Origin of the sequence: Streptomyces sp. NPDC048270 (assembly GCF_040652335.1) — a bacterium.
In the GTDB taxonomy this organism is placed as follows: Bacteria; Actinomycetota; Actinomycetes; order Streptomycetales; family Streptomycetaceae; genus Streptomyces.
The window spans coordinates 1-57,025 of sequence record NZ_JBEZLV010000012.1; the positions used below are offsets into that span (position 1 = coordinate 1).

The 57,025-nt window shown below is 72.7% G+C and carries 49 protein-coding genes (1 of these 49 cut by a window edge); 22 read left to right on the top strand and 27 right to left on the bottom strand.

The genetic code is table 11. The features are described 5' to 3' along the window. The coding region (locus AB0D66_RS13175) for a DUF5691 domain-containing protein (protein ID WP_362301230.1) at positions 1–1,462 on the top strand (1,462 nt) is incomplete at its 5' end. An 804-nt stretch (positions 1,463–2,266) separates the two neighbouring features. Here AB0D66_RS13175 and AB0D66_RS13180 read toward each other — a convergent pair. Continuing rightward, complete coding sequence (locus tag AB0D66_RS13180) at positions 2,267–2,668, bottom strand: cobalamin B12-binding domain-containing protein (RefSeq protein ID WP_362301233.1); 402 nt, start codon at positions 2,666–2,668, stop codon at positions 2,267–2,269. Positions 2,669–2,855: 187 nt separating this feature from the next. On the opposite strand from AB0D66_RS13180, the gene AB0D66_RS13185 reads away from it, so the two are divergent. Further along, the gene (locus AB0D66_RS13185) at positions 2,856–3,638 is read left to right on the top strand and encodes an alpha/beta fold hydrolase (protein WP_362301236.1); all 783 of its coding nucleotides are present in this window, start codon (positions 2,856–2,858) and stop codon (positions 3,636–3,638) included. Positions 3,639–3,861: 223 nt separating this feature from the next. Next, a complete protein-coding gene (locus AB0D66_RS13190) occupies positions 3,862–5,361 on the top strand; it encodes a M23 family metallopeptidase (protein WP_362301239.1) in 1,500 nt (499 codons plus the stop codon). A gap of 103 nt (positions 5,362–5,464) precedes the next feature. Here the strand turns inward: AB0D66_RS13190 and pcrA are convergent, their stop codons facing one another. After that, entirely contained in the window at positions 5,465–7,930 is a 2,466-nt protein-coding gene (gene pcrA / locus AB0D66_RS13195) for a DNA helicase PcrA (protein ID WP_362301242.1), read from the bottom strand. Between the two features lie 12 nt (positions 7,931–7,942). After that, the gene (locus AB0D66_RS13200; RefSeq protein WP_362301245.1) at positions 7,943–8,284 is read right to left on the bottom strand and encodes a metalloregulator ArsR/SmtB family transcription factor; all 342 of its coding nucleotides are present in this window, start codon (positions 8,282–8,284) and stop codon (positions 7,943–7,945) included. A 76-nt stretch (positions 8,285–8,360) separates the two neighbouring features. On the opposite strand from AB0D66_RS13200, the gene AB0D66_RS13205 reads away from it, so the two are divergent. Then, positions 8,361–8,714 (top strand): hypothetical protein, encoded by a 354-nt coding sequence (locus AB0D66_RS13205; protein ID WP_362301248.1) that lies wholly within the window; start codon positions 8,361–8,363, stop codon positions 8,712–8,714. A 128-nt stretch (positions 8,715–8,842) separates the two neighbouring features. Further along, on the top strand, positions 8,843–9,883 hold the full coding sequence (locus AB0D66_RS13210; protein ID WP_362301251.1) for an NlpC/P60 family protein: 1,041 nt from the start codon (positions 8,843–8,845) through the stop codon (positions 9,881–9,883). A 67-nt stretch (positions 9,884–9,950) separates the two neighbouring features. On the opposite strand, the gene AB0D66_RS13215 is transcribed toward AB0D66_RS13210, so the two are convergent. The 3 genes from AB0D66_RS13215 to AB0D66_RS13225 all read right to left on the bottom strand — a co-directional run bounded on the left by AB0D66_RS13215 (position 9,951) and on the right by AB0D66_RS13225 (position 13,127). Beyond that, positions 9,951–11,054 (bottom strand): alpha/beta hydrolase-fold protein, encoded by a 1,104-nt coding sequence (locus AB0D66_RS13215; protein WP_362301254.1) that lies wholly within the window; start codon positions 11,052–11,054, stop codon positions 9,951–9,953. A gap of 88 nt (positions 11,055–11,142) precedes the next feature. Next, the gene (locus tag AB0D66_RS13220; protein WP_362301257.1) at positions 11,143–11,835 is read right to left on the bottom strand and encodes a response regulator transcription factor; all 693 of its coding nucleotides are present in this window, start codon (positions 11,833–11,835) and stop codon (positions 11,143–11,145) included. After that, positions 11,832–13,127, bottom strand: coding sequence for a PspC domain-containing protein (locus AB0D66_RS13225; protein ID WP_362301260.1), 1,296 nt, complete (start codon positions 13,125–13,127; stop codon positions 11,832–11,834). The genes AB0D66_RS13220 and AB0D66_RS13225 overlap by 4 nt, the downstream gene beginning before the upstream one ends. Positions 13,128–13,258: 131 nt before the next feature. Between AB0D66_RS13225 and AB0D66_RS13230 the strand changes: the two genes are divergently transcribed. Next, positions 13,259–14,608, top strand: coding sequence for a PspC domain-containing protein (locus AB0D66_RS13230; protein ID WP_362301262.1), 1,350 nt, complete (start codon positions 13,259–13,261; stop codon positions 14,606–14,608). After that, entirely contained in the window at positions 14,595–14,828 is a 234-nt protein-coding gene (locus tag AB0D66_RS13235) for a hypothetical protein (RefSeq protein WP_362301265.1), read from the top strand. The genes AB0D66_RS13230 and AB0D66_RS13235 overlap by 14 nt, the downstream gene beginning before the upstream one ends. Here the strand turns inward: AB0D66_RS13235 and AB0D66_RS13240 are convergent. The 4 genes from AB0D66_RS13240 to guaA form a co-directional block, all read right to left on the bottom strand. Further along, positions 14,765–15,283: a TQO small subunit DoxD gene (locus AB0D66_RS13240; RefSeq protein ID WP_362301268.1), complete on the bottom strand. Its 519-nt coding sequence runs from the start codon at positions 15,281–15,283 to the stop codon at positions 14,765–14,767. The two genes, AB0D66_RS13235 and AB0D66_RS13240, sit on opposite strands and share 64 nt — an antisense overlap. A gap of 18 nt (positions 15,284–15,301) precedes the next feature. Continuing rightward, entirely contained in the window at positions 15,302–16,558 is a 1,257-nt protein-coding gene (locus AB0D66_RS13245; protein ID WP_362301271.1) for a hypothetical protein, read from the bottom strand. A gap of 102 nt (positions 16,559–16,660) precedes the next feature. Continuing rightward, a complete protein-coding gene (locus AB0D66_RS13250; RefSeq protein ID WP_362301274.1) occupies positions 16,661–17,434 on the bottom strand; it encodes a class II aldolase/adducin family protein in 774 nt (257 codons plus the stop codon). A gap of 166 nt (positions 17,435–17,600) precedes the next feature. Next, positions 17,601–19,187 carry a glutamine-hydrolyzing GMP synthase gene (gene guaA / locus AB0D66_RS13255; RefSeq protein WP_362301277.1) on the bottom strand — a complete coding sequence of 529 codons (1,587 nt, stop codon included), beginning with the start codon at positions 19,185–19,187 and terminating at the stop codon, positions 17,601–17,603. Between the two features lie 305 nt (positions 19,188–19,492). Here guaA and AB0D66_RS13260 point away from each other — a divergent pair, with 305 nt between their 5' ends. Beyond that, positions 19,493–19,756 carry a chorismate mutase gene (locus AB0D66_RS13260; protein WP_362301280.1) on the top strand — a complete coding sequence of 88 codons (264 nt, stop codon included), beginning with the start codon at positions 19,493–19,495 and terminating at the stop codon, positions 19,754–19,756. A 500-nt stretch (positions 19,757–20,256) separates the two neighbouring features. Here the strand turns inward: AB0D66_RS13260 and AB0D66_RS13265 are convergent, their stop codons facing one another. From AB0D66_RS13265 to AB0D66_RS13290, 6 genes are all read right to left on the bottom strand, one after another. Continuing rightward, positions 20,257–22,053 carry a GMC family oxidoreductase gene (locus AB0D66_RS13265; RefSeq protein WP_362301283.1) on the bottom strand — a complete coding sequence of 599 codons (1,797 nt, stop codon included), beginning with the start codon at positions 22,051–22,053 and terminating at the stop codon, positions 20,257–20,259. Between the two features lie 12 nt (positions 22,054–22,065). Then, the gene (locus AB0D66_RS13270) at positions 22,066–23,694 is read right to left on the bottom strand and encodes a succinic semialdehyde dehydrogenase (RefSeq protein ID WP_362301286.1); all 1,629 of its coding nucleotides are present in this window, start codon (positions 23,692–23,694) and stop codon (positions 22,066–22,068) included. Between the two features lie 93 nt (positions 23,695–23,787). Next, positions 23,788–25,437 (bottom strand): protein kinase, encoded by a 1,650-nt coding sequence (locus AB0D66_RS13275; RefSeq protein WP_362301289.1) that lies wholly within the window; start codon positions 25,435–25,437, stop codon positions 23,788–23,790. A 125-nt stretch (positions 25,438–25,562) separates the two neighbouring features. Next, a complete protein-coding gene (locus AB0D66_RS13280; protein ID WP_362301292.1) occupies positions 25,563–28,337 on the bottom strand; it encodes a protein kinase in 2,775 nt (924 codons plus the stop codon). Positions 28,338–28,416: 79 nt separating this feature from the next. Beyond that, the gene (locus tag AB0D66_RS13285; RefSeq protein ID WP_362301295.1) at positions 28,417–30,879 is read right to left on the bottom strand and encodes a protein kinase; all 2,463 of its coding nucleotides are present in this window, start codon (positions 30,877–30,879) and stop codon (positions 28,417–28,419) included. Between the two features lie 176 nt (positions 30,880–31,055). Then, positions 31,056–32,762: a glycerol-3-phosphate dehydrogenase/oxidase gene (locus AB0D66_RS13290; RefSeq protein ID WP_362301298.1), complete on the bottom strand. Its 1,707-nt coding sequence runs from the start codon at positions 32,760–32,762 to the stop codon at positions 31,056–31,058. Positions 32,763–33,016: 254 nt separating this feature from the next. On the opposite strand from AB0D66_RS13290, the gene AB0D66_RS13295 reads away from it, so the two are divergent. Then, the gene (locus tag AB0D66_RS13295; protein WP_362301301.1) at positions 33,017–34,246 is read left to right on the top strand and encodes a nucleotide sugar dehydrogenase; all 1,230 of its coding nucleotides are present in this window, start codon (positions 33,017–33,019) and stop codon (positions 34,244–34,246) included. 116 nt (positions 34,247–34,362) lie between these two features. Next, positions 34,363–34,839 carry a hypothetical protein gene (locus AB0D66_RS13300; protein WP_362301304.1) on the top strand — a complete coding sequence of 159 codons (477 nt, stop codon included), beginning with the start codon at positions 34,363–34,365 and terminating at the stop codon, positions 34,837–34,839. Between the two features lie 76 nt (positions 34,840–34,915). Here AB0D66_RS13300 and AB0D66_RS13305 read toward each other — a convergent pair whose 3' ends face one another. The 4 genes from AB0D66_RS13305 to AB0D66_RS13320 all read right to left on the bottom strand — a co-directional run bounded on the left by AB0D66_RS13305 (position 34,916) and on the right by AB0D66_RS13320 (position 39,361). Beyond that, complete coding sequence (locus AB0D66_RS13305; protein WP_362301307.1) at positions 34,916–36,040, bottom strand: GuaB3 family IMP dehydrogenase-related protein; 1,125 nt, start codon at positions 36,038–36,040, stop codon at positions 34,916–34,918. A gap of 158 nt (positions 36,041–36,198) precedes the next feature. Next, on the bottom strand, positions 36,199–37,698 hold the full coding sequence (gene guaB / locus AB0D66_RS13310) for an IMP dehydrogenase (RefSeq protein ID WP_362301310.1): 1,500 nt from the start codon (positions 37,696–37,698) through the stop codon (positions 36,199–36,201). A 135-nt stretch (positions 37,699–37,833) separates the two neighbouring features. Further along, positions 37,834–38,463, bottom strand: coding sequence for a sigma-70 family RNA polymerase sigma factor (locus tag AB0D66_RS13315; RefSeq protein ID WP_266574431.1), 630 nt, complete (start codon positions 38,461–38,463; stop codon positions 37,834–37,836). A 286-nt stretch (positions 38,464–38,749) separates the two neighbouring features. Next, positions 38,750–39,361, bottom strand: a complete 612-nt coding sequence (locus AB0D66_RS13320) for a response regulator transcription factor (RefSeq protein WP_003948568.1) — start codon at positions 39,359–39,361, stop codon at positions 38,750–38,752. A 389-nt stretch (positions 39,362–39,750) separates the two neighbouring features. Here AB0D66_RS13320 and AB0D66_RS13325 point away from each other — a divergent pair, with 389 nt between their 5' ends. Then, the gene (locus AB0D66_RS13325) at positions 39,751–40,077 is read left to right on the top strand and encodes a WhiB family transcriptional regulator (protein ID WP_069921560.1); all 327 of its coding nucleotides are present in this window, start codon (positions 39,751–39,753) and stop codon (positions 40,075–40,077) included. Between the two features lie 135 nt (positions 40,078–40,212). Here the strand turns inward: AB0D66_RS13325 and AB0D66_RS13330 are convergent, their stop codons facing one another. After that, the gene (locus tag AB0D66_RS13330; RefSeq protein ID WP_362301315.1) at positions 40,213–41,112 is read right to left on the bottom strand and encodes a LysR family transcriptional regulator; all 900 of its coding nucleotides are present in this window, start codon (positions 41,110–41,112) and stop codon (positions 40,213–40,215) included. Between the two features lie 89 nt (positions 41,113–41,201). Between AB0D66_RS13330 and AB0D66_RS13335 the strand changes: the two genes are divergently transcribed. The 3 genes from AB0D66_RS13335 (at position 41,202) to AB0D66_RS13345 (ending at position 43,455) form a co-directional block, all read left to right on the top strand. Then, a complete protein-coding gene (locus tag AB0D66_RS13335; RefSeq protein WP_362301318.1) occupies positions 41,202–41,888 on the top strand; it encodes an MOSC domain-containing protein in 687 nt (228 codons plus the stop codon). Between the two features lie 31 nt (positions 41,889–41,919). Beyond that, entirely contained in the window at positions 41,920–42,693 is a 774-nt protein-coding gene (locus AB0D66_RS13340) for an SDR family oxidoreductase (RefSeq protein WP_362301321.1), read from the top strand. Between the two features lie 72 nt (positions 42,694–42,765). After that, positions 42,766–43,455: an ester cyclase gene (locus AB0D66_RS13345; RefSeq protein ID WP_362301324.1), complete on the top strand. Its 690-nt coding sequence runs from the start codon at positions 42,766–42,768 to the stop codon at positions 43,453–43,455. Between the two features lie 111 nt (positions 43,456–43,566). Here the strand turns inward: AB0D66_RS13345 and groL are convergent, their stop codons facing one another. Both groL and groES read right to left on the bottom strand, forming a co-directional pair. Further along, entirely contained in the window at positions 43,567–45,195 is a 1,629-nt protein-coding gene (gene groL / locus AB0D66_RS13350) for a chaperonin GroEL (RefSeq protein WP_362301327.1), read from the bottom strand. Positions 45,196–45,328: 133 nt separating this feature from the next. Next, positions 45,329–45,637, bottom strand: coding sequence for a co-chaperone GroES (gene groES, locus AB0D66_RS13355; RefSeq protein WP_030011064.1), 309 nt, complete (start codon positions 45,635–45,637; stop codon positions 45,329–45,331). 256 nt (positions 45,638–45,893) lie between these two features. On the opposite strand from groES, the gene AB0D66_RS13360 reads away from it, so the two are divergent. The 6 genes from AB0D66_RS13360 to AB0D66_RS13385 all read left to right on the top strand — a co-directional run bounded on the left by AB0D66_RS13360 (position 45,894) and on the right by AB0D66_RS13385 (position 51,896). After that, positions 45,894–46,442: a hypothetical protein gene (locus AB0D66_RS13360; protein WP_362301331.1), complete on the top strand. Its 549-nt coding sequence runs from the start codon at positions 45,894–45,896 to the stop codon at positions 46,440–46,442. A gap of 49 nt (positions 46,443–46,491) precedes the next feature. Then, positions 46,492–46,929 (top strand): hypothetical protein, encoded by a 438-nt coding sequence (locus AB0D66_RS13365; RefSeq protein WP_362301334.1) that lies wholly within the window; start codon positions 46,492–46,494, stop codon positions 46,927–46,929. A 99-nt stretch (positions 46,930–47,028) separates the two neighbouring features. After that, positions 47,029–47,709 carry a response regulator transcription factor gene (locus AB0D66_RS13370; protein WP_362301337.1) on the top strand — a complete coding sequence of 227 codons (681 nt, stop codon included), beginning with the start codon at positions 47,029–47,031 and terminating at the stop codon, positions 47,707–47,709. Next, positions 47,702–49,156, top strand: coding sequence for a HAMP domain-containing sensor histidine kinase (locus AB0D66_RS13375; RefSeq protein ID WP_362301340.1), 1,455 nt, complete (start codon positions 47,702–47,704; stop codon positions 49,154–49,156). Before AB0D66_RS13370 ends, AB0D66_RS13375 begins: the two co-directional genes overlap by 8 nt. Before the next feature lie 107 nt (positions 49,157–49,263). Next, positions 49,264–50,490, top strand: coding sequence for an LCP family protein (locus AB0D66_RS13380; RefSeq protein WP_362301343.1), 1,227 nt, complete (start codon positions 49,264–49,266; stop codon positions 50,488–50,490). Beyond that, a complete protein-coding gene (locus AB0D66_RS13385; RefSeq protein ID WP_362301345.1) occupies positions 50,478–51,896 on the top strand; it encodes an FtsW/RodA/SpoVE family cell cycle protein in 1,419 nt (472 codons plus the stop codon). The genes AB0D66_RS13380 and AB0D66_RS13385 overlap by 13 nt, the downstream gene beginning before the upstream one ends. 40 nt (positions 51,897–51,936) lie before the next feature. On the opposite strand, the gene AB0D66_RS13390 is transcribed toward AB0D66_RS13385, so the two are convergent. Together AB0D66_RS13390 and AB0D66_RS13395 are read right to left on the bottom strand one after the other, a co-directional pair. Next, complete coding sequence (locus AB0D66_RS13390; protein ID WP_362301348.1) at positions 51,937–52,509, bottom strand: UTRA domain-containing protein; 573 nt, start codon at positions 52,507–52,509, stop codon at positions 51,937–51,939. 120 nt (positions 52,510–52,629) lie between these two features. Next, positions 52,630–53,247 (bottom strand): DUF2867 domain-containing protein, encoded by a 618-nt coding sequence (locus tag AB0D66_RS13395; RefSeq protein ID WP_362301351.1) that lies wholly within the window; start codon positions 53,245–53,247, stop codon positions 52,630–52,632. 95 nt (positions 53,248–53,342) lie between these two features. On the opposite strand from AB0D66_RS13395, the gene AB0D66_RS13400 reads away from it, so the two are divergent. After that, positions 53,343–53,903 carry a TetR/AcrR family transcriptional regulator gene (locus AB0D66_RS13400; RefSeq protein WP_362301354.1) on the top strand — a complete coding sequence of 187 codons (561 nt, stop codon included), beginning with the start codon at positions 53,343–53,345 and terminating at the stop codon, positions 53,901–53,903. Positions 53,904–53,906: 3 nt separating this feature from the next. Here AB0D66_RS13400 and AB0D66_RS13405 read toward each other — a convergent pair whose 3' ends face one another. Continuing rightward, positions 53,907–54,791 carry a polysaccharide deacetylase family protein gene (locus tag AB0D66_RS13405; protein WP_362301357.1) on the bottom strand — a complete coding sequence of 295 codons (885 nt, stop codon included), beginning with the start codon at positions 54,789–54,791 and terminating at the stop codon, positions 53,907–53,909. Continuing rightward, positions 54,788–55,657: a polysaccharide deacetylase family protein gene (locus AB0D66_RS13410; RefSeq protein ID WP_362301359.1), complete on the bottom strand. Its 870-nt coding sequence runs from the start codon at positions 55,655–55,657 to the stop codon at positions 54,788–54,790. Before AB0D66_RS13410 ends, AB0D66_RS13405 begins: the two co-directional genes overlap by 4 nt. 197 nt (positions 55,658–55,854) lie before the next feature. On the opposite strand from AB0D66_RS13410, the gene AB0D66_RS13415 reads away from it, so the two are divergent. Further along, positions 55,855–57,025: the 5' portion of a methyltransferase domain-containing protein gene (locus tag AB0D66_RS13415; protein ID WP_362301362.1), read on the top strand. The gene runs 26 nt beyond the window's last position; only the first 1,171 of its 1,197 coding nucleotides appear in the window; its start codon is at positions 55,855–55,857; its stop codon lies off the right edge, out of view.

Genomic DNA, 57,025 nt, shown 5'->3' on the forward strand with positions numbered 1-57,025 from the left:
CCCGCAGGGCATGGTCACCGTGTTCGTGGGCACCTCGCTGCGCGACGTGGACGCGGCCGACGACACCACGGCCGCCGCCCTCGCGGTCGGCGTGCTGGCCGGACGGGCGGGCGCGGGCAGTGGCGGGCGGCGCGGCGGGGCGCCGGATCTGACGGAACTGCTGCCGCAGTGGCTGGCCGCGGCCGGCCGGCACGGCTACCGCTCGCCCGCGGCGCTCGTCCCGGCACTGCTGGACGCGGCCCGGGCCCGTACGGACCTGCGGCCGCAGGCACTCGCGCTGGCCGGGGCGCGGGGGCTGTGGCTGGCGCGGCTCAATCCGGACTGGCGCTTCGCCCTGCGCGGCGGGACCGGCGGCTCCGGGGAGCTGCCGGACGTGACCGACCGCGCCGGGGTGGAGCGGCTCTGGCAGGAAGGGCTGTTCGCGGAGCGGGTGGCGCTGCTGGGCAGCGTCCGGGCCCACGAGGCGAAGGCCGCGGTGAGGCTGCTGGCGACGACCTGGGCCACCGAGCGGGCCGAGGACCGGCTGATGTTCCTCGATTCGCTGCGGGTGGGGCTGTCGGAGGCGGACGAGCCGTTCCTGGAGGCGGCTCTGGGAGACCGCAGCCGCAATGTCCGCGCGACCGCCGCCGAGCTGCTGTCGGCCCTGCCGGGCTCGGCACTGGCGGGCCGGATGGCGGAGCGCGCCCTGGCCTGCGTGGGCCCGGAGGGGGTGAAGCCGCCGGTCGAGTGCGATGCGGGGATGCTGCGGGACGGGGTGGTCCGGAACCCTCCCGCGGGGCGGGGTGAACGGGCTTGGTGGCTGGGCCAGTTGGTGGAGTCGGCGCCACTGTCCTGCTGGCCCGGGCGGTTCGGGGGGCTCGGGCCGGCGGAGATAGTGGCGCTGCCGGTGGCCGAAGGCGACTCCTGGCGGGAGGAGTTGCACGCGGCATGGTGCCGGGCGGCGGTGCGGCAGCGGGACGCGGGTTGGTCGCGGGCGCTGCTGGGTGCGGCCTCCTCGCCGCCCGCGGCGGGCCCGGGGACGGCCTCGCTCGCGGAGCGCGCCAAGCTGCTGGAGACGTTGCCCGACGGGGAACGGGCGGAGTGGGTCGCGCAGTTCATACGGGCCCACGGGCTCTCGGAGGCGTTCCAGCTGCTCGGGGTGTGCGTGGTGCCGTGGGCGGGGGCGCTGGGCCGGGCGGTGGTGGACGCGCTGGATTCGGCCCGGGAGGCGGGCAGTTATCCGTGGAGCTTCAGCGGGGTGATGGGGCTGGCGGAGCGCTGCCTTGATCCTGCGGAGGCCGGGCGGTTGGAGGCGGTGGCCGCCGGGGTGGAGGAGCCGGGGGATTCCGCGGGCGGGGCCGCCGCGTACTGGGCCGAGGCCTTTCAGCGGCTGACGGCCACGCTCCGCCTGCGCGAGGCCATGCTCGCGGAACTCGCCCGACCTGACCGAACCGCTGGGCCGGGCGGGGCGGGACTGGGCTGAGCCGGGCGGGGCGGGCCGGGGTGGGCGGGCCAGACCGCGGCAGGTGGGCCAGACCGCGGCAGGTGGGCCAGACCGGGACAGACGGGCCAGGCCGGGGCGGAACTGCGCGGAGACGGGCCGCGCGGGGCGCCGGGCCGGCTCGGGCTGGACCGAGCGGGGCCGAGCGGGGCCGAGGCGGGCCAAGCGGGGCCGAGGCGGGCCGGGCGGGGCCGAGGCGGGCCGGGGCCGGGCCGGGGCGGGCCCAAAGCCCTGGGGCTCCGCCCCATACCCCGCGCCTCAAACGCCGGCGAGGCTGGATTTGGCTGCTGCCGGCGCGCCAGGTGCGGCGGCAGCCACACACAGGCGGGCGGCGAGACGGAGTCGGGCTCCCGCCCGTCAGGCGCGGCTAGGACACCCCCAGGGCAAGGGCAAGCAGCCCGTCGGACCGCAGGGTCCGATCCGCTGCGGCCCAGTCGCCAGGTTCCCAGCGGGGTGTGTCGCCGAATGCTCGCCGTCGGGGCCGGGCGGGCACCGCCCTCGGGCCGTGGGCCCGGGCCGCGGTCCCGGTGGTGGGTGCGCCGCGATTGCCCGCGCGCAGGGCTGGGCGCCGCCCGTCGGGCCGCAGGGTCCGCGTCGGATGCGTTGCGGTGCGGTTGTCAGGTTCCCGGGGTGCGCGGAAAATGCCCGCCCGCAGGGCCGGGGCACCGCCCTCGAGCCGTGGGGGCCTGGGCTGCGACCCGTTGGCGCGCCCCCGGGGTGCGCCGACGCAGGGGTGGGTGCCGCCCCGGGGCCGGGGGCCTGGGGCGGCGGGCGGGTCGGACTGGGCTACTGGCGGACGTGGGAGCGGACCCAGTCGACGATGGCTGTCGTCGTCGCGCCCGGGGTGAAGATCTCGGCTACGCCCTTCTCCTTGAGGGGGGCGATGTCGTCCTCCGGGATGATGCCGCCGCCGAAGACCTTGATGTCCTCCGCATCGCGCTCCTTCAGGAGCTCCAGGACGCGCACGAACAGCGTGTTGTGGGCGCCGGAGAGGATGGACAGGCCGATCGCGTCGGCGTCCTCCTGGATGGCGGTGTCCACGATCTGCTCGGGGGTCTGGTGGAGGCCCGTGTAGATGACTTCCATGCCCGCGTCACGCAGCGCCCGCGCGATCACCTTCGCGCCGCGGTCGTGGCCGTCGAGACCCGGCTTGGCCACCACCACACGGATCGGACCGGTCACACCCATCGCACTGCCTCCCGAGTGAACGAACGTTAAGTACAGCATCGCGCACGCCGCCGTTTCGCGGTCCACCGGGAGGGGGAAATCACACGTGGGACGGCATTGAGCCACCGTGCCGACAGCCGCACGGCACGGTGGCCTCGCGTCGAGCCGTCATGGCCGCAGTCTCCCGAGGGCCGAGGGGAGGCCGTCAATGGGGTTGTCCCTTCCCGTGTCGATTCCCGCGTCCGGCGCCGCACTGCGGGCCGGCGCGCTCGAGGTGGTCGTGCTCGGCGGGCACCTTCTCCTGTACCCCACCGGGGTGTGCCAGGAGAAGTCCGCCGCCGATCCGCCCGTGAAACGCCCACCCGTCCTGCTCCTCCACGGTTTCACCGACAACCGCTCCGTCTTCGTCCTGCTGCGCCGCGCCCTCGCCGCGGACGGCCTGCGGCACGTGGAGGCGTTCAACTACTCGCCGCTCACCCGCGACCTGCGCGTCACGGCCCGCCACCTCGCCCGGCGCGTCGAGGAACTGTGCGATCGCACAGGACAGGAGCGGGTGGACCTGGTGGGGCACAGCCTGGGCGGGCTGGTCGGCCGGTACTACGTCCAGCGGCTGGCCGGTGACGCCCGCGTCCGGACCCTCGTCACGCTCGGCACCCCGCATTCCGGTACGCAGATAGCCCCCTTCCTGGACGCGCACCCGCTCATGCGCCAGATGCGCCCCGGCTCCGAGGTGCTGGCCGAACTGGCCGCGCCCGCGCCCGGCTGCGCCACCCGATGCGTGGCGTTCTGGAGCGAGTTCGACGCGGTGATGACACCGGTCGGGACGGCCCGGCTGCAACACCCCGATCTATGCGTGGAGAACGTGCAGGTCACGGGCATCGGACACCTCGCCCTCGCCGTCCATCCCACCGTCATCGCCGCCATCCGGCGCGTCCTCGACGGGATCGGACCGGCCGCGGCGGCGGCCCCCGGAGCCGAATCCGTCGCCTAGACAACAACCGGCGAGAAGCCGAACGAATTTCGAACTCAAGGCCAAGGGTGCGTCTTTGCGCGACCGAAAGAGGGCCGAATGCCCGGTTCCAGGGAGATGGAAGCCCTCCGAAGATTGTCGTTGCCAGTAACCGCCGGGTACAGTCACGCCACTGCTCTCCTCCGGTGAACCCCGAGTTCCCCGGCCACCCAGGCCCCCCAATGCCGAGGCGAAAGAGAAGTTGGTGAACGACCGCCCCTCGCCGGGCCAGTACCCGGATCCCGGGTATGACGGCCTTGCCACCACCACTTTCGCTGGTGACTCGACCTACGTTTCCTACGAAACGCAGGGCCAGGGGGTCAACTACGCTGCATACGGCTCCTATGAGACCGGCGCGTACGACACCACGGCATGGACTTCCCAGGACGCCTACCTGTCCACGATCCCGTCCCAGGGCATGCCCGCGGACACCTCGACGGGACAGTGGGACGCGAGCGCTTGGACCAGTACCGGCACGGACCACTCCGGTTATGCCGAGTACCAGCCGGCCGCCTCCTTCGGCTACGACCCCTCCGGCGAGCAGACCGGGCACTGGGCGATGCCGGGCTACGGCACCGAGACCGGGGCCTACGACGCCACCGCGTGGAACACCGTCACCGAGACCCAGGCCCACCCGCAGGCCGAGACCTCGTACGAGTACCAGCCCGCGCAGCAGCAGGAGTACACACCGGAGTACGCGCAGGAGTACACGTACGAAGCAGCGGCGACGGTCGCGGACTACGCCTACGACGTGCACATTCCGGCCCAGGAGACGGTCGGCGAGACCTACGGCGAGGCGTATGAGGCGACCGCCGTCTTCGAACTCGTCACCGACGAAGCTTCGGCCGCGGCCGAGGTGCCCGAGGTCCACGACCTCCCCACCCAGGCCATGCCCGTCACCCCCTCCGTGCCGCGCGCCGCGCGCCGGACCGCCTCCAAGGGCAGCGCCAAGACGGGTGGCAGCAACCGCCGCCGGACCCCGGCGAAGCGTTCCGCCCTGCTGACCGTGGCCGTGCCCTCCGCCTGCGTGATGGGCGTCGCGGGTGTCGCGGCCGCCTCCGTCGGCGGCCTCACCGGCACGGAGAGGCCCGCCGAGGACACCACCACGATGGCCGCGCCCGACCCGGCCTCGGTGAAGCCCGTCGCGGCGAACACCAAGCTCGACACCCAACTGGCAGCGCTCAGCGCCGACGCGGGCGACTTCGCGGACCGCGCGAGCCGCACGCAGGAGCGCATCGACCTGCGCCAGCGCCAGGAAGAGGAAAAGAAGAAGAAGGCGGAGGAGGCCGCGGCCAAGGAAGCCGCCCGCCCCAAGTTCGCGATCCCCGTCGAACAGCACGGCCTCAGCGCCAACTTCGGCCAGTCCGGCGGCATGTGGATGTCCGTGCACACCGGCATCGACTTCCCGGTGGGCTACGGGACCCCGGTCATGGCCGCCACCGACGGCACCGTGCGCACGCAGTACAACAGCGCCTACGGGAACATGGCCATAGTGACCGCCCCCGACGGCACCGAGACCTGGTACTGCCACCTCAGCAGCACCAAGATCCGCGGCGGCAAGGTCAAGGCCGGCGACGTCATCGCGTACTCCGGCAACTCCGGCAACTCCACCGGCCCGCACCTGCACTTCGAGGTCCGGCCCGGCGGCGGAGCGGCGATCGACCCCCTGGCCTGGCTCCGCAGCCACGGCCTGGACCCGTCCTAGCCGACCGCCGCAGTCCCGGCCGCAACCCCGACCCCCGACGTGGCCACGGCCCCGAGCACGGCCATGGCCTCCGCCACGGCCATGGCCTCCGCCCCGGCCGGGTCTACAGCTTCTGCACCGGCGCGTAGCGCAGCAGCAGCCGCTTCGGCTTGTCGTCGCCGAAGTCGATGGTGGCCTGCGCGTCCGCGCCCGCTCCCTTGACCTCCATGACGGTGCCGAGCCCGAACTGGTCGTGCGTCACCCGGTCCCCGACCACCAGCGCGATCACCGGCTTGTCGGCGGCCCGGCGCGTCGCGAACCCGGACGGGCCCGACTTCGTGCGCGACGAGGACAGGAACGCCTCCGGCGAGGTGCCGAACGACGACTTCCCGCCGCCCGAGCCGCGGATCGGGCCCGCCGGCTTCTGGGCCGCGCCCGTGCGCTTCCACTGCAGGTACTCCGCCGGGATCTCCTCGAGGAACCGCGACGGCGGGTTGTACGAGGGCGTGCCCCAGGCGCTGCGCATCGAGGACCGGGTCAGGTACAGCCGCTCGCGCGCACGCGTGATGCCGACGTATGCGAGGCGGCGCTCCTCCTCGAGCTCCTTGGTCTGGCCCAGCGACCGCATGTGCGGGAAGACCCCGTCCTCCATGCCGGTCAGGAAGACCACCGGGAACTCCAGGCCCTTGGCGGTGTGCAGGGTCATGAGCGTGATGACGCCCGTGCCCTCGGTGTCCTCGTCGGGGATCTGGTCGGAGTCGGCCACCAGGGCGACCTGCTCCAGGAACTCGGCCAGCGTCCCGGGCGTCGCCTCGTCCCGCGCCTGCTCGAACTCCAGCGCCACCGCCGCCAGTTCCTGGAGGTTCTCGATCCGCGTCTCGTCCTGCGGGTCGGTCGAAGCCTGGAGTTCGGCGAGGTAGCCCGTACGCTCCAGCACCGCCTCCAGCACCACCGCGGGGCCCGCGCCCGAGTCGACGATCGTGCGGAGCTCTTCCATCAGGACGTTGAAGCGCTTCACCGCGTTCGTCGAGCGCGCGGCCATGCCGAAGGCCTCGTCCACACGGCGCAGCGCCTGCGGGAAGGTGATCTTCTCGCGCATCGCGAGCGCGTCGATCATCGCCTCGGCGCGGTCGCCGATGCCGCGCTTGGGCACGTTCAGGATCCGGCGGAGCGGGACGTTGTCCTCGGGGTTGGCGAGGACGCGCAGGTACGCGAGGACGTCGCGGACCTCCTTGCGCTCGTAGAAGCGGACGCCGCCGACGACCTTGTAGGGCAGCCCCACCCGGATGAAGATCTCCTCGAACACGCGCGACTGCGCGTTGGTCCGGTAGAAGATCGCGACGTCCCCGGCCTTCGCGTCACCGGCATCGGTGAGGCGGTCGATCTCGTCGGCGACGAACTGCGCCTCGTCGTGCTCGGTGTCCGCGACGTAGCCGGTGATGACCGCGCCCGTGCCGGCCTGGGTCCACAGGTTCTTGGCGCGGCGGTTCTCGTTGCGCTCGATGACCGCGTTGGCGGCGGAGAGGATCGTCTGCGTGGAGCGGTAGTTCTGCTCGAGCAGGATCGTCGTGGCGTCCTTGTAGTCCTCTTCGAACTGGAGGATGTTGCGGATGGTCGCCCCGCGGAAGGCGTAGATCGACTGGTCGGCGTCACCCACCACGCACAGCTCGGCCGGGGGCAGGTCCGGATAGCCGGTGCCGACCAGCTCGCGCACCAGCGTGTACTGGGCGTGGTTGGTGTCCTGGTACTCGTCGACCAGCACGTGCCGGAAGCGGCGCCGGTAGTGCTCGGCGACGTCCGGGAAGGCCTGGAGCAGGTGGACCGTGGTCATGATGATGTCGTCGAAGTCGAGCGCGTTGGCCTCGCGCAGCCGCCCCTGGTACATCGTGTACGCCTGGGCCAGCGTCTTCTCGAAGCCGTCGACGGCCTGGTCGGCGAAGCCCTCCGCGTCGATCAGCTCGTTCTTCAGGTTCGAGATCTTGGCGTTGAAGGCCTTGGGCGGGAACTTCTTCGGGTCCAGGTCCAGGTCGCGGCAGACGAGCGCCATCAGGCGCTTCGAGTCGGCCGCGTCGTAGATCGAGAACGAGGAGGTGAAGCCGAGGCGCTTGGATTCGCGGCGCAGGATGCGCACGCACGCGCTGTGGAAGGTGGAGACCCACATGGCGTTGGCGCGCGGGCCGACGAGGCCCTCCACGCGCTCCTTCATCTCCCCGGCGGCCTTGTTGGTGAAGGTGATCGCCAGGATCTGGCCGGGGTGGACGTTCCGCGCGGACAGCAGGTGTCCGATGCGGTGGGTGAGCACCCGGGTCTTTCCGGAGCCGGCGCCGGCGACGATGAGCAGCGGCGAGCCCGCGTGCACCACCGCCGCGCGCTGCTCCTCGTTCAGCCCGTCCAGGAGCGCCGCCGGGTCGATGACGGGCCTGGGGGCGCCGTCCCGGTAGTACGCGTCCCCGGTCATGGGCACGTCGAACCGGCCGCCGAAGAGGTCGTCCGCCGCCGGCTCCGGGGCGGCGTGGTCCTCGGGCGGCGGCGGGACCTCCTCGGAGGGGGTGAGGTCCGCCAGGAAACTGTCGTCAAAGAGGCTGCTCATCGCATTCCGAGTCTAGGGGGCGGGACCGACAGCCGGTCCCGGGCCCGGAAAATCGCCCACGGCCAGGGTCAGGAGTCCCGGGAAGCGCTGCTCCAGGTCCTCGCGGCGCAGGGTCAGGAAGAGTCTGCGGCCGTCGGGGCGCCGGCGGATCACCCCGGCCTCGCGCAGCGTGCGCAGGTGGTGGGTGACGGTGGAGCGCGGCAGCCCGGCGGCCACGGCCCCGCAGCAGACCTCCGACCCGGCCGCGGCGAGGGTCCGGACGATCTCCAGCCGCACGGGGTGGCCCAGGGCCGCCAGGACCTCGACCAGCTCGAAGCGGGCGGCGTCGGGGTGGTGGAGCTCATCGGCGGCCATGGGCCAACTGTACGCAAATCCCGAACGGACACCCCAGCCCACGGGGGCGCGGGAGCCCGCCCGTACGCTCGGCGCCATGGACGTACTCATCAATGTCTTCGTCGGTCTGCACATCATCGGGATCGCCTCGCTCCTCGGCGGCTTCCTCACCCAGATGAAGGCGATGGGCGCGGGCACCGCCCGGTTCACGCCCGCCATGCTGCACGGCGCGCTCACCATGCTCGTCACCGGCGTGCTGCTGGTCGGCTTCAACGAGATGGACGGCTCCGCCGTCAACAACGTCAAGATCGGCGTGAAGCTGGCGATCCTCTTCGTGATCCTCGCCCTCGTCTACGTCAAGCGCGACGAGGAGCGGGTGGAGAAGGCGCTGTTCGGCGCGGTGGGCGGGCTGACCGTGGTCAATATCTTCATCGCCGTCCTCTGGCACTGATCCACATCGGTCTCCGGCGGCCAACCGCGGTCGCATCAGGGCACTTGCGATCATCTCGTCATCTGCCCGTTACCTCCGGGTCTAGCGTCCTCCTCCAAGCACCGAGAGAGGAAGGACGTGAGGCCCTCGTGGCCAGTCACCGAAAGCCCAGGCAGCGCCCGCTCTCCGGCGGCACCGTACGGACAGCCGCCACTCTCGCCCTCGCGGGCGCTGCCACCGCCACCGCCTTCGAAGGCACCTCCCAGGCCGACCCCCGCCCCACGCCCGCACAGGTCGAGGCCGAGGTGGACCGGCTCTACGAGGAGGCGGAGGCCGCGACCGAGCGGTACAACGGGGCGAAGGAGAAGGCCGACGAGGCCGAGCGGGCGCTGGACGGCCTGCGCGACGAGACCGCACGCAAGACCGACCAGCTCAACGCCGCCCGCGGCACCCTCGGTTCGCTCGCCGCCACCCAGTACCGCCGGGGCTCCCTGGGGACCGCCGTCCAGCTCGCCATGGCCGCCGATCCGCAGGAGTACCTCTCCCAGGCCTCCTTCATCTCCCGCGCCGGTGACCGCAACGCCGCCGGGATCAGCTCCGTACGCCGCCGCCTCGACGAGGTCGGCAAGCTGAAGGAGCAGGCCTCCGGGCGGCTCGCCGACCTCCGCGCGCAGCGGGACGAACTGGCCGGGCACAAGGCCGAGATCGAGGGCAAGCTCGCCACCGCCAAGCGGCTGCTGGCCAAACTGACCGCCGAGCAGCGCGCCGCGTACGAGGCCCGCTCGGGCGGTGCCGCCCCCGCGGCCCGACCGCAGTCCGCCCCGCCGCCGCCTTCGGACGGATCGCGCGCCGCCCGCGCGGTGGCCTTCGCGCACGGGGCGATCGGGAAGCCGTACGTCTGGGGGGCGACGGGCCCGGGGTCCTTCGACTGCTCGGGCCTGACCCAGGCGGCCTGGCGCTCGGCCGGGGTCTCCCTCCCCCGCACCACCTACACCCAGATCAACGCGGGCCGGCGCGTCTCCCGCGACCAGCTGGCCCCCGGCGACCTGGTGTTCTTCTACTCCGGAGTCACCCACGTCGGCCTGTACATCGGCAACGGACAGATGATCCACGCACCGCGCCCGGGGTCTACGGTCCGAGTGGCCCCGATCGACTCGATGCCCTGGGCGGGGGCCTCCCGCCCCGCGTAGCCCCGCAGCCGCGCGCAGCCCCGCAGCCCCCGCAGCCGCGCGCAGGCGTGGGCGGGACCGGCAGCCGCTACGGCGCCTTCACCGTCTTGCTCAGCCAGTCGAAGGTCTGGGGCAGCTGCTTCGACCAGGAGTCGAGGTTGTGCCCGCCGGTCACCTTCTCGGCGTGCACCGTGGTCGGGCTCTTCGCGATCGCCTTGAGGTCCGTGCCGGACAGGTATCCGTCGTGCTCCGCCCCCGACATCCACAGCGCAACCGCCGGCGGCGTGGGCGCGGTCTGGAGCACGTGCTTCAGGTTGTGCGTACGGCGCAGTTCCGGATCCTGGGCGACCAGCGAGGAGGGCTCCTGGCCAGGGTCGTTGTAGCCGGAGAGGGAGACGGCCGCGCTGTAGCGGTCGGGGTGGTTGATCGCCAGCTTGGCGGCGCAGTACGCCCCGGCCGAGTAGCCGGCCACGCCCCAGGTGCGGGCCTCCTCCGAGACCCGGAAGTTGTCGACGACCATCTTGCGGACGTCGACGCTGAACCAGCTGTCGGCGTTGACCTTGCCCGGGAGGTTGGCGCAGCCGGTGTCGGCGTTGCCCAGCAGCATGGCGCGCGGCGAGACCAGGATGAACGGCTGCACCTTGCCGCTCTTCATGAGCGGCTCGAGCACCTCGTGCGCCTTGAGCCCCTGGAACCAGGACTTGCCCGTGCCCGGAATGCCCGGGATCAGCTCGACCACGGGGAACTTCCTGTCCTTGTGGGCCGGATCGTCGTACTGGGGCGGCAGCCACACCATGACGTCACCCTTGACCCCGGAGATCTTGCCGTCGAGCTCGGTCTTCTGGACCCGGCCGCCGAGGCCCTCGACCGGCTGGAAGGCCTGTTTCACCTTCGGCGCGGCCTCGGCCTTCTTCCCGCCGAGCCCGTCCGGCCCGAGGTCGGGCGCGGCGGTGACGTACGTGCCGGTGCCGAGCAGGTCGCCCCAGGAGGCGTAGAAGTTCATGTCCCGGTTGACCCCGATGAACACCAGCGCGATGGCCGTGACCTGGGCGAACACCACCATCAGGGCGCGCGAGGCCACGCGTACGGCGGCAGGGCCGCGCACCTTGCTCCACACGGCCAGCGGCAGGACGACGGCGATCAAGGTCAGGGCGACCACCGTCGCGAAGAGGGGGGTCCCCGTCAGGCTCATCACGGCAACGTAGAGGGCCGCACGGCCCGCGCCGGTTGCCCCTCCCCGCTGCGGCATGGATCACACCGGATCGCTCCGGGCCCCGCGGCTACACCAGCCGGCGGGCCGTCGCCCAGCGGGTCAGCTCGTGCCGGTTGGAGAGCTGGAGCTTCCTCAGGACGGCCGAGACGTGCGACTCCACCGTCTTGACGGAGATGAAGAGCTGCTTGGCGATCTCCTTGTACGCGTACCCGCGCGCGATCAGCCGCAGCACCTCGCGCTCGCGCTGGGTCAGCCGGTCCAGGTCCTCGTCGACGGGCGGGGCGTCCGTGGAGGCGAACGCGTCGAGCACGAAACCCGCCAGCCGCGGCGAGAACACCGCGTCCCCCTCCTGCACCCGGAAGATCGAGTCCACCAGGTCGGTGCCGGTGATGGTCTTGGTGACGTAGCCGCGCGCGCCGCCCCGGATGACACCGATGACGTCCTCCGCCGCGTCCGACACCGACAGGGCCAGGAACCGCACCTGGTTCTCGGCCGCCGCCATCAGCGGGGCGCAGCGCCGCAGCACCTCGACCCCGCCGCCGCCGGGCAGGTGCACGTCCAGCAGGACGACCTCCGGCCGGGTGGCGGTGATGACGGTGACGGCCTGGTCCACGTCGGCGGCCTCACCGACGACCTCGACCCCGGTCCGCCCGGTCTCGCCGATCTCGGCCTGCACGCCGGTGCGGAACATCCGGTGGTCGTCGACGAGCACCACCCGGACCCGCCTGCCGGTCTCCGTCACCGCGTTGTCCTCGGTCATGCTGCGTTCGCCGCCCTCTCCATCTCCAGCTCGACTTCCGTGCCGCCGTCGGGCGCGGACCGCAGCCGCGCGGTCCCGCCGTTGCGCTGCATCCGGCCGATGATCGATTCTCGTACGCCCATCCGGTCGTCCGGCACCGCGTCGATGTCGAAGCCCGGTCCCCGGTCCCGTACGGACACGAACACCGTCTGCGCCTCCACCTCGGCGTACACCTGCACCGGCCCTCCCTCGCCACCGTACTTGGCGGCGTTGACCATCGCCTCGCGCGCGGCCTGGATCTGTGCCGCCAGCCGCTCCTCGAGCGGGCAGTCGCCGACGACGACGACCTCGATGGGGACGCCGTGGTGGTCCTCCACCTCGGCGGCGGTCTTCTTCACGGCCTCCGCGAGGGTGGCCGGCTCCTCGGCCTCGTCCTTGCCGGTGCCCTCGGGCTTGTACAGCCAGTTCCGCAGCTCGCGCTCCTGTGCCCGCGCGAGGCGGCGCACCTCCCCCGCGTCCTCGGCGCCCCGCTGGATCAGGGTGAGGGTGTGCAGTACCGAGTCGTGGACGTGGGCGGCGACCTCGGCTCGCTCCTGGGCGCGGATGCGCATCAGCCGCTCCTCGGAGAGGTCCTGGGTCATCCGGATCAGCCAGGGTCCGGCCAGCAGTGCGACGCCGACCAGGACGGCGAGGGTGGCGGTGAGGACGTTGCCGAGCTGGGCCGCGGAGCCGCGTACGACGATGAAGACGGTGAGGCCGACGCCGACGAGGGCCACTCCGGCCAGTGCCCGGGCCGCCTGCAGCAGCCGGCCGTGCCGTCCGGCGGCCTCGGTCCAGTGGGCCCGGCGGGCGTTGTCCGCCTGCCGCCATACGAGGACCACCCCGGCCCCGACGAGCAGCGTCGGCCAGACGTACCGGCCGGAGGCGCCGCCGACCTGGACCTGGGAGATGAAGATGCCCGCGCCGATGCACAGCGCGATCAGCGCGGTGATCTGGCCCTTGTCGGGTTTGCGCAGGCGGCGGGTGCCGTCGGGCAGGGTCTCGAAGTAGGAGCGGTGTCCGCTGCGGCCGCCGACGCCGAGCGGTACGAACACCCAGAAGGCGGCGTACAGCAGCACGCCGAGCCCGTCGCCCCACATGAACAGGCCCAGGAAGGCCAGCCGGACCCAGATCACCGGCAGCCCGAGGTGCCCGGCGAGGCCCCGCGCGACTCCGCCGAGCATCCGGCCGTCGGCGCTGCGGTACAGCTTGCGCGGCGGCACCTCGTCGACGTCGGGGGCGTGCGGGGTGCGGGGAGCGGCGGCTGCGGGCATGCCACCAAGGGTCACACGCGCGGGAGGGGCCCGGCATCAGGGCTGCCCCCCACTTCGACCCGGGGGATATCAGGGTTGTGCCAGGGTCGGGCCCGGTGCCGCGGGCCGCTCCGGCCCGTCACCATGGACCCATGACCGAAGTACACGATGCCCCGCCCGGGCCGCCCGCCGGACGGGGCCCGGGGGACGGGCCCGGGGCGCCCCGGACTCCCGACGTCCGCCCGCCCCTTCGCCGCAGCAAGCGCGACAAGGTCCTGGCGGGCGTGTGCGGCGGGCTGGGCCGGTACTTCGACCTGGACCCGGTGGTCTTCCGGATCGTGCTGGGCGTCCTCGCCGTCACCGGCGGCGTCGGCCTGATCTTCTACGGCTTCGCGTGGCTGCTGCTCCCCCAGGACGGCGAGGAGGACAGCGAGGCGAAGAAGATGCTGACCGGCCGGGTCGAGGGCGCCACCCTCGCGGCGGTGTTCGCCGCCCTGGTCGGCTGCGCGCTGTTCCTGTCGATGCTGGACAACGGCGTGCTCGCGGTCTTCTCGGTGCTGGTGGTCCTGGCGCTGGGCGGGGCCTCGTACTGGTCGCAGCGGCGGCGGACGGCGGGCCCGGTGGAGGCCGAGGCCCCCGCGCCGCAGGAGACGAAGGCACCGCCGGAGACGAAGGCGCCGCCGGCCCCGGGCGGTCCGTCGTGGTGGCGGGACCCGCTGGTCAAGGACGGCACGACCGGCCCGGTCGGCACGACGGGGTACCTGTGGGGGCCCGCCGACTCGCCCGTCCCCGCGGAGCCGGGCGGCGCGCCGATCGCGGCCGCCGCCGCGGCCGCTGCCGTGAAGAAGCCGGCCGCCCCGGCCCGGCCGCGCGGCGGGATCGGCGGCCGGGTCTTCGTCCTGGCGCTGATCGCCGGGATCGCCGCGGCGGGCGCCAACTGGCAGGGGCATCCGCTGGGCGAGGCCCTGCAGAGCGGGCTGGCCGCCGCGCTCGTCGTCTTCGGCCTCGGTCTCGCCGTCAGCTCCCTGCTGGGGCGCACCGGCTTCGGCACGATCGTGCTGGCCGTGTTCACCTCGGGGCTGCTCGCGGTCGCCGCCGTCCTGCCCCGCGAGATCGGCACGGACTGGCGGGAGACCCGGTGGCGGCCGGCCGCGGTGGCCGACGTACGACCCGTGTACGAGGCGGGGACCGGCCTCGCCACCTTGGACCTGAGCCGGCTGGACGTGCCCAGGGGCACCACCCTGCCCGTCCGCGCCTCCGTGGACGCGGGCCGGCTCAAGGTGATCGTGCCCCGCGAGGTGACGGCGCAGGCCGATGTGACCATCCGGTTGGGCGACATCCAGATGCCCGGGGACACGAGCCAGGACGTACGGGTCCGCGGCGGCGGCGAGCACCGGCGGGCGACCCTGCCGCCCCCGGCCGGCACCGAGGCCGGCGGGACGATCGAGCTGCACCTGGACGCGGGTGTGGGACAGGTGGAGGTGGCCCGTGCGGCGTCATGAGTTCCAGCCGGGACGGCTGATCGCGGGGCTGGCCCTGCTGGTGGCGGGCGTGCTGTACCTGCTCGACAGCAGCGGCGAGGCCGACCTGCCCTGGTTCCTGGTCATCCCGCTCACGCTGGGCGGCCTCTCGCTCGCCGCCCTGACCGGGATGGTGACCTACGCCGTCCGGCGCGACCGCCGCGACCAGCGCGACCCGATCAGCGAGTCCAGGGACCAGTAGGGCGCCCCGGCGATGACCAGCGGGATCCAGGCGATCATGTAGATCAGGTCGTTGCCGTAGTAGTACGGGGTCACCGCCCAGGAGACGGTGAGCCACAGGCTGAGCGCGATCAGCGCCCCGCCGAGGGCCGCGATCCGGGTCAGCAGGCCGGCCAGCGTCCCGAGGCCGACGAGGATCTCCCCGATGGCCAGGGCGACGGCGAAGCCGACGGGGGCGTCCAGGGCCATGTCCACCATGGCGGGGATCGCGGAGGTGTCGCGCACTCCTGCCATCAGCTCCCCGATGGAGCCGGCGCCGGAGGCGGAGAGGAACGCGGAGTCGGTCAGCTTGTCCACGCCCGCGTAGACGAAGGTCACGCCGAGGAAGATCCGCAGGGGCAGCAGTGCGTAGTCGGCCGCGCGTACCTTCGGCGGGCGGACTGCGGACGCGTCTGTCGAGACATCAGTTCGGGTCACGCGACATGTGTACCCCGATCACTCGGCCACGTCGATGATGCATCGGTTGGATTCCACCCCGGCGGCCGTCACCACCTGGATGTCGACGCGCCCCGGCTCCACCTCGGCCGGCACCGGCACCGTCAGCACCGTGTCGGAGGGGTTGGTGAACCCGCCCGGCACCGGAACCAGCGGCACGTGCACGTGCACCGCCCCGATCCGCACCACCAGCCGGGCCAGCATCTCGGGAGTCTGCGCCCCGGGCGGCACGAAGCCCACCCCCCGGATCTCGATGTCGTCCCCGGGCCGGACGGCCGCGTCCAGGTCCCCGGGCTCCCGTCTGCGCACCACCGAGAGCACCAGCGGGCGGGTGCCCTCCGCGTACTTGGCCGCCAGGTAGACCGCGGCCGACAGGGCCACCAGCAGGGCCAGGGCCCAGGGCAGCTGCGGCAGCCGGTCGGGGAAGCGGGCCAGGGACACCGCCGCGTAGGCCAGGACCACCGTGGAGACGAGTACGTACTGCGCGTCCGGGAAGCTGCCGCGCCCCGCGTCGTCCGTCAGCAGGTCCACCCCGCGCGGCCGGTCGGCCGGCAGCTTCTGCAACCGCTGGCCCATGATCCGTACGGCGACCACCCGGCGCACCACCACGGCCACCACCGAGGTCAGCGCGACCACCGCCAGCAGGGGCAGCGCCCGGTCCAGGGCGAACCCCGCGTACAGGGCCTGCCGCTCCGGGCCCGGCCCCGAGGCCGCCAGCCGCAGCGCGGGCAGCAGCGCGGCGAAGGCCGTCAGCACCACCCAGGCGCTCGGCACCGACTTGGAGGTGGACAGCCGGTTGTCCTCGCCGACCAGCGGGGCCAGCAGCCCGCCGCGCACCGACTGGGCGCGGGCCGCGACGGTGAGCAGCCCGGCGAGGACCAGGGCCGCCAGCAGCCCGGCGGTACGGGCCGTGGACCAGCCGGTACCGAGCGCGGCGGCGACCTGGACCAGGAGCAGTACCCCGGCGGCGATCCACACGCCGAGCACGGCCCGCCGCGAGAACAGGTACAGCCAGGAGTTGCCGGCCTCCCGGCCCCGGTCGGCGACGGTGCGCGCCGACAGGGTCAGCTCGTCGGAGACCCACTGCCGGGACGCTCCCAGGGAGTGGGCCACAGCGGCGGGCAGCCCCTGTCCGGCGGCGAACTCGTCGCGCTTCTCGAGGAAGGCGGCCACGGCGCGGCGGTGCCCTTCCCGTGCGCAGTCGTCGCATGCGCAGGCCGCGGTGTGCGTACCCCGGGACATCTCTTGGACAGCCACGTGCGTGCCGCCTCTCTGAACTACGGTGCAATGCCAGCGAATTGTGCACCACTGCGGCAGTGTTCCGGATTGCGCACGATGTCAGAGCAGGTGATTAACGGTTCATGATGTTGACGCCACCGGCGTGTCACCGTTTTGGCGCAGGGGCTGGTAGTTCACCCAGGCGGCCAGATCGGACCCGAACCGCTCCCGCGTGGCGATCGCGCTGTGGTGGTCGATGAGCACCGGTTTCCCGGCCGCCCGCGCGATCAGCTGCACCTGCGCGGCCCGCTCCGCCGCGAGGAACCACCAGACCGCGGCGTCCACCGAGCCCCCCACCGTCAGCAGCCCCCGGTTGCGCAGGATCAGCGCCTTGTACGGGCCCAGCGCGCGCCCGATCCGGCTCGCGTCCTCGGCTCCCGCGAACTCGTCCAGCAGCGCGTGGTCCTCGTAGAAGGCGCAGGCCTCCTGGGAGACGGGGGCCAGCAGCTCGCCGAGCGCCGCGAGGGCGCGGCCGTACGGGGCCTGCGTGCGCACCACGGCCACCACCTCGGGGCGCTCCCGGTGCACGGCGGCGTGCACGGCGAAGGCCAGCTCGTTGACCCGGCGCTCCCCCTCCAGGACCCGGCCGTCCCCGTCCACCAGCAGGAGGTCGGCGGCGGTCAGCCCGGCGAAGGCGCGCCCGAAGGGGTTGACCCAGTAGCAGTCCTCGAACTCCGGGTCCCGTGCGCTGACGTGGCCGGACACCCCGTCCTCGTAGCCGAGCCCGCCGAGCAGGCGCAGCGCCCCGGCGAGCCGCTCCTTGCGGTGCGCCCGCTCGTCGGCCGGGTCGGGGTACACGGGCGGCATCTCGAAGCCGAGCCGTTCCACGGGGACGGGTACGGGCTGATCCGGCATGGGGCCTCCTCCGACGGCTCGGGTCGCGGCGCAAGGTACCGCCGCCCGCGCGAAGTGGCCAGAGAAGAGCGCCCGGCGGAAGGGCCCCGGAGGGAATCCGGCCGGAGAGACGGCGAAGCCGCCGCTCGGGAGGGAGCGGCGGCTTCGTCTCGGGTCCGGGTGGGGACTACTCCCACTCGATGGTGCCCGGGGGCTTGCTCGTGCAGTCCAGGACCACGCGGTTCACGTCCGGGACCTCGTTGGTGATGCGGGTGGAGATCCGCGCGAGCACCTCGTAGGGCATGCGCGTCCAATCCGCGGTCATCGCGTCCTCGGAGGAGACGGGGCGCAGGACGATCGGGTGGCCGTAGGTGCGGCCGTCGCCCTGGACGCCGACGCTGCGGACGTCCGCGAGCAGCACGACCGGGCACTGCCAGATCTCGCGGTCGAGGCCGGCCGCGGTGAGCTCCTGGCGGGCGATGGCGTCGGCCTCGCGCAGCAGGTCCAGACGGTCCTTGGTGACCTCGCCGACGATGCGGATGCCGAGGCCGGGGCCGGGGAAGGGCTGGCGGTGGACGATCTCGTCCGGGAGGCCCAGCTCCTGGCCGACCATCCGGACCTCGTCCTTGAACAGCTGGCGCAGCGGCTCGACGAGCTCGAACTCGATGTCGTCGGGGAGCCCGCCCACGTTGTGGTGGGACTTGATGTTCGCGGTGCCGGTGCCGCCGCCGGACTCGACGACGTCCGGGTACAGGGTGCCCTGCACCAGGAAGGCCACCGCCGGGCCGTCCTCCTGGAGGATCTCCAGCTGGGCCTGCTCGAAGACGCGGATGAACTCGCGACCGATGATCTTGCGCTTGGCCTCCGGGTCGGAGACGCCGGCCAGCGCGTTCAGGAAGCGCTCCTGCGCGTCGACGACCTTCAGCTGCACGCCGGTGGCGGCGACGAAGTCCTTCTCGACCTGCTCGGTCTCGCCCTTGCGCATCAGACCGTGGTCGACGTACACACAGGTCAGCTGCGAGCCGATCGCCTTCTGCACGAGGGCGGCCGCCACGGCCGAGTCCACGCCGCCGGAGAGGCCGCAGATGGCGCGCTTGTCGCCGACCTGCTCGCGGATGGCCGCGACCTGCTCCTCGACGATGTTGCCGGTGGTCCAGGACGGGGACAGGCCCGCGCCCCGGTAGAGGAAGTGCTCGAGGACCTGCTGGCCGTGCGTGGAGTGCATCACCTCGGGGTGGTACTGCACGCCGTACAGCTTCTTCTCGTCGTTCTCGAAGGCCGCGACCGGGACCACGTCGGTCGACGCGGTGACGGTGAAGCCCTCGGGGGCGCCGGAGCAGGCGTCGCCGTGGGACATCCACACCGACTGCTGCTCGGGGGTGCCCTCGAAGAGGGTGGACCCGGCCTTGGAGACGGCCAGCGGGGTGCGGCCGTACTCGCGGGCGCCGGTGTTGTCGACCTGGCCGCCGAGGGTGGTCGCCATCAGCTGGAAGCCGTAGCACATGCCGAAGACGGGGACCCCGGCCTCGAACAGCGAGCGGTCGAGCTGCGGGGCGCCCTCCTCGTACACGGAGGACGGACCGCCGGAGAGGATGATCGCCTTGGGGTTCTTGGCCAGCATCTCGTCGACGGGCATCGAGCTCGGCACGATCTCGCTGTAGACCCGGGCCTCGCGGACGCGGCGGGCGATGAGCTGGGCGTACTGGGCGCCGAAGTCGACGACGAGAACCGTGTCCGGGGCGCTGTCGTGGGCGGCGGAGGGTGCTTCTGGCACGGGGCGGCCTTCCGGCGGAAGAGGTGGCTGTTTTGTCGATTCTAACGGGGGACCCGCACCCCTCTTCGTCTCACCATCCGAACCGGCTTGGCCCGGAGGGGGACGCAAGGACATAATCCGTCCCATGCGCAAGCAGCTGAGCTTCCTCTTTACCTATGGCACCGGCCGGTCCGGTCGCCATGGGTCTTCGTGATGCTCGCCTGAGCCGCTGAACTTCCCAGAGCGCCCCGGTCCGACAGGACCGGGGCGCTCTGGCGTTCGGGGAACTGGCGGACGGCGGACTCCATCCGACAGGAGACGAGACCATGACCACGATCACCACCACCCCCGAGCAGCTCATCGCCGACTCCCGCGAGCGCATCGACGCCCTCGACGACCGGATCATCGGACTGATCCAGGAGCGCATGGCCGTCTCGACGGTCATCCAGGAGGCGCGGATCTCCTCCGGCGGGCGCCGGGTGCACCTGTCCCGGGAGATGGAGGTGCTCTCGCACTGGAGCGATGCCCTGGGCAAGCCCGGGACCGCCCTCGCCATGACGCTGCTGGAGCTGTGCCGGGGCCGGGTGTGACGGCTGTTCGTCACCCGTCCGGAGCGTGACCGGCCCGGGTGCCCTTCGTTGGTGAGGTTGTCCGCGCCAGCCAGGCGCGGGACCGCACCACCACGCGTGGCTCCGCCGGAGCGATGAGACGCACTCCCCGTGGGGCGTGCGTCGTGGGACCTCGCTCCCCCGCGTGACCGGACGGCAGGGGACAGCAGCCCGGTCACCCCGTAAAGGACGGCCGGCCCGGGGGACGCCCCGGGCCGGCCGTTCGGCGTGCGGGCCCCTGGGCTGTCCGGCGTGCGGGCCCCCGGGCCGTTCGCGGGCGCGGAGCCCCTCCGCTCGCCCGCCGTCGAGGACCACTCCGGTTCCCCCGAACCCCTCCCGTCACACATGCACACTTCGCTGTGTGATCGACGCCACAGCCCGGCCAACCGGATTCCGGTACAACCATCCGTGGCGACCGCCTGTCACTCATGTACCGCGGTGGGTACCGCGCTCGGAGGGGGAGCGCGGTACCGACCCGGTCGTCAGACCTGGTCCACGACCTTCGGCGGGACCTCGGGGACCGCCAGGAACGGCAGCCGCAGAGCGCCGAACGCCTCCTTCGGAACCGCCGGACGTGCCGGTTCCACCGCCGCGAGCCGTACGTAGCCCGCGCCCTGCTCCGGCCGCGGGTCCCGCTCCCCCTTGTTCGGCCAGTACGACATCGCCCGCTCGGCCTGCGCCGTGATCGTCAGCGACGGGTTGACGCCGAGGTTCGCGGACACCGCCGAGCCGTCCACCACCGAGATCCCCGGGTGCCCGTAGAGCCGGTGGTACGGGTCCACCACGCCCTCCTGCGCCGAGGCGCCGATCGGACAGCCGCCGAGGAAGTGCGCGGTCAGCGGGGTGCCCATCAGCTCGCCGATGTTGCTGCCGGCGAAGCCGTTGATCTCCTCGGCCAGCAGGGTCGCCGCATGCGTGGCCTCGGCGATCTGCACCGGGTTGGGGGCCCCGTGCCCCTGCCGGGCGGTGAGCAGGCCCTTCCCGATGCCGCCGGGCTTGCGGTAGGTGGTCAGCGAGTTGTCCAGCGACTGCATGACCAGGCCGATGATGGTCCGCTCCGACCAGCGCCGGTTGGAGAGCGAGCGGGCCAGCTGCAGCGGGTGCCTCGCGGTCCGGGCGAACCAGGCGCGCACCCGGTGCCTGCTGTACGGGACCTGGAGGACGGTCATGAACCCCATGGCGTTGGAGCCCTTGCCGTAGCGGACGGGCTCGATGTGGGTGTCGGCGTTGGGGTGCACCGAGGAGGTGATCGCCACGCCCCGGGTGAAGTCGGCCCGCTGCGCCGTGCCGGAGCCGTCGCCGTGGCGTTTGCGGTAGCGGCGGTCGTCGGTCTGCGCGCCGACGAGGCCTTCGGAGTTGGTCCGGGTCAGATCGCCGAGCCGGTCCGAGATCCCGGGCAGCTCGCCGCTGTCCTTCATCGTGTGCAGCAGGGTCTGGGTGCCGTACGTGCCCGCCGCGACGACCACGTACCGGGCGCGCAGCACCTTCGCCTTGCCCCTGCGGCGGGCGTCGGTGGGGACCGTACGGACCCGGTGGCCGCCCTCGGGGTGCTCGGAGAGCGCGGTGACCGTGGTCATGGGGTGGATGACGGCTCCGGCGCGCTCGGCGAGGTGCAGGTAGTTCTCGCCCAGGGTGTTCTTCGCGCCGTGCCGGCAGCCGGTCATGCACTCGCCGCATTCGGTGCAGGCCTTGCGGGCGGGGCCGGCGCCGCCGAAGTACGGGTCGGCGACCTCGTCCCCGGGCCGGACCCGCGCGTGCCCCTCCGCGTCGGCCCCGTCGCCGAAGAAGACCCCGACCGGGGCCATGTGGAAGGAGTCGGCCACGCCCATCTTCTCGGCGGCCGCCTTGAGGTGGACGTCGGAGGGGGTCATCGTCGGGTTGAGGCGCACCCCGAGCATCCGCTTGGCCTGGTCGTAGTACGGGGCGAGCTCCTCGCGCCAGTCGGTGATCCCCGCCCACTGCCGGTCCTCGAAGAAGGCGGCGGGGGGCACGTAGAGGGTGTTGGCGTAGTTGAGGGAGCCGCCGCCCACGCCCGCGCCGGCGAGCACCATCACATTGCCGAGCAGGTGGATGCGCTGGATCCCGTAGAGCCCGAGGGCCGGGGCCCACAGGTAGTTCCGCAGGTCCCAGCTGTTCTTCGGCAGGCTGTCGCGGGTGAAGCGGCGTCCGGCCTCCAGGACGCCGACCCGGTAGCCCTTCTCGGTCAGGCGCAGGGCGGCGACCGACCCCCCGAAGCCGGATCCGATGACGATGACGTCGTAGTCGTACGGCTCAGACACGGTGCTGCCCCTTTAGCGGAGTCGGAGGGCCTTCATGACCTGGAGGCTGCGGGTCATGAACGCCGCGTACTTCTCGTCGTCCATGCCCAGCGAGGGCGCCATCGGGAGCAGCCGCTGGTGGGCGACGGTCTGGGCCTCGGTGTACTTGAGGATGCCCTCGGAGCCGTGGCGGCGCCCGAGGCCGGAGTCCTTCATCCCGCCCATGGGCGCCTGGGCGCTGCCGTAGGCGGGGGCGTAGCCCTCGTTGATGTTGACGGTGCCGGTCCGCAGGCGGGCGGCGACGGCGTGGCCGCGGCGGGCGTCCTTGGTCCAGACGCTGGAGTTGAGGCCGTAGGCGGTGCCGTTGGCCTCGGCGATGGCCAGGTCCTCGTCGGTGAAGCGGTAGATGGAGACGACCGGGCCGAAGGTCTCCTCGCCGCACACCGCCATGGGTGCCTCGACGCCGTCGAGGATGGTGGGCTCGTAGAACAGCGGGCCGATGTCGGGGCGGGCGGTGCCGCCCGCGACGAGCGTCGCCCCCTTGGCGACGGCCTCGTCCACGTGCCGCTGTACGGTCTCCAGCTGGCGCTCGCCGACCAGGGAGCCCATGTCGGCGCCGTAGGCGAGCGAACTGCCCAGGCGCATGGCCTTGGTGCGGGCGGCGAAGCGGGCCACGAACTCGTCGGCGACCGAGGCGTGGACGTAGAGCCGCTCGATGGAGATGCACAGCTGTCCGGCGGAGGAGAAGCAGGCGCGGACGGCACCCGCGGCGGCCTTCTCGACGTCGGCGTCGTGCAGGACCAGCATGGCGTTCTTGCCGCCGAGCTCGAGGGAGACGCCGACGAGGCGGGCGGCCGCGCCCTGGGCGACCTCGCGGCCGGTGCGGGTGGAGCCGGTGAAGGAGACGTAGTCGGCGTGCCGGACCACTTCGGGGCCCACGACCGGGCCTTCGCCGAGCACGATCTGGAAGACCTCGGCGGGCAGGCCGGCCTCGATCAGCAGCTCGCGGGCCCACAGCGCGGTCAGCGCGGTCTCGGTGTCCGGCTTCATGACGAGCGCGTTGCCCGCGACGAAGGCGGGCAGCGCGTCGCCGACGGAGAGTTCGAGCGGGTAGTTCCACGGGGCGATCTGGCCGACGACCCCGCGCGGCTGGCGCAGTTCGGTGACCTTGGTGAGGGTGGGCATGGCGCCCGTATGGCCCTTGGGGCGCAGGTAGGCGGGGGCCTTGCGGCCGTAGTGGCGGGCGGCGACGGCGACCGCCTGGACCTCTTCGTGGGCGTGCAGGCGGGCCTTGCCGGTCTCCAGCTGGATGAGGTCGAGGACCTCGGCCTGCCGGGCGAGCACCAGGTCGTGGAAGCGCAGCAGGACCGCCGCCCGCTTGCGTACGGGGACGGCGGCCCAGGCGGGCTGGGCGGCGCGGGCCCGCGCGAAGGCCTCGGCCACGTCCTCGGCGGTGGCCTCGGGCAGTTCCGCCAGCCGCTCCCCCGTGAAGGGGGTGTGGTTGGCGGTGCGGCCGGAGCCGATCACCCCGCGGGTGAGGCGGACGACCAGATCGGGGGTCACCACGTCGGCGGCGGTGCGGGCGCCGGCCGGGGCCGGGGCGACCGGGTTGGTGGGTGCCGGTGCGGTGCGGAGGGGGGCCGGGGCCTGCGAGTCCGTCATGGCGGTGAGCGTATTGCGCCCGGCAGGCTTTGGGTACCCGTGGGTAACCGGATTTTGCCATTTCCGCCAGCGATCGCTGGCAGGATGACGGGATCAGGACTTCGGGGCGGGCGGCTCCCAGCCGCTGAGCACGATGTCGAACTGCTGCCGCGTCGTGTCCCACTCGCCGGCGGGGCTCGACATGTACACCGCGTACTCGGTGCCGTCCGGGGCGACGTACATCTGCTCCTTGGCCCGCCGGGGCCCGGCGAGCGTCCCCTTCTCGGTCCAGGTGAAGTCCCACAGGGCGCCCCGGGTGGTGTCCCGGAAGCTGTTCTGCTCCAGCCGCAGCCGCTTGTACTCCGCCCGCTTGCGCACCTGCTTCTCCAGGTCGAGCAGGTGCGCGTACGGGTTCTCGTAGTCCGGGGTCGGGTCGACGGCGATCCGGATGAAGTGGTTGCCGTTGTCCGGCGTGTAGTCGATCTGGGTCCCGTTCGACTCCCGCCGCCAGCCGTCGGGCACGAAGAGGGTGAACCCCTCCGGGTCGGTCACCCTGGACCAGCCGGCCGGCGGCGCGCCCTGGGACTTCTGCGACTTCGCGTCCCCGCCCGCACCGGCCTCGTCGGGGGCGCTCGCGTTCTTGTCCGAGCCGCCCGAACCGCTGTCGCCCGTGTACTTGAGCACCCCGAACACCCCGCCGCCGCCGATCAGCGCCGCCACCAGGGCCACGGCCGCGGCGCGCTTGACCCAGCCGCCCGGCCCGTCCGCGGCGGGGGCGGAGGCGAGCGTGGGCGCGGAGGGCTCCGGCAGCGCGGCCGTCTGGGCGACGTCCCCGGCCGGAGCCGGCGGCTCCTCCTGGGGCTCCTGCTGCGCCGGTGCGAGCTCCGCCGAGGTCACCGAACGGGTGGGCACGTACGCCTGCGCCGCCTTCGGCTCCCGGCCCTCCATCGCCTCCAGCAGCATCCGCTCGGCCTCCTCGGCCGTCGGCCGCTCCGCCGGATCCTTCTGCAGCAGAGCCGTGATGACCGGCGCCAGCGCGCCGGACTGCTTCAGGGCCGGCGGCTCGTCGTTCACCACGGCCTGGAGGCTGGAGATGGGCGAGGTGCGGCGGAAGGGCGAACGGGCCTCCACCGCCGTGTACAGGGTGGCGCCCAGCGACCACAGGTCGGAGGCCGTGCCCGGGGTCCCGCCGGTGACCCGCTCGGGGGCCAGGTAGTCGATGGAGCCGACGATCTCGCCGGTGCGCGTGATGGAGGAGTCCCCCTCGATCGCCGCGATCCCGAAGTCCGTGAGCAGCACCCGGCCGTCCTTGGCCAGCAGGACGTTGCCCGGCTTCACGTCGCGGTGCAGTACGCCGACCGCGTGCGCCGCGCGCAGTGCGCCCAGCACGTGCAGCCCGATCCGGGCGGCCTCGCGGGGCTCGATGCGCCCGGCCGCCTTGGCCGCGTCCGCGAGGGAGGGGCCGTCGATGTACTCCATGACGATCCACGGCCGGTCGTCGTGCTCCAGCACGTCGTGGACGGTGACGACCGCCGGGTGCTGGATCCGGGCCGCGGCCCGGGCCTCCTTCTGCGTCCGGGCGTGCATGACGTCCCGGTCGGCCTGGGCGACGTACAGACCGGCCGTCAGTTCCTTGACGGCGACGGTCCTGTGCAGCAGCTCGTCATGCGCGCGCCACACCTTGCCCATGCCGCCGCGGCCGATCGGCTCGATGAGCCGGTACCGGCCCGCCAGCACGGCGCCCCCACCTGTCTGCTGTTCCACAAAACCCCGCCGCTCTCCGCACTTCAGGCCAGATTACGGAGCCCACGGCCGGTGTCGGAACCGCACGGCCGCGGAAAGCCCGCACTGTGACGCAATCGCCGTACTGACCGCCCGTCAGGCACCGTTCATCCGCCCGATTTGTAACTCGTCGCGGCCTTCTCGAAGACCTCGGTGACCTTCCCCTGCTCGTCCTCCGGGCCGGTGACCATGACCACGTGGTAGCTACCGCCGAGCGCGACGACGAAATTGCGGGCGAAGACGTTGCGCCCGGTGCCGTCGATCCACGTGTAGCGGCCCGTGGCACGCAGTTGCTGGCCGACCTTGGTGGTCTTGACGTCGCCGACGGTGGACCAGGTGGAGGTGCGGTAGGGCGTCAGCTCCGGCTCCTTGTCCTTCTGGTAGGCCGCCGGGTCCGGGTTGCCCTCGACCTTGTCCCGGCCGGGGACCACGGTGAGGGTGAACTGCCCGCTGGTGTACCGGACCTGGCCGGCCTCGTTGATGCCGCGGCGCTCCCAGCCGTCGGGGACCACGATCTCGAAGTGCTCCGGGTCCTGCTGGGTGGTGTAGCCGGCCGGGGCGGGCGCGGCGGGGGTCGCCGCCACCGGGGGCGGTGTCGTCGTCTGGGGCGCGGGCTTGGACTCGGGGGTCCCGGTGGGGACCTGGGAGGGGCTCTGCCCGGGCGGGGTCTGCGCTGCGCCGCCCGGGCCGTCCGGGCCGGCGGAGCGCGGCATGAACAGCATCGCGTACGCCACGGCCCCGGCGAGCAGGACCAGGATGCCGAGGAGCAGGGTCCGGCCCAGGGCGCGGGGCTTGCGGGGGGCCGAGGGATTGCGGTGCCGCCCGTGGAGGTCGCCGCGGCGGCGTACGACGGGCAGCCGCGCGGGGTCCGGATCGGGCATCGGGAGCATGGCGAAGCCCGCGTCGGGCTCGGGGGCGGACCGTACGAGCGAGCGCAGCCAGCCGCGCAGCTCCTCGAAGTCCGGGCGCTCGGTCGGGTCCTGACGCAGCAGCGACTCGACGACCGGCCGGAGCGCTCCGCACTCCTCGGCGAAGGCCGGGGGCTCGGCGCAGACCATCTCGACGAGCTCGGCGACGGAATCCTCGGGGTAGGGGGCGTGCCCCTGGACGGCCCGGTACAGCAGCGCGCCGAGCGCCCAGAGGTCGGTGGCGGGGCCGACGGGGGCCGCCAGCTGCCAGGGCCCGGTGACGGGCCGGGCCTGCTCGGGGGACCACCGCTCGGTGACGGCGCCGACGACCGCCATCCGCGTCTGGCGCGCCCGCTCGGCGTCGAGGCCGCTGCGCGGGCCCGACCAGCCGGCGGCCGCCTGCGGGACCGGCTGGGCGGACGCGGGCGACGGGGCGCGTTCCGGGGTATCGGCCTGGCGGTAGCCCTGGGGCAGCGCGAGCTGGGCGGGCAGCGCGGGGGGCTGCGGTGCCGGCGGGAGCTGCGGCACCGACCCTGTCTGCGGAGCCTGGCCCGTGTGCGGTGCCTCCGGATCCTGCGGTGCCCGCCGTGCCTGCGGTGCCTCCGGGTCCTGCGGTGTCTCCGGGGCCTGCTCCTGGTCCCGGCCGGGCTCCGGCTCGGCGGGCGCGAGGGCCGGGCGGCGGGGGGTCGCGCCGTGCCAGGGCGCGGCGCTGCCGGCCTCCGGGCCGCCGTACGGGTACGAGTACCCCTGCGGCAGGGTCGAGCCCTGCGGCCTCGGCTCCGGGACGACGACGGGGTCGCCCTGGCGCTGCTCGCCGACCTTGGCGGCGGCCGCCCGCGCCCCCGCCCGGTACGCGGCGATGGCCCCGGCCCGCGCCGCGGCCTTGAGTTCGGGCCGGTCCTCGGGGCGCCCGGGGGTGATGTGGTCGGTGTACCGGGGCCCGGTGTCGTAGCCCGGTGCCACCAGAGGCGCGTACCCGCCGCCGTAGGGCTCCGCCCCCGGACCGGCGGAACCCGGCCCGGCGGGACCCGGTCCGGCGGGACCCGGTCCAGCGGAACCCGGTCCAGCGGGGCCAGGTCCAGCGGAACCCGGTCCAGCGGGGCCAGGTCCAGCGGCACCCGATGCGAGGGGACCCGGGCTGGCGGGACCCGATGCGAGGGGGCCCGTTCCGGCGGGACCCGGGCCGGGCTGCCGGCCCGCCGCGGGCGGAGTCGGGGCGTCACCCCATCCCGTGCCCCCGCCGGAGGCGCCACGCGGAGCCGGGGCGTCACCCCATCCCGTGCCCCCGCCGGAGGCGCCACGCGGAGCCGGGGCGTCACCCCATCCCGCGCCCCCGCCGGAGGCGCCACGCGGAGCCGGGGCGTCACCCCATCCCGCGCCCCCGCCTGAGGCGTCACCGCCCGGGACGGGGTCGTAGCCGCACAGGGCCTCCTCCGCCGCGCCGGCCGCGAGGCCGGTCAGCACGACCCGCCCGTCGTCGCAGACCAGTACCGTCCGCACGGTGATGTTGCGGTGGGTCCAGCCGTGGGCGTGCAGCACCCGCAGCGCGGTCAGTACGTCCGAGGCCACCTCGGCCGCCCGGTAGGGGGTCAGCGGCTCATCGGCGATCAGCGCCGCCAGCGGCCTGGCCGGGACCAGTTCGCTCACTATCCACAGCGACCCGCCCTCGGCGAACACGTCGAAGACCTGGTCCAGCCGGGGGTGGTCGGGGACGGCCGCAGCGGCCTGCGCCGCCTCGATCGCGCGCCGGACGGCCGGCAGATCGCCGGGAGCCCGCTGCCCGGACACCGGCACGGACCCGTGCCCGTCCAACAGCTCGGCGTCCACGACCTCCGGCAACGGCACCTGCCGGACCAGCACTTCCTGCCCGCTGCGGGTGTCGAAGGCGCGGGTCTCGACCAACTCGTACTCGTCCGTCGGCGGCAGCGGCAGACGGTAGCGGTGGGCCAGGATCCGGCCCGCGTAGTCCTCCACATCGCCTCCCCCGAGTGCTGGGGGCACCCCCGCGGCCCCGCTGACACGATACGTCTCCGGGGCCGCCCGCGTCCCGAGGTCAGCCGAGCGGCTGGAAGGTCTCGAAGGCGGTGTTGCGCATCTGCGTGCACTCGGGGCCGTCCCACTGGTCCGCGGCGCAGCTGATCATGATGGCGTAGCCGTGCGTGGCATCCATCTTGAAGCCTCGGTTGAGCACGCGGACCCGGATGCCGCTCTGCTCCCTCTCGAACTCCCAGTCGGCGACGGTGGGATAGTTCCGGTAGCTCGTCGGGTTGATCCCGATCTGGCGGTACCCCTTGCTGCTGCCCGCCACGGCGGGGGCCAGCTGGGCCCAGGCCAGCCGGGCGTCGTCGCCCGGGGTGGAGGTGTAGTCGACCTGGATCCGGGGGAAGCCGCCGTCGCGGCTGTATATCCCGCCGGAGTCCTCTCCCGCTGTCGCCGTCTGGTGGAAGCCCTGGGGCATCGCCATCGAGAAGTGGAACCCGGGCTCCGTCACCATCACGTAGCCCGCGGGTATCGCACTGCCCCCGCCGCCGGGCTGTGCGCCCTGCCCTTGGCCCTGCCCCTGACCCTGGCCCTGGTTCTGGCCGGTGCCCGGGCTCTGCTGGCCCTGGCCGCCGGGGGTGGCGTTGCCGTTGTCCGTCCCGCCGCCGGTCTCACCGGGCTTGCCCGAGGGCTGGGGGCTCTGGCCGGCTCCGCCCGGCGACTGGCTCGCGGACGCGGAGGGGTTGCCCTTGCCGTCCTTGCCCTCGTCCTTGCGGCCGTCGGCGTCGTCGCCGCCCACGGCGTAGGCGATGAGCGAGCCGACCACCGCGAGCACGACCACCACGGCGGCTATCGCGAGCGCGATGGTGCGGCGCGGCATGACGTCGGTGAGCGGGGCCGCCACCGGGGAGACCTTGGCGGTGGGTGGGGACGCGGGCTTGCCCGCCGGCGGCTCCGCGGCCGTGGCGGCCATCGTGGCCGCCGCTGCCGCCGCCGCCTTGCGGGCGGACTTCAGTGCGGCGCGGGCGCGTTCGCGCTGCTCGCGCTCCTTGCGCTCGCGTTCCTTCTTCGCCGCCTTCTCGGCGGCCTTCTCCGCCGCCTTCTCCGCGGCGGCCTTCTCGGCGGCCTCCTTGGCGTCCGCGAGCGAGATCTGGCGGGTCTGCTCGGCGGGCGGGGCCGGCACCGGGACCGGCTCGGGCTCGGGCGCGTTGATGACGGCGCCCAGCATCGCCCGTGCCCGGACGTCGTCCAGACGCTGGGCCGGGTCCTTGGCGAGCAGACCGTAGATGACCTCGGTCAGCGGCCCGGCGTTCTTGGGAGGCTCCACCGGCTCGGTCATGACGGCGGTCAGGGTGGCGAGGGCGGAGCCCTTGTCGTACGGGGGCACGCCCTCGACGGCGGCGTACAGCAGGCCGCCGAGCGACCACATGTCGGCGGGCGGGCCGGGCTTGTGGCCGCGGGCGCGCTCGGGCGAGATGTAGGAGGGGGCGCCGACGAGCATGCCGGTGGAGGTGACGGAGGGGTCGCCCTCGACCTGCGCGATGCCGAAGTCGGTGAGGACGACGCGGCCGTTGGCGGCGATGAGCACGTTGGACGGCTTGACGTCCCGGTGCAGGATGCCCTGCCCGTGGGCGGCGCGCAGCACGTCGAGCACCGCGAGGCCGACCTCGGCGGCGCGGCGGGGGGTGAGGGCGCCGTTCTCCCGTATGAACTCGGCGAGCGAGGGGCCCTCGATGAGCTCCATGACGATCCACGGCCGGGCGTCCTCGTCGACGACGTCGTAGACGGTGACGGCGCCGCCGCTGCGGATCCGGGCGATGGCCTTGGCCTCGCGGAGCGTACGGGTGATGAGGCGTCGCTTCTCGTCCTCGTCGACGCCGCTGCCGAAGCGGAGCTCCTTGACGGCGACCGTCCGGCCCAGGGTCTCGTCCTGGGCCCGCCAGACGGTACCCATGCCGCCCTTGCCGAGCACGGCCCCCAGGCGGTAGCGGCCGGCCAGCAGCCGCCCCTTGTCCTGGCCGTCGCCGGCCGACTTGGCGGCCTCGGCCCGGGCCTTGACCTCGGCGGCCACGGCATCGGCCTTCTCCACCACGGGATTGACGGCCTTCGCCGGCTCGGCCTTGGCCACCGGCTTCACACCGTCAGACTCGACCCGAGCCACAGGCTTGGCGTCCTCGGGCGCGGCCTTGGCCGCAGGCTTCGCGTCCTCAGGCCCGCCCTTGGCAGCAGGCTTCGCACCCTCGGGCCCGCCCTTGGCAGCAGGCTTCGCGTCCTCAGGCGCGGCCTTGACCGCAGGCTTCGCGTCCTCAGGCTCCGCCTCGACCGCGGGCTTAGCGTCCTCAGGCTGCGCCTCGACCGCGGGCTCCGCGCCCTCGGACCCGGCCTTCCCGCCCGCGGGCTCCGCCTTCGTCAACCCCGGCTTCGCAGCCGCGGGCTTCGCGCCCTCGGCGGGCGCGGCCTCGGCCGACGCAGCCGGAGCCGCAGCCCCCACCTCTTCGGGCTTCGCCGCAGGCGCCCCGTGCTCCGGCTTCGACATGCGTCCCCTCTGCGATCGTGCCGCTGCTCCGCCTGCCCCGGCGACCGACCAAACCGGCGGCCGAGCGACCCGGCGGCCGGGGTCCGCGTAACCCGCCCCGGCAGAACCTTCATTGTTCCTCACTCCGCAACGGACGGGCGCCCCGGGTCCGCGGTTCCCCCTTCCGCATCCCGGAGTTACAACGGAACGATGTCGGGCGCCCCCAGCCGCGCGGCGTCCGCCGTCTGGTCGTCCGGCTGGCGCTGCGATTCCCGCTCCGCCTGGACCCGCTTCTCGTAGTGCTCCACTTCTTTCTCGATCTGCTGCTTGTCCCAGCCCAGCACGGGGGCCATCAACTCCGCGCACTCCCGCGCCGACCTCGTCCCCCGGTCGAAGGTCTCGATCGAGATCCGCGTCCGCCGCGTCAGCACGTCGTCCAGATGGCGCGCCCCTTCGTGCGAGGCGGCGTACACGATCTCCGCCCGCAGGTAGTCGTCCGCCCCGGTCACCGGCTCGCCCAGCCCCGGATCGGCCGCGATCAGGTCCAGCAGCTCCTCCGTGAGCGAGCCGTACCGGTTCAACAGGTGCTCCACCCGCACCACGTGAAGCCCCGTCCGGGCCGCCGTCCGCGCCCGCCCGTTCCACAGCGCCCGGTACCCCTCCGCGCCCACCAGCGGCACGTCCTCCGTCACGCACTCCGCCACCCGCATGTCCAGCCCGTGCACCGCCTCGTCGACCGCGTCCTTGGCCATGACCCGGTACGTCGTGTACTTGCCGCCCGCCACCACCACCAGCCCCGGCACCGGATGCGCCACCGTGTGCTCGCGCGACAGCTTGCTCGTCGCGTCCGACTCGCCCGCCAGCAGCGGCCGCAGGCCCGCGTACACGCCCTGGACGTCGTCCCGCGTCAGCGGCACGGCCAGCACCGAGTTCACGTGCTCCAGCAGGTAGTCGATATCCGCGCTCGACGCCGCCGGGTGCGCCTTGTCCAGGTCCCAGTCGGTGTCCGTGGTCCCCACGATCCAGTGCCGCCCCCACGGGATGACGAACAGCACCGACTTCTCGGTCCGCAGGATCAGCCCGGTGCTCGAATGGATCCGGTCCTTCGGCACGACCAGGTGGATGCCCTTCGACGCCCGGACGTGGAACTGCCCGCGCTCCCCGATCAGCGCCTGGGTGTCGTCCGTCCACACCCCGGTCGCGTTCACGACCTGCTTCGCGCGGATCTCGTACTCCCCGCCGCCCTCGACGTCCTGGACCCGCGCGCCGACCACCCGTTCGCCCTCGCGCAGGAATCCGATCACCCTCGCCCGGTTGGCGCAGTGCGCCCCGTACGCCGAGGCCGTCCGCACCAGCGTGGCCACGTACCGCGCGTCGTCCATCTGGGCGTCGTAGTACTGCAGCGCGCCCACCAGCGCGTCCTTGCGCAGCGCCGGGGCCACCCGCAGCGCCCGGGTGCGCGAGAGGTGCCGGTGCACCGGCAGGCCCCGGCCGTGCCCGCTGGAGACGGACATCGCGTCGTACAGCGCCACGCCCGAGCCCGCGTACCACCGCTCCCAGCCCTTGTGCTGCAAGGGGTAGAGGAACGGCACCGGCTTCACCAGGTGCGGTGCGAGGCGCTCCAGGAGCAGGCCGCGCTCCTTCAGCGCCTCCCGCACCAGGGCGAAGTCGAGCATCTCCAGATACCGCAGGCCGCCGTGGATGAGCTTGCTCGACCTGCTGGAGGTGCCGGACGCCCAGTCGCGCGCCTCCACCAGGCCGGTGGACAGCCCTCTGGTCGCCGCGTCGAGCGCGGTGCCGGCGCCGACCACGCCCGCGCCCACCACCAGTACGTCCAGCTCCCGCTCGGCCATCCTGGCGAGGGCCTCGGCGCGCTGCGCCGGTCCCAGTGTCGCTGTCCTCACGGCTGCCTCCCGTTGGTGCGGGTGTTCCCCGCGTCGTGCGGGTGATCCCGCTCACATCCCCGTTTCATGATTCTGACCGCCCCCGCCCACATCAGCCACCGCCTGTGGACAACACAACGGCGACCACCACCCCAGAATGCGACATATCTGTCATATATACGCCTAGTCTGACATTGCGCCAGCTCCCGGGGGCCTTCCACGTCCACAGGGCTTGCGCGCGCATCCCCCTCATGTCAGGGAAGGGACGGCACCCCATGCCCGCAGACCTCGCCGTCATCGGACTCGGCCATCTCGGCCTCCCCCTCGCCCAGGCGGCCGTGGCCGCCGGGATCGAGACGGTCGGCTACGACAGCGGTCCGGTCACGGACTCCACCCTCACCGCCGCCGAGATCCGCCGCATGTCGGCGGCCGGCTTCCGGGTCACCACGAACCCCGCCGAGCTCGGCCGGGTCCGTACGGCCGTCATCTGCGCCCCCACCCAGCTCGGCGCCGACCGCGCACTGGACCTGTCCGCCATCGGCGAGGCGGGCCACGCGCTCGCCGCCCGGCTGCGCCCGCACACCACCGTGATCCTCGAGTCCGCCGTCCACCCGGGCGTCACCGAGGACTACCTGCGCCCGATCCTCGAGGCGGGCTCCGGACTGCGGGCCGGCCGGGACTTCCACCTGGCCTACTCCCCCAGCCGCCTCGACCCGGGCAACCGCACGCACGGCATCTCCAACACCCCCAAGGTGATCGGCGGCCTCACCCCCGCCTGCACGGAGTCCGCACACGCGTTCTACGCCCGCCTCACCGAGAAGGTGGTCCGGGCCCGCGGCCTGCGCGAGGCCGAGACCGTACAGCTCCTGGAGACCAACTACCGGCACGTCAACATCGCCCTCATGAACGAGATGGCCGTGCTCTGCCACGACCTCGGCGTCGACCTGTGGGACGTCATCCGCTGCGCCGAGACCAAGCCGTACGGCTTCCAGGCGTTCCGCCCCGGCCCCGGCGTCGGCGGCCACGGAGTCCCCCTCGACCCCAACTACCTCCCCCACACCACCCGCACCCCGGGCCACCCGCTGCGCATGATCGGCCTGGCCCAGGAGATCAACAACCGGATGCCGCAGTACGTCATCCAGCGGTCCGCCACCCTGCTGAACGAGCACGGCAAATCCGCGCGCGGCGCCCGGGTCCTGCTCCTCGGCGTCACCTACAAGCCCGACCTCGCCGACCAGGAGGGCTCCCCGGCGCGCGAGATCGCCAGCCGCCTGCTCGACCTGGGGGCGCTCGTCAGCTACCACGACCCGTTCATCACGGGCTGGCGGGTCAGGGACCAGCCGGTCCCGCGCGCAGAGTCCCTGTACGAGGCCGCCGCGAACGCGGACCTGACGATCCTCCTCCAGCACCACCGCACCTACGACCTGCAAGGACTCGCGGTGAAGGCCCAGTTGCTCCTGGACACCCGGGGGGCCAGCCCGGTGGGTGCCGCCCACCGGCTCTGACCCCGGAAATTCCCCCTCACGGATGTCGGTGCGGCCTGCTAGCCTGCGGCGTCACTTATCTCGCACTTACGCCCTCCGGGCGTTCGCATGCCCGAATCCCTGGGGGGGATTTCCCGATGAGCCAGAACTTCCAGCCGCCGGCGCCCGACTCCTTCACCGAGGCCCCGGCCGCCCCGGCCCCGGCCCGCACCGGCAACCTCGGTCTCGGCATCGTCGCCGCCGTCGTGGCGGCCCTGGTCGCGGCCGGCGCCTACGGCGGCATCATGAACGCCATCGACCGGGAGATCGGCTACGCCGCGGCCGGCGTCGGCCTCCTCGTCGGCCTCGCCGCCGGCAAGATCGGCGGACGCAACCCGGTCCTGCCCGTGGTCGCCGCCGTCCTCTCGCTCGGCGCCGTCTACCTCGGCCAGCTCTTCTTCATCGCGCTCGTGCTGGCCGACTACGGCCAGGTCGGCGTGGGCGAGGTCCTCAGCCAGGCGGGCGTCGGCGGCCTGAACGACGTCTGGAAGGAGAGCATGGACGCGATGTCCTTCCTCTTCCTCGCGATCGGCGGCTTCGTCGCCTTCGGCTCGGCCAAGAAGGTCAGCGACTGACCCCGCACCACCGCGTACGCCGGAGGGCCGGCACCCCGAGCGGGGTGCCGGCCCTCCGGCGTACGTACGGGAACCGTCAGCGGCTGTGCTGCGAGTCCGCGACGGTGACCTCGACCCGCTGGAACTCCTTGAGCTCGCTGTAGCCGGTGGTGGCCATCGAGCGGCGCAGCGCGCCGAAGATGTTCATCGAGCCGTCCGGGGTGTGCGACGGGCCGGTGAGGATCTCCTCCGTGGTGCCGACCGTGCCCAGGTCGACCTTCTTGCCGCGCGGCACGTCCTCGTGGACGGCCTCCATGCCCCAGTGGTTGCCCTTGCCCGGCGCGTCCGTCGCGCGGGCCAGCGGGGAACCCATCATCACGGCGTCGGCGCCGCAGGCGACGGCCTTCGGGATGTCGCCCGACCAGCCCACGCCGCCGTCGGCGATGACGTGCACGTAGCGGCCGCCGGACTCGTCCATGTAGTCGCGGCGGGCCGCGGCCACGTCCGCGACGGCGGTCGCCATCGGGACCTGGATGCCGAGTACGTTGCGCGTGGTGTGCGCGGCGCCGCCGCCGAAGCCGACCAGGACACCCGCGGCGCCGGTGCGCATCAGGTGCAGGGCCGCGGTGTAGGTGGCGCAGCCGCCCACGATGACCGGGACGTCGAGCTCGTAGATGAACTGCTTGAGGTTCAGCGGCTCGGCGGCGCCCGAGACGTGCTCCGCGGACACCGTGGTGCCGCGGATCACGAAGATGTCCACGCCGGCGTCCACGACGGCCTTGGAGAACTCGGCGGTGCGCTGCGGGGAGAGCGCGGCGGCGGTGACGACGCCCGAGTCGCGCACCTCCTTGATGCGCCGGCGGATCAGGTCCGCCTGGATCGGGGCGGAGTAGATCTCCTGGAGACGGCGCGTGGCGGCGTCCTCGTCGAGCTCCGTGATCTCGTCGAGCAGCGGCTGCGGGTCCTCGTACCGGGTCCACAGGCCTTCGAGGTTCAGCACGCCGAGGCCGCCGAGCTCGCCGATGCGGATCGCGGTCTGCGGGGAGACGACCGAGTCCATGGGGGCGGCCAGGAAGGGGAGCTCGAAGCGGTACGCGTCGATCTGCCAGGCGATCGAGACCTCCTTCGGGTCCCGGGTCCGCCGGCTCGGGACGATGGCGATGTCGTCGAACGCGTACGCCCTGCGGCCGCGCTTGCCGCGCCCGATCTCGATCTCAGTCACGTGTGGTGGCCTTTCCTCTGGGTCTGCCCGTCCAGTATCCCCGAACGCCGGGGGCCCGCGTTCCGGTGACCGCTGTACGGACGCCGAATGCCCGCTCCGCCCGGAGAACGGCGAAGGGGGCGGGCCCCTGACGGGCCCGCCCCCTCACCTCACACCGGTCAGCCCTTGCGGGAGTAGTTCGGTGCTTCGACCGTCATCTGGATGTCGTGCGGGTGGCTCTCCTTGAGGCCCGCCGAGGTGATCCGCACGAAGCGGCCCCGGTCCTGCAGCTCGGGAACCGTGCGGCCGCCGACGTAGAACATCGACTGGCGCAGGCCGCCGACGAGCTGGTGCACGACCGCGGAGAGCGGGCCGCGGTAGGGCACCTGGCCCTCGATGCCCTCGGGGATGAGCTTGTCGTCGCCGCCCACGCCCTCCTGGAAGTAGCGGTCCTTGGAGAAGGAGCGCTGGTCGCCGCGCGACTGCATCGCGCCGAGCGAGCCCATGCCGCGGTAGGACTTGAACTGCTTGCCGTTGATGAAGAGCAGCTCGCCCGGGGACTCCTCGCAGCCCGCGAGCAGCGAGCCGAGCATCACCGTGTCGGCGCCCGCGACCAGGGCCTTCGCGATGTCGCCGGAGTACTGCAGGCCGCCGTCGCCGATGACCGGGACGCCCGCGGCCTTGGCGGCGAGGGCGGCCTCGTAGATCGCGGTGACCTGCGGGACGCCGATGCCGGCGACGACGCGGGTGGTGCAGATGGAGCCGGGGCCGACGCCGACCTTGATGCCGTCGCAGCCGGCGTCGATCAGCGCCTGCGCGCCGTCGCGGGTGGCGACGTTGCCGCCGATGACGTCCACGGAGGAGTTCGACTTGATCTTGGCGACCATGTCGCCGACCAGCCGGGAGTGGCCGTGGGCGGTGTCGACGACGATGAAGTCGGCGCCCGCCTCGATCAGCGCCTGGGCGCGGTCGTACGCGTCACCGGCGACGCCGACGGCCGCGCCGACCAGCAGCCGGCCGTCCTTGTCCTTGGCGGCGTTCGGGTACTTCTCGGCCTTGACGAAGTCCTTGACCGTGATGAGGCCCTTGAGGATGCCCGCCTCGTCGACCAGCGGAAGCTTCTCGATCTTGTGGCGGCGCAGCAGCTCCATGGCGTCGACGCCGGAGATGCCGACCTTGCCCGTGACCAGCGGCATCGGGGTCATGACCTCGCGCACCTGGCGGCTGCGGTCCGACTCGAAGGCCATGTCGCGGTTGGTGACGATGCCGAGCAGCTTGCCCGCCGGGTCGGTGACCGGGACGCCGGAGATGCGGAACTTCGCGCACAGCTCGTCGGCCTCGCGCAGCGTCGCGTCCGGGTGCACCGTGATCGGGTCGGTGACCATGCCGGACTCGGAGCGCTTGACCAGGTCGACCTGGTTCGCCTGGTCGGCGATGGAGAGGTTGCGGTGCAGTACGCCGACGCCGCCCTGGCGGGCCATCGCGATGGCCATGCGGGCCTCGGTGACCTTGTCCATGGCGGCGGACAGCAGGGGGACGTTCACCCGGACGTTGCGCGAGATGAGGGAAGAGGTGTCGATCTCGTCCGGGGCCATGTCCGACGCGCCCGGCAGCAGCAGCACGTCGTCATAGGTCAGTCCGAGCGTGGCGAATTTGTCGGGCACTCCGTCGGTAGTCATGACACCTTCCCAAATGGTCTTGCTCAGCGCGGATGTCCATGCTAACGGGATCCCGCAGCGTCTCATTCCACGAGCCAGACCGATCGGAAGTTTCGTTGGTTCCTACGATGGAGGGCCGGACGCCGACCGCGGTTCCTACTGCTCGGCGAGCGCGCGCAGCCGACTGAGGGCACGGTGCTGGGCGACCCGCACCGCTCCCGGCGACATGCCGAGCATCTGCCCGGTCTCCTCGGCGGTCAGCCCGACGGCCACCCGCAGGACGAGGAGCTCGCGCTGGTTCTCCGGCAGATTGGCCAGGAGCTTCTTGGCCCAGGCCGCGTCGCTGCTGAGCAGCGCCCGCTCCTCCGGGCCGAGCGAGTCGTCGGGCCGCTCCGGCATCTCGTCGGAGGGCACGGCCGTGCTGCCCGGGTGCCGCATGGCGGCCCGTTGCAGGTCGGCGACCTTGTGCGCGGCGATGGCGAAGACGAAGGCCTCGAAGGGCCGCCCGGTGTCCCGGTAGCGCGGCAGCGCCATCAGGACGGCGACGCAGACCTCCTGCGCCAGGTCCTCCACGAAGTGGCGGGCATCACCCGGGAGCCGCGAGAGCCGGGTGCGGCAGTAGCGGATCGCGAGCGGGTGAACGAAGGCGAGCAGGTCGTGCGTGGCCTGCTCGTCGCCCTCCACCGCCCGGCGTACGAGCGCGCTGACGGCCCCGGCACTGCCGCCCTTGGCGGCGCCGGTCGGGCCTGTGGCCGCGGGTGACCCCAGGGCCTCGTCGTCGCGCATCAATCCATGGTGCCTTGACGCCGGAGGTTCCGTGGCACCACGGCCGGTTTCGTGCATCGAAGCGTTATGAGCGGGTGCGCCGGAACTCATGGTCTGCACCCTCCCCTCCCGCTCGCCGAATGATCCCCGGGACGGGGACCCCACATTTCCAAGAATGCGGCACACCCTCAAGGATGCGGCATCGCGCACGAAGCGACACGTCCCCCGGATTGTGCCCCGCCAATCCCCGGGTGCGCACCGGGTACGACGGGGCTCACGGTCGTGGGACCGGGCCGTGGCCCGTGGGTCAGCGGACCAGGCCCCAGCGGAAGCCGAGCGCGACCGCGTGCGCGCGGTCCGAGGCGCCGAGCTTCTTGAACAGCCTGCGGGCGTGCGTCTTGACCGTGTCCTCGGAGAGGAAGAGCTCGCGCCCGATCTCCGCGTTGGACCGGCCGTGGCTCATGCCCTCCAGCACCTGGATCTCGCGCGCGGTGAGCGTGGGCGCGGCGCCCATCTCGGCCGAGCGGAGCCGGCGCGGGGCCAGTCGCCAGGTCGGGTCGGCGAGGGCCTGGGTGACCGTGGCCCGCAGCTCGGCGCGCGAGGCGTCCTTGTGCAGGTACCCGCGGGCGCCGGCGGCGACCGCGAGGGCCACGCCGTCCAGGTCCTCGGCGACCGTCAGCATGATGATGCGGGCGCCCGGGTCGGCCGAGAGCAGGCGGCGGACCGTCTCCACACCGCCGAGCCCGGGCATCCGGACATCCATCAGAATCAGGTCGGAGCGGTCGGCACCCCAGCGGCGGAGGACTTCCTCGCCGTTGGCAGCCGTCGTCACACGCTCGACGCCGGGCACGGTGGCAACCGCGCGACGGAGCGCCTCTCGGGCAAGCGGGGAGTCGTCGCAGACGAGGACGGATGTCATGACCGCCCTCCGCAGCTGCTGATGCGCGTCACCTTGAGCCTCCAGGCTGGTACGTATCGTCACCTGTGCGGTCGATGCCCCCGGACACCTGTCCGAGAACTTATTGGTTCAACCGCCTTCGCACTCTCAACGATGGTCACTCGAAAGAGTTACGGGTCGGACGGACACCTTCGGCACTCTACGTGAGGAAGCGAACACGACTCGGACGCCACAAGGCAACTGTCCTCCATCTGGAGCTATGCCCTATTTGGCGGCTTTCCTTCCGTTTGGCACATGTCTGAGGCTAGATTCCCAATGAGTCATATTTACATCTACTCCGACAGTAGGTGTGGAGACCCTTGGAGACATCGACCGTATCCGCCTCAGTACCGGCACCAAGAGGACTACCAATGGCAGATTTCTCCCGCCTCCCCGGACCGAACGCCGACCTCTGGGACTGGCAGCTGCTGGCTGCCTGCCGTGGGGTCGACAGCTCCCTCTTCTTCCACCCGGAAGGCGAGCGGGGCGCGGCCAGGAGCGCGCGCGAGGCCTCGGCTAAAGAGGTCTGCATGCGATGCCCGGTCCGCGCGGAATGTGCCGCGCACGCGCTCGCCGTCCGCGAGCCCTACGGAGTGTGGGGAGGGCTGACGGAGGACGAGCGGGAGGAGCTGATGGGCCGCGCGCGCCATCGCCTGATCCCCGCGTCCAGCGCGATCGGACCGATCACGCCCCACTGAACCGGAGAACAAACGCCCGAAGGAACGTTCCTGCGAATCCGTGCGGGTTCCTCGGTCCGCCGCGACCGCCGGGCGTGTCGCGGTCCGGAGCGAAACGTCACGCGTTCGGCCGTACGTACCGCCACAGGCGTACGGTCAGCGCGTGGCGGCCCGCTCCAGCTGGGCGAGTGTCGCGGCCACGGCCGGCACCCGGGCGAGGTCCGGCAGGGTCAGCGCCACGACCTCCCGCTCCACGGCCGGCTCCACCGCGACCGTGCTGACGCCCTTGGCCCGTACGGACTCCACCGCGAGCTCCGGCAGCACCGCGACGCCCAGCCCCGCCCCCACCAGGCCGACGACCGCCGGGTAGTCGTCGGTCGCGAAGTCGATCCTCGGGGTGAAGCCCGCGCCCTCGCACACCTCCACCAGATGGCGGCGGCAGCGCGGACAGCCCGCGATCCACGGCTCGTCGGCCAGCTCCGCCATGCCCACCCGCTCCGCCCCGGCCAGCCGGTGGCCCTCGGGGACCAGCCCGACGAGCCGGTCCGTCAGCAGCGGGCGCACCACCAGGTCCTCCCACTCCGCCGCGGATCCGGCCGCCCCGCCGTAGCGGAAGGCCAGCGCCAGGTCGCAGTCCCCCTCGCGCAGCATCTCCACCGAGCGCGGCGGCTCGGCCTCGACCAGGGAGATGCGGGTCCCCGGGTGCTCGGCGCGCATCGCCGCGAGGGCCGTCGGCACCAGGGTGGAGCTGCCGCTGGGGAAGGACACCAGCCGTACCCGGCCCGCGCGCAGCCCGGCGATGGCCGCGACCTCCTCCTCGGCGGCGGTCAGCCCGGCCAGGATCCCCGCGGCATGCCGGACCAGGGCCTCGCCGGCCTGGGTCAGCCGCATCTCGCGGCCGGTCCGGATGAGCAGGGGGGTGCCGGCCGACTGCTCCAGCGCCTTCATCTGCTGGGACACGGCCGGCTGGGTGCAGCCGAGCTCGCGGGCGGCGGCGGAGAAGGACCCGGTCCCGGCGACAGCGCGCAGAACTCGGAGATGACGTGCCTCGATCACTCCTCGAGCATAAGCCCAGCTTTGACTGGCGCGCGAATATCCCGTCGCCGCTTTGGGGCCACTCGGCTGGTTTTGCTTTCATGGGCCCCATGCATCTGATCTCCGTGAACCTCGGCCGCGCCACGGCCGTCGACTACACCGAAGCCGAGAGCGGGCTGACCGGCCACGGCAAGCTCCCGGTCCCCGGGCCGGTCCGCGTCGTCGCCCCCGGCCCCAAGGCCACCGGCCTGGGCAGCGGCCTCGAGGGCGACGCCGTCTGCAACCGCCGCTACCACGGCGGCGACCACCAGGCCGTCTACGCGTACGCGCGCGAGGACCTCGACCTGTGGGAGGCGGAGCTCGGCCGCGAACTGCCCGCCGGGACGTTCGGCGAGAACTTCACCACCTCGGGCATCGACCTCAACACCGCGCGGCTCGGCGACCGCTGGCGGGTGGGCGCGGACCTGGTCCTCGAAGTGGCCTCGGCCCGCATCCCGTGCCGGACCTTCCAGGGGGTCCTCGGCGAGCGCGCCTGGGTCAAGCGGTTCACCGCGCAGGCACGGCCGGGCGCGTACCTGCGGGTGATCGAGGAGGGCTCGGTCTCCCCGGGCGACGCCATCGAGGTCGTCCACCGCCCGGACCACGACGTGACGGTGCAGCTGTGGTTCCGCGCCTTCACCACTGAGCGCGCCCTGCTGCCGCGCACGCTGGCGGCGGGCACGGCGATGGAGCCCGAGGCCCATGAGCAGGTTCGCCAGTACGTGGCGAAGTACGGGGCCGGGGACGGGTCGAGGTAACGCCGTCACCGGGGGCGGCTAGGTTGCGCCTATGACGACTGCGTTGATTACGGGATCCACGGCGGGCATCGGCGCCGCCTTCGCCCGGCGGCTCGCCGCCCAGGGCCACAACCTGGTGCTGGTGGCGCGTGACACCAAGCGGCTGGGCGAGCAGGCCACCGAACTGCACGACCGGCACGGCATCGAGGCCGAGGTGCTGGCCGCCGACCTCTCCACCGAGGAGGGCATCGCCGCGGTCGAGCGCCGCCTCGGCGACCGCACCCACCCGGTGGACCTGCTGGTCAACAACGCGGGCTTCGGCAACAAGGGCCGCTACCTCGAGGTCTCCATGGCCGACGAGCTGACGATGCTCAAGGTGCACATCGAGGCGGTGCTGCGGCTGACCTCGGCGGCCACCTCCTCGATGCGCGAGCGCGGCCGCGGCGGCGTGATCAACGTGGCCTCGGTGGCGGCGTTCGTACCGCGCGGCACCTACGGGGCGAGCAAGGCCTGGGTCGTGCAGTTCACCCAGGGCGCGGCGCGGGACCTGTCGGGGTCGGGCGTGCGGCTGATGGCCCTGTGCCCCGGCTTCGTACGGACGGAGTTCCACCAGCGCGCCGGCATGGGCACCGACAACATCCCCGGCTGGATGTGGCTCGACGCCGACAAGCTGGTGGCCGCGGCCCTGGCGGACCTGGCCCGGGGCAAGACGGTGTCGGTTCCCGATCCGCGGTACAAGGCGCTGATGGGCGTGGTGAAGCTGACGCCGCGCGGGCTGCTGGGCGGGGTGTCCTCCCGTACGGGCCGCAAGTACGGGCCCCAGTAACTCGCCGGTAAACCCGCCGAATGGGTGAAATCTACCTAAAATGGACGTGTCCCAACCAGCCCGGGAGACGCCATGACATTCGTACAGATAATCGATTACAAGACCAGTCGGCAGGACGACCTCAACCAGCTGCTCGACCGGTACGTCTCGCAGAGCCAGGGCAAGCGCACGGTGACCCACAGCATCGTGGGCAAGGACCGCGAGAACGAGAACCACTACGTGGACGTGGTCGAATTCCCCTCGTACGAAGAGGCCATGAAGAACTCTCACCTCCCGGAGACGGACACGATGTTCCAGGAGATGATGGCCCTGTGCGAGGGGATGCCGACCTTCACCAACCTGGACGTGGTCCGCGACGAGCACATCAACAAGCACGTGGTGAACCGGCTGTTCGACGAGTGCATCATGCAGGGAAACCTCGACCTCGTCGACGAGATGCTCGCGCCCCGGTACATCGACCACGACACCATGAAGGACGGGACCACCACCGGGCGGGACGTCATGCGCGAGGACGTCACGGCCTGGCGCAAGGCCTTCGACTTCGAATTCACCACGGACGTGCAGCTGGCCGAGGGCGACTACGTCACCACGGTGTGGAGCTGGACCGGAACCCACAAGGGCGAGTTCCAGGGCATCGCGCCGACCGGCAAGAAGTGCACCATGACCGGCTCCACGACGTTCCGCTGCGAGGACGGGATGATCGCGGAGGGCTGGTGGCACCTGGACGCCATGGGCCTGATGCGCCAACTGGGCGCCATGTAGGACCCGCACGCACGGGCCGCGCGGCCCGCCTACGGGGCCGAGCGGCCCCCCAGACACGGGAAGGCCCCGTTCCGCAGGTGCGGAACGGGGCCTTCCAAGCGCGGTGCGCGATCAGTGGCTGTGGCCGTGACCGTGGCCGTGACCGGCGTCGGCCTCTTCCTCGGCCGGCTTCTCGACGACCAGGGTCTCGGTCGTGAGCAGCAGGGAGGCGATGGAAGCGGCGTTCTCCAGCGCGGAGCGGGTGACCTTCACCGGGTCGATGACGCCGGCCTTGACCAGGTCGCCGTACTCGCCGGTGGCGGCGTTGAAGCCCTGGCCCTTCTCGAGCTCGGCGACCTTCGAGGTGATGACGTAGCCCTCGAGGCCGGCGTTCTCGGCGATCCAGCGCAGCGGCTCGACGGCGGCGCGGCGCACGACCGCGACACCGGTGGCCTCGTCGCCGGTCAGGCCGAGGTTGCCCTCGAGGACCTTGACGGCGTGGACGAGCGCGGAGCCACCGCCGGAGACGATGCCCTCCTCGACCGCGGCGCGGGTCGCCGAGATGGCGTCCTCGAGGCGGTGCTTCTTCTCCTTGAGCTCCACCTCGGTGGCGGCGCCGACCTTGATGACGCAGACGCCGCCGGCGAGCTTCGCCAGGCGCTCCTGCAGCTTCTCGCGGTCCCAGTCGGAGTCCGTGGACTCGATCTCGGCCTTGATCTGGTTGACACGACCGACGACTTCCTCGTGGCTGCCGCCACCGTCGACGATGGTCGTGTCGTCCTTGGAGATGGTGACGCGGCGGGCGGAACCCAGTACGTCCAGACCGGCCTGGTCGAGCTTGAGGCCGACCTCCTCGGCGATGACGGTGGCACCGGTGAGGGTGGCCATGTCCTGCAGCATCGCCTTGCGGCGGTCACCGAAGCCCGGGGCCTTGACGGCGACCGCGTTGAAGGTGCCGCGGATCTTGTTGACGACGAGGGTGGAGAGCGCCTCGCCCTCGACGTCCTCGGCGATGATCAGCAGCGGCTTCGAGGCGCCGGCCTGGATGACCTTCTCGAGCAGCGGCAGGAGGTCCTGGATGGAGGAGATCTTGCCCTGGTTGATCAGGATGTACGGGTCGTCGAGGACGGCCTCCATACGCTCCTGGTCGGAGACCATGTACGGCGAGAGGTAGCCCTTGTCGAAGGCCATGCCCTCGGTGAACTCGAGCTCCAGGCCGAAGGCGTTGGACTCCTCGACGGTGATGACACCGTCCTTGCCGACCTTGTCCATCGCCTCGGCGATGAGCTCGCCGACCTGCTGGTCCTGCGCGGAGAGCGCGGCCACGGCGGCGATGTCGGACTTGTCCTCGATCGGGCGGGCGGTCGCGAGGAGGTCCTCGGACACGGCCTTGACCGCGGCGTCGATGCCCTTCTTCAGGGCGGCCGGGGACGCGCCCGCGGCGACGTTGCGCAGACCCTCGCGGACCAGCGCCTGGGCCAGCACGGTGGCGGTGGTGGTGCCGTCACCCGCGATGTCGTTGGTCTTGGTCGCCACCTCCTTCACGAGCTGCGCGCCCAGGTTCTCGTACGGGTCGTCCAGCTCGACCTCGCGCGCGATGGTGACGCCGTCGTTGGTGATGGTGGGGGCGCCGAACTTCTTGTCGATGACGACGTTGCGGCCCTTGGGGCCGATCGTCACCTTGACCGTGTCGGCAAGCTTGTTGACGCCGCGCTCGAGGGCGCGACGGGCGTCCTCGTCGAACTTCAGAATCTTCGGCATGGGAGCGGTTCAGTCCTCTCGTTGCGATCGGCCGCTCACCGCGACCGCCACCGCCTGGAACGAACTACGCCCCTCGCCGCCCGGCATCAGCAGGGTGACCAGGGGCGCAGCTCAAATCAAAACTAGAAGCGAATTACTTCTCGACGATCGCGAGCACGTCGCGAGCCGAGAGGACGAGGTACTCCTCGCCGCTGTACTTCACTTCGGTGCCGCCGTACTTGCTGTACAGCACGATGTCGCCGACGGTGACGTCCAGCGGGAGACGCTGGCCGTCCTCGAAGCGACCCGGGCCCACGGCGAGGACAACGCCCTCCTGGGGCTTCTCCTTCGCGGTGTCCGGGATGACCAGGCCGGAGGCCGTGGTCTGCTCGGCGTCGAGCGGCTGGACCACAATGCGGTCCTCGAGCGGCTTGATGGCAACCTTGGAGCTGGCGGTCGTCACGATCCGACCTCCCCCTTCGGAGATCCGGGGTTAACTGTCTGAGGTGGCGACCAGGTCGATCCGTCGTCGCGGGTGCCGGACCTGCCTGTCGCTGTGTTGGCACTCACCGGTGGCGAGTGCCAGGTGCGACACTATTCCGGCGATTAGCACTCGGTCAAGCGGAGTGCCAATTCTCGACCGTGGGCGTTGCGCGTCGCGAGCCCTCGAAGCGCCAAAACCCCGGCGCACGGGCGTTCGATCTCATTACTCTCCGGTCATGACCAGGACAAACTCCGGCGTGCGCCCGCGGCACCTCGTCCCGATGGCCGTCGGCCTCGCGGCCGGCATCTACATGCTCTCGGGCGCCGTACCGCGGCTGGCGGCCCAGGCGGCCGGGGTCGAGGGCGCCTTCCACGCCACGCGGTGCACCGAGGAACTGGACTCGGACGGGGACGAACACTGGATGTGCGAGGGGTCGTTCACGGCCGGGGACGGATCGTTCACGATCCCCCGGGTCGAGGTCGACACCAGCTTCGACACCCTGCCGGACGGACCGCGGGCCGCCTTCGCCCTCGGCCCGTCCTCCGGCACGGCCGTGCAGCCCGGCGTCCTCGTCTGGCTGGGGCCCGGGGCGGTGGGGGTGCTCTCGCTCGCCTTTCCGGTGTGGGCCGTCGGCGCGGCCTCCCGGGACGCGGTGGCGCGCAGACGGGAGCGGGCGTCGGGGGCGGCCGGCCCGGAGCGGGTGCCCGGCCCCGAGGGGGTGCCCGACCCGGAGAGGGTGACCGGGGCAGGGGCCTCGGCCGGGCAGGCGCGGAGCACGCGGTGAATACCCGTACCGGGGCGCCCGGCCCCGTCCCGGCGCGGTACCGTGCGGCATGACGACACCGTCGCGGCGGCCCGTCCACTGGACGGCGGACATCGCGCTGGCCCTCCTCACCGGCACGGTGGCGGCCGTGGTCCTGGTCGGCGGCGTCCTGTGGGCCGGCCTCGGGGAGTTCGGCCTGATCACACCCTTCGTGCCCGAGGGCTCCCACTGGCTGGGGATTCCGCTCACCGTCGAGGTGTACGTGTTCCTCGGCGCGATGTGCTGCGTGAGCGCGGCGGCCGCCTTCGGTTTCGCCCGGCGGCACGTGTGGTTCTCGGCGGTCCTGCACGGTGCGGTCTGCGCCCTGATCGCCGGGACGCTGCTGATGATGGCGATCACCTCGCTCCGGGCGGCGCCCCAGCCGGAGACCCTCCCGGACCCCGCGTCCACGCGCTCGGGCCACGTGTGCCGCAGCGGCGGCGACAGCGGCGAGTGCCCGGGCGGTTGAGGCGGGGGCCAACCGGGAGCGACCGGGGCGTACCGAGAGCGCAGGGGGAGCGAACCGGGGTGATTCCGCCGCGTCGGCCCGGTATGTGAGGCTTGACGGGTGCGCATCCTCGTGGTCGAAGACGAAGAGGGCCTCGCCGAATCCCTGCGGCGCGGCCTGTCCGCCGACGGGCACCTGGTCGAGGTCGCGCACGACGGCCACCGCGGCCTGGACCTCGCCCTCGCCGGCGGCCCGTACGAGGTGGTCCTCCTGGACCTGATGCTCCCGGGCATGAGCGGCTACGAGATCTGCACCCGCATGCGCGCCCACGGCGACACCACCCCGGTGCTGATGCTCACCGCCCGGGACGGCGAGTACGACGAGGCCGAGGGCCTGGACTCCGGGGCCGACGACTACCTCACCAAGCCGTTCTCCTTCGTGGTCCTCGCCGCCCGGATCCGGGCGCTGGCCCGCCGCGCGGGCGCGCCCGACCGCAGCGTCCTGCAGGCCGGCGACCTGCTCCTCGACCCGCAGGGCCGCCGCTGCCGGCGCGGCTCCCACGACATCGAGCTCACCGCCCGCGAACTCGGCGTCCTGGCCTGCCTGATGGAGCGGCCCGGGCAGGCCGTCGCCAAGCAGGACATCCTCGACGAGGTCTGGGACACCCCGTACGGCATCGACCCGAACATCGTCGAGGTGTACGTCTCCTCGCTGCGCAGGAAGATCGACGCGCCCTTCGGCCGCCGCTCGATCCTCACCGTCCACGGGACCGGCTACCGGATGGCCCCGGACGGTGGCTAGTACCGTCCGGGCCCGTACGGCGATCGCCGCGGCCCTCGCGATGGCCGCCGTCCTGGGCACCGGCGGGCTGTGGCTGTACGCCCTGCTGCGGGCCAACCTGCTCGACAACACCACCGGGCGCACCGAGCTGGCCGCGCGCAAGGTCGTCGCCCAGGTCGACAGCCGGACCCTGCCGCCCGGCGGCCGGCTGCCCGCGCCCGAGCGCGGGGTGGACCTGGTCCTCGTACGGGACGCCCGGGGGCGCACGGTCGCGACCAGCGGGGACCCCGCGGACCTTCCGGGCCTCCCGGGCCTCCCGGGCCTCCCGGACCTGGGCCGGCTGAGCCCCGGGGGCGGTTCGGGTTCCGGTTCGGGTTCCGGTTCCGGTTCCGGTTCCGGTGCGGGTTCGGGTTCCGGTTCGGGTGAGGACTCCCGGTCGGCCGTACTGCCTCCCGCGCGCCCCGGCGGGGAGCGGCGGGTGGCGGTCGCGGTCGAGGCGGCGGGCCCGCCGGGCGCGCACGACCCGCACACCGTCTACGCCGTGACCGTGCTCGGCGACGTGGACGACGCGACCAGGGCCGTCGCGGTCGGACTGCTGGCGGGCGCGCCCCCGTTGATCGCCTTCGCCGCGGCCCTGGCGTGGTGGGTGACGGGGCTCGCGCTGCGCCCGGTGACCGCCATCCGCAACGAGCTGGCCTCGGTCACCGCGAGCGAGCTCGACCGGCGGGTTCCGGATCCGGGCGGGGCGGACGAGATCGCGCAGCTGGCCCGCACCGTCAACGGCACCCTGGACCGGCTGGAGCGCGCCGACGCCCGGCAGCGGCAGTTCACCGCGGACGCCTCGCACGAGCTGCGCAATCCGCTGGCCGCCGTCCGCACCCGGCTGGAGGTGGCCCTGGCCATGGACCGCCCCGACCGGGAGTCGGTGGCGGCCGCGCTGGCCGATACCGAGCGGCTCCAGCGGATCGCGGCGGACCTGCTGCTGCTGGCCCGTCTCGACGGCGGGCCGGGGCCGCGGAGCGAGCCGGTCGACCTGGCGCTGCTGGCCGCAGAGGACGTGGCGCGCCGGGGCGGTCCCCGGGTGGCGCTGCGGCTGGAGGCGCGGGTGCCCGTACCGGCCGCCGGGGATCCGGCGCGGCTGGAGCGGGCGCTGGCCAATCTCGTGGACAACGCCCTGCGGTACGCCCGCGCCGAGGTGGTGGTGCGGGCGGCGGCGGGCACGGCGGGAGGCGGTGCCTGGGCGGTGCTGGAGGTCGCGGACGACGGCCCGGGGATCCCGGAGGCGGACCGGGACCGGGTGTTCGAGCGGTTCGTACGCCTGGACGCGGACCGGGGCCGGGCCAGCGGCGGGACGGGGCTCGGCCTGGCCATCGCCCGGGAGATCGCGCGGGCGCACGGGGGCGACGTACGCGCGCTGCCGGCGCCCGGCGGGGGCGCGCGGCTGGTGCTGCGCATCCCGTGCCGGTAGGCCGCCGACCGCCGGCCGCCGGCCGCCGGCCGCCGGGCCTTCTGTACGCCGGTTCCCCCGCCGGCCCTCAGGATTCCTTCAGCCTCCCTCCCCCACCATCGAGAGGCATGAGCGCGCACCGGAGGAAGACGACCGCCCCAGGCCACCGGCTCTCCCGCCGGCGGCGGCTCGGCCGCACGCTGCTGATCACCGGCTGTGCGCTGGCGGTCATGGCGGGCGGCGGCGCCTGGTACCTGTACCGGGACCTGGCCTCCGGCATCGGCAGCTCCAAGGCCCTGAAGGGCGCGCAGAAGTCGACGTCCGGCGATGTGAACGTCCTGCTCATGGGCCTGGACAGCCGCAAGGACCAGAACGGCGAGGACCTGCCGGACGACGTGCTGGACAAGCTGCACGCCGGCGGTTCGGACATCGGCGGCTACAACGCGAACACCCTGATCCTGCTCCACGTACCCGGCGACGGCGGCCAGGCGAAGGCCTTCTCGATCCCGCGCGACGACTTCGTCGACATACCGGGCCACGGCAAGGACAAGATCAAGAAGGCCTACGGGCTCGCGAAGGAGAAGAGGCGGGAGCAGCTCGTCGCGCAAGGGGTGGGCGACCGCCGGCAGCTGGAGCGCGAGGGCCGGGAGGCGGGGCGCAAGGCGGAGATCGAGACGGTGCGCAACTTCCTGGGGGTCCCGATCGACCACTTCGCCGAGCTGAACCTGGCCGGTTTCTACCACCTCGCCGAGGCGCTGGGCGGGGTGCCGGTGTGTCTGAACAAGCCGGTGAAGGACAGGTACTCCGGCGCCGACTTCCCGGCGGGCCCGCAGACCCTGAACGGGCAGCAGGCGCTCGCCTTCGTACGCCAGCGGCACGGCCTGGCCAGGGGCGACCTGGACCGGACGAAGCGGCAGCAGGCCTTCCTCGCGGGCGCGACGAAGAAGCTGAACTCGGCCGGGACCTTCACCGACCCGGTGAAGCTGATGAAGCTGATCGACACCGCGAAGCAGGACGTGGTGACGGACGAGGGGTGGGATCTGCTGTCGTTCGTGAAGCAGGCGAAGAACCTGTCCGGCGGGAAGGTCCACTTCACGACGCTTCCCATCGAGGGCTTCGGAAGGAACCATGGGGAGGACATCAACGTCGTAGATGATATGAAGATAAAGCGCCTCATTGCCGAGCAGATCGGGCCGAAGGCCCCTCCGAGCCCGAGCACCCCGGGCGCCGCTTCCTCCTCAGCTCCGCCGGGACCGTCGTCCGGATCGTCCGGATCCTCCACGCCCCCCGCGTCACCCGCCCCCACACCCACGTCCGGTGCCACGGACGGCGGCGGCATCCCGTGCGTGGACTGAAGCCCCTGACATCGGCGGGCTCGCGCCGGCGCACCGAGGCGCTGCTGCTGGTCTTCGTCGTCGCGATCGCCGTGTTCGGCCACGCCAACGCCGGCCTCGCCATGAACGGCGAGCTGCCGCCCAACCTCACCGGCTTCACGATCAGCATGACGCTGCTGTCGCTGGTCGGGCACCTGGGCATCCGCCGGTTCGCGGCGTACGCGGACCCGCTGATCTTCCCGCTGGCCATGCTGCTGACCGGGCTGGGGCTGGTGCTGATCCACCGGCTCGACCAGGGGTACATCGAGCGGTACGGCTCGGACGCGAACGCTCCGGGCCAGCTGATGTGGACGGTGGTCGGTGTCGCCGCCTGCATCCTGGTGGTGGCGCTGCTGCGCGACCACCGGCTGCTCCAGCGGTTCATCTACATCACGATGGCCGTCGCGCTGGTGCTGCTGATCGCGCCGGCGTTCTTCGGCGCGGACACGTACGGCGCGAAGCGGTGGATCATCCTCTTCGGCTTCTCGCTGCAGCCGGGCGAGTTCGTGAAGATCATGATCGCGATCTTCTTCGCGGGCTATCTGGTCATCCACCGGGACTCGCTGGCCCTGACGGGCCGCAAGTTCCTCGGCATGCGGCTGCCCCCGATGCGGCAGCTGGGACCGATCATCACGGTGTGGATCGTCTCCATGCTGGTGCTGGTCTTCGAGCGCGACCTCGGCACCTCGCTGATCTTCTTCGGCGTCTTCGTGGTGATGCTGTACGTGGCCACCGAGCGCACCAGCTGGATCGTGTGCGGCCTGTTCATGGCGGCGGTGGGCGCCTTCGCGGTGGGCTCGACGGAACCGCACGTCAAGGCGCGCGTGGCGGCGTGGCTCAACCCGCTGTCGTACTACTGGGAGAACCGGCCGGCCGGGGTCACCTCGGACCAGTCGGCGCAGGCGCTGTTCAGCTTCGGCATCGGCGGCATGACCGGGACCGGCCTCGGCACGGGGCACCCGGAGCTGATCAAGTTCGCGGGGCGCAGCGACTTCATCCTCACCACGGTCGGCGAGGAGCTCGGGCTGGCCGGGGTGATGGCGGTCCTGATCCTGTACGCGCTGCTCGTGCAGCGGGGGCTGCGGATGGCGCTCGGCGCCCGCGACCCCTTCGGCAAGCTGCTGGCGGTGGGCCTCGCCTCGGCGCTGGCCCTCCAGGTCTTCGTGGTCGCGGGCGGCGTCACGGGACTGATCCCCCTGACGGGCAAGGCCCTGCCGTTCCTGGCCAAGGGCGGCTCCTCCCTCCTGGCCAACTGGATCATGATCGCCCTGCTCCTGCGCATCAGCGACAGCGCGGAACGCCAACGCGAGGCGGACGCCCGCGGCCCGGCGGAGACGACGATCACGCCGGTGGTGACGGCGGACCTCACCCGGGCGGGAGCGGGCTGACCGGCGACGCAGGGGGCGCGGCGGGCTCCCCCACGGCAGGTCAGGCGTCGAAGTCGTACTCCAGGACGTAGGAAGCGGAGTCGAGAGTCATCTCGTTCACTTCGACGGCCCGGCCGCCTTGGGCGAATGCGGTGCGCACGATCTGGATCACGGGGGTGCCGAGCGCGAGCGAGAGGCGCTCGGCCTCCGCGGCCGACGGCATCCGGGAGCGGATCTCCTCCCGGAAGTGGACCGGCTCGTGGCCCAGTTCGGCCAGGCGTGCGTACGTCCCGCCGGGACCCGAGTCGATCCGGGTGATCGCGGACGCGGCGACGATGTCGGACGGCAGGTGCGAGGTCGCGAACAGCACCGGCTTGCCGTCGAGCACGAAGCGGCGGCCGCGCACCCAGACCGGCGCGCCGGGCGGCACTCCGAGGGCATCGGCGACGCCCTCGCTCGCCGTCTCCTCACGCACGTCGATCTGGTCGACCACGAGCTCGCGGTCCTCGACATCGGCGGACCAGACGGACCGGCCCGACCCCCACCGCTCCTGCGCCAACCGCTGGATGCCACGCCGCCGCAGGGGCCCGACGCCGGCGCCGTGGCGCGTCTGCGCGAGACCTTCGTCCGTCATGAAGCGATCACTCCCTCACGTCTGTGGACAGCGTAGGGGAGTCGTCCCCTGGCGACCGAGCGTCTCGGACTCCGCGGCCCGCCCGGCGCCGGGGCCGCGGAGGGCGGTTCCGGCTGGGGGTCAGGGGTGGGTGTTCGGCGGGGGTGCGGGCCGGGTCGGTGGGGTGGGGGATTGCCATTCTCGGCCTATGCCTCGGATCAGGGCCGGGTAGACGCCCAGGTAGCGGAACGGCTTGATGGCTGCCATGTAGGCGGCGCCCAGCAGGCCGTTCGGCTTGACCAGGACGGCCATCTGGCCGCGGTAGCCGCCGGAGCCGTCCGGGACCCAGCCGATGTGCAGTACGCCGTGCACCGTCCTGTTGGCCGTCTCCGCCGCCCACTCGTCGTGCGTCTGGAACACGGAGGTGAACGGGACCGCGTCGAGGTCCGGCCCGCGGGGGCCCTCGCGGAGGTCCGCCGGCAGGCGGTCCCGCAGGGTCGGCACCCGGCCGCCGACGCCGGACCCCGGCTCGTCCAGGCGGAGCAGGGCCCCCAGCTTCCAGCGGAGCGCGAAGAGCGCGCGCCCCACGGCCGAGGGGACGGGATCCCCCTTGCCGTGCGCGAACTGGTTCACGAGCCGCGGGAGGTCGTCGGGGCCGCCCGGTGTCGGCAGGGCCCACACGTCCTCGAGCCGGAAGTCCCCGGCGATCTCGTGGATGCGCCAGGGACGGGCCGTGTGCGCGGTGCTGGGGAGTCTCATGGTCGAACCCCTGTCTATACGATGCCGTATAGAAGCAGGCTACTCCTGTTTATACGGTGCCGTATAGACGGGGGCAGAAGGAGAGCGGAGGCAGCATGGGCACGACCCGCACGCCGCGCGGCGCATGGATCGAGGAGGGCTTGCGCGCACTCGCCTCGGGCGGCCCGGAGGCCGTCCGGATCGAGCCGCTGGCGCAGGCCCTCGGCGTCACCAAGGGCGGCTTCTACGGGCACTTCCGCAACCGCGGCGCGCTGCTCGCCGAGATGCTCGACACCTGGGAGCGCGATGCCGCCGAGGCGGTGATCGAGCAGGTCGAGAGCGGCGGGGGCGACGCCAGGGCCAAGCTGGAGCGGCTGTTCACGATCGCCTCGTCCGGCGCCGCCGGTCCGGCGACGGGTGTCGCCGCCGAGCTCGCGATCCGCGACTGGGCCCGCCGCGACGAGGACGTCGCACAGCGCCTGCGGCGCGTCGACAACCGACGCATGGACTACCTGCGCTCGTTGTTCGGCGCCATCTGCGCGGACCCGGACGAGGTGGAGGTCCGCTGCATGCTCACGCTCTCCGTGCGGATCGGCGAGTTCTTCGTCGCCGCGGAGCACGGCGGCCGCAGCCGGGCGGAGATGATGGAGCTGACCAGGCGTTGGCTGCTGCGGTAGCGCCTACAGGTAGTCCTCCAGGCGCCCTATCCGGTAGCCCTGCTCCTGGATGCGCTGGAGCATGCGCGTGGTCATCTGGGTCTCCGTCGCGCCCTTGAGCTCCGCGGGGCCGCGGAAGTGGGCCAGGATGATGTCGCCGGGTTCGAGGGCGGAGCCCTCGGCGTACTGGAAGTTGTTGATCTGCATCGAGACCCGCCACAGCACCAGGGACGAGACCCCGCACTCCGAGGCGGCCCGGAGGGTGTCGTCGTTGTAGTTGCCGAAGGGCGGGCGGAAGAGCGGCGGGCGCTGGCCGAAGCGCTTCTCCAGCCGGTCCTGCTGGCCGCATATCTCGTGCTTCTGCGCCGCGAAGGGCAGCGTGCGCAGGTTCGGGTGCGTCAGGGTGTGGTTGTTCACCGTGCTCGCGGAGCCGTTGTCGCGGAGCTCCTCGAAGTGCCCGTAGTCCGACGAGGCCACGCTGTCGGTCAGGAACATGCTGATCGGCAGCTTCAGGTCGGCCGCCATCTTCAGGAACTCGGGGTCCTTCTCCGCGCCGTCGTCGAAGGTCAGGAAGACGACCTTGTCGTCCGCCGCGACGGGTATTCGGTCTATCACCGGGACCTTCCCCGGGCCCGCCGCGGGGATTTGCGGCTTCTGGGCGGGCTTCGGCGCGTACGCGACGGGGCCCGTCAGGCCCCACTTGCGGAACGCCTCGTCCGAAGCCCCGCCCGCCGAGGGGGCGGAGGCCGACGCGGACGGCGACGCGGGAGCGCCCGAAGCCTCCTGCGTCGCCTTCGCCTTGGGCCCCAGCCGCCCGGTGGGGGCCGAGCCGTCCCCGCACCCCGTCAGGGACAGCGCCAGCGCGCCGGCCGCCAGCGATCCGGCTACCAACCGGCGCGCGTGCTTCACAGATAGTCCTCCAGGCGAGCCACGGCGTATCCCTTGTCCGTGACGGTCTTCATGACCTGACGGATCATGTCAGGCATTGTGCCCTTCCAGTCGTCCTTGCCCCGGAAGTGGGTCAGGATGATGTCACCGGGGTGCAGGTCGCGGTCCCACTCGCGGTACTCCATCCGGTTCGGGAAGGCCTCCGCGTTCCACAGCGGCACCGCCTTGATCCCGCAGTTCTTCGCCGCGCGCAGGGTGTCCTGGTTGTAGTTGCCGTACGGCGGGCGGAAGAGGGTGGGCCGCTTGCCGAACTGCTTCTGGATCGTGTTCTGCTGCCCGCAGATCTCCTCGCGCTGCTGCTCGTACGAGAGGCCGGGCATGTACCGGTGGTTGAGCGTGTGGTTGTTCAGGGTGACGCCGGCGGCCTGCATCTCCTTGAAGTAGGGGTAGTTGTCCTTGACGATGTAGTCGCTGAGGAAGGCCGTGTACGGGATCTTCAGCTCCTGCATCATCCTCAGGAACTCGGGGTCCTTCTCCGCGCCGTCGTCGACCGTCAGGAAGACGACCTTGTCCTCCGTGTCGATGGTGGTGAAGACCGGCGGGTACTCCTCCTGGTCCTCCACCTCGAAGCCGTCGCGCGTGGTGAGCTCGGGCTTCTCCTTCGGCGCCGCCGGGGCGGTGAGCGGCGTCTTGGCCAGCCGCCACTTCTTGACCGCCGCGATGCGCGCCTGCTGGGCCGCCTTGGCCTTCTCGGCGGCGCTGAGCGCGCCCGCCGCGCCCGCCTCCGCACCCTTGGCCGCCTTCGCCTTCTCGGCCTTGTCCGGCCCGGACCCCCCGGAGCCGCACGCCGTGCCGAGGGCGGCTACCAGCAGGGCGGCCACGGCCACCCCGAACCGGCCGCGCGGACCCGCCGCGTACCGGTGACCCTGTTGCGTCTTATCTTCCTTTTGTCGGACTAGCTGCATAGCTGCGCATCCTGGCACCCGACACGCGGGCTCCCCGGAAGACACCGCGAGCGGAGTCCCACCTTCCACCGACTGGCCCACACCCCCGCACGCCCCCGCGCGTCGCCGACAATGGAGCCGTGACCCCCGAAGACTTCGCCGCCCTCCTCACCCCCGAGGGGCGCGCCCTCCTCGACTCGCTCCGCGACCACGACCCCGCGCAGGAGCTGGCCCTGGCCACCCGGCTGCGCCGCGAGCACCCCGCCGCGCTGGTCTCCGCCGCGCTCGGGCAGGCCCGGCTGCGGCAGCGCGCGGTGGCGAAGTTCGGCGCCGAGGACGCGTTCCGGATGTACTTCACGCCCGGCGGCGGCGAGATGGCGACCCGCGCGTCCGTGGCCTCCTACCGCGCCGAGCGGCTCGCCGCCCTCGGCGTGCGCAGCCTCGCGGACCTGTGCTGCGGCATCGGCGGGGACGCCCTCGCCCTGGCGCGGCTCGGCATCCGGGTGCTCGCCGTCGACCACGACCCGCTGACCGTCGCCGTCGCCCGGGCCAACGCCGAGGCGCTGGGGCTGGCGGACCTGATCGAGGTCCGGGAGGCGGACGTGACGGAGGTGGACACCGCCGGCTACGACGCCGTCTTCATCGACCCGGCCCGGCGCGGCGGGCGCGGCCGCATCTTCGACCCGGAGTCGTACTCGCCGCCGCTGTCCTGGGCCGTGGAGGCGGCCCGTGCCGCGAAGTACGCCGCCATCAAGATCGCCCCCGGGATCCCGCACGAAGCGGTCCCGGCCGAGGCCGAGGCCGAGTGGATCTCCGATCAGGGGGACGTCAAGGAGGCCGTGCTCTGGTTCGGGACCTCGCCGGGGACCGTGCGCGCCACCCTGCTGCCCGGGCCGCGCGCCCTGCAGACCGCCGATCCGCTGCCCGACCCGGAGGCGGGCCCGGTCGGCCGCTGGCTCTACGAGCCCGACGGCGCCGTGATCCGCGCGCACCTCGTGGCCGAGGTCGCCGAGCAGCTGGACGGCAGGCTGATCGACCCGACCATCGCGTACATCACCGCCGACGAGCTGCGCGCGACGCCGTACGCGACGGCGTACGAGATCACCGACGTGCTGCCGTTCGGGCTGAAGAAGCTGAAGGCGCTGCTGCGCGAGCGCGGAGTGGGCGTCCTGACCGTGAAGAAGCGCGGCTCGGCCATCGAGCCCGAGGAGCTCCGCAGGAAGGTCAAGCCGCAGGGCCCGAACTCGGCGACGGTCTTCCTGACCCGCGTCGCGGGCGCCCCGTCCATGCTGATCGGGGCGCCGGCCGTGC

What these genes read in the sequence shown, in the direction of transcription:
- AB0D66_RS13225 (WP_362301260.1), bottom strand. Translation starts at nt 13,127, where the DNA reads ATGCCCGCAGCCGCCGCTCCCCGCACCCCGCACGCCCCCGACGTCGAC.
- AB0D66_RS13395 (WP_362301351.1), bottom strand. Translation starts at nt 53,247, where the DNA reads ATGAGACTCCCCAGCACCGCGCACACGGCCCGTCCCTGGCGCATCCAC.
- AB0D66_RS13295 (WP_362301301.1), top strand. Translation starts at nt 33,017, where the DNA reads ATGCCCGCAGACCTCGCCGTCATCGGACTCGGCCATCTCGGCCTCCCC.
- AB0D66_RS13205 (WP_362301248.1), top strand. Translation starts at nt 8,361, where the DNA reads ATGGACGTACTCATCAATGTCTTCGTCGGTCTGCACATCATCGGGATC.
- AB0D66_RS13220 (WP_362301257.1), bottom strand. Translation starts at nt 11,835, where the DNA reads ATGACCGAGGACAACGCGGTGACGGAGACCGGCAGGCGGGTCCGGGTG.
- AB0D66_RS13390 (WP_362301348.1), bottom strand. Translation starts at nt 52,509, where the DNA reads ATGACGGACGAAGGTCTCGCGCAGACGCGCCACGGCGCCGGCGTCGGG.
- AB0D66_RS13340 (WP_362301321.1), top strand. Translation starts at nt 41,920, where the DNA reads ATGACGACTGCGTTGATTACGGGATCCACGGCGGGCATCGGCGCCGCC.
- groL (WP_362301327.1), bottom strand. Translation starts at nt 45,195, where the DNA reads ATGCCGAAGATTCTGAAGTTCGACGAGGACGCCCGTCGCGCCCTCGAG.
- AB0D66_RS13185 (WP_362301236.1), top strand. Translation starts at nt 2,856, where the DNA reads ATGGGGTTGTCCCTTCCCGTGTCGATTCCCGCGTCCGGCGCCGCACTG.
- guaB (WP_362301310.1), bottom strand. Translation starts at nt 37,698, where the DNA reads ATGACTACCGACGGAGTGCCCGACAAATTCGCCACGCTCGGACTGACC.
- AB0D66_RS13200 (WP_362301245.1), bottom strand. Translation starts at nt 8,284, where the DNA reads ATGGCCGCCGATGAGCTCCACCACCCCGACGCCGCCCGCTTCGAGCTG.
- AB0D66_RS13230 (WP_362301262.1), top strand. Translation starts at nt 13,259, where the DNA reads ATGACCGAAGTACACGATGCCCCGCCCGGGCCGCCCGCCGGACGGGGC.
- AB0D66_RS13380 (WP_362301343.1), top strand. Translation starts at nt 49,264, where the DNA reads ATGAGCGCGCACCGGAGGAAGACGACCGCCCCAGGCCACCGGCTCTCC.
- AB0D66_RS13180 (WP_362301233.1), bottom strand. Translation starts at nt 2,668, where the DNA reads ATGGGTGTGACCGGTCCGATCCGTGTGGTGGTGGCCAAGCCGGGTCTC.
- AB0D66_RS13250 (WP_362301274.1), bottom strand. Translation starts at nt 17,434, where the DNA reads ATGCCGGATCAGCCCGTACCCGTCCCCGTGGAACGGCTCGGCTTCGAG.
- AB0D66_RS13315 (WP_266574431.1), bottom strand. Translation starts at nt 38,463, where the DNA reads ATGCGCGACGACGAGGCCCTGGGGTCACCCGCGGCCACAGGCCCGACC.
- AB0D66_RS13365 (WP_362301334.1), top strand. Translation starts at nt 46,492, where the DNA reads ATGACGACACCGTCGCGGCGGCCCGTCCACTGGACGGCGGACATCGCG.
- AB0D66_RS13400 (WP_362301354.1), top strand. Translation starts at nt 53,343, where the DNA reads ATGGGCACGACCCGCACGCCGCGCGGCGCATGGATCGAGGAGGGCTTG.
- AB0D66_RS13360 (WP_362301331.1), top strand. Translation starts at nt 45,894, where the DNA reads ATGACCAGGACAAACTCCGGCGTGCGCCCGCGGCACCTCGTCCCGATG.
- AB0D66_RS13300 (WP_362301304.1), top strand. Translation starts at nt 34,363, where the DNA reads ATGAGCCAGAACTTCCAGCCGCCGGCGCCCGACTCCTTCACCGAGGCC.
- AB0D66_RS13320 (WP_003948568.1), bottom strand. Translation starts at nt 39,361, where the DNA reads ATGACATCCGTCCTCGTCTGCGACGACTCCCCGCTTGCCCGAGAGGCG.
- AB0D66_RS13345 (WP_362301324.1), top strand. Translation starts at nt 42,766, where the DNA reads ATGACATTCGTACAGATAATCGATTACAAGACCAGTCGGCAGGACGAC.
- AB0D66_RS13285 (WP_362301295.1), bottom strand. Translation starts at nt 30,879, where the DNA reads ATGTCGAAGCCGGAGCACGGGGCGCCTGCGGCGAAGCCCGAAGAGGTG.
- AB0D66_RS13215 (WP_362301254.1), bottom strand. Translation starts at nt 11,054, where the DNA reads ATGAGCCTGACGGGGACCCCCCTCTTCGCGACGGTGGTCGCCCTGACC.
- AB0D66_RS13270 (WP_362301286.1), bottom strand. Translation starts at nt 23,694, where the DNA reads ATGACGGACTCGCAGGCCCCGGCCCCCCTCCGCACCGCACCGGCACCC.
- AB0D66_RS13260 (WP_362301280.1), top strand. Translation starts at nt 19,493, where the DNA reads ATGACCACGATCACCACCACCCCCGAGCAGCTCATCGCCGACTCCCGC.
- AB0D66_RS13325 (WP_069921560.1), top strand. Translation starts at nt 39,751, where the DNA reads ATGGCAGATTTCTCCCGCCTCCCCGGACCGAACGCCGACCTCTGGGAC.
- pcrA (WP_362301242.1), bottom strand. Translation starts at nt 7,930, where the DNA reads ATGAGCAGCCTCTTTGACGACAGTTTCCTGGCGGACCTCACCCCCTCC.
- AB0D66_RS13335 (WP_362301318.1), top strand. Translation starts at nt 41,202, where the DNA reads ATGCATCTGATCTCCGTGAACCTCGGCCGCGCCACGGCCGTCGACTAC.